A 57,067-nucleotide genomic window follows, 5' to 3' on the forward strand; every position below is an offset into this window, starting at 1 on the left:
CGCCGCAGGGCATGCGCCGCTACAAGGTCAACTTGCCGCCGTCGGCCAGCTTCGACATGGACGTGGCCCGGGTCGACGCCGACGGCACCAAATGGACAGGGGCCGCCGCCATGGCATGGCATACTGACGGCAGCAATTACACGGCGTCGTTGGAGGCGGGCATCAGCCTGCTGGTGACGCGGGTGAACCTGCTGGTGATGCGCAGCAGCGGCACCATCGACGATTTCGGCATCGCTCCGGTCAGCGGCACGCAGAAGCGCGCGCGCCGCGCCGAGACGGCGACGCATTTCAACCGCGACGCCGGCACCATCACGTTTTCGGCGTCCGAGCGCAGCTACCCGCTGATGGTGGGGGCGCAGGACATGACGACGGTGCCGTTCCAGCTGGGCGGCATCGGCCGCGCCGACGTCAACCAGTTCAGCAGCGACATCGAGATGCAGGTCGGCGAGGACAAGGAAGCGAACATCTTCCGCTTCCAGCTGGTCGGCGAGGAAGAGCTGGAGACCAAGATGGGCAAGGTCGTGACCTGGCACCTGAGCCGGCCGCCGCGTCCCGGCAGCTACTCGTCGCGATTGGACGTATGGCTGGCGCCGGGCCTGAACTGGTACCCGATCCAGCTGCGCAATACCGAAGCAAGCGGCGCGCTGACGACGCAGACCGTATCCAAGATAACGATGACAGAATCCGGAAAATAATATGCATACATTCCCCACCGCGCGCCTGCTGGCCCTGGGCGCCGCCATCCTGTTCGGTTGCGCGGCCCACGCCGCCGCGCCGGACGCCGAACACCCGAGCGTCAAGCGCCCCTACAGCCTGCCGCCGTCGGCCGACCTGACATACACCATCAAGGCCAGGCAGCACGGCTTGAGCATAGGCGGCACCGCCACCGTGCAATGGCGCGCGGCCGACGGCAAATACCTGGTCGCCACCGAGAGCCGCGCCGCGCTGTTCGGCAAGATCCTGGAAAACCGCAGCGAAGGCCTGGTCGACGACTACGGCCTGGCGCCGGCCACCTTCTACGAAAAGCGCTTCCGCAAGGACCCGAGCAACACGGTGTTCAAGCGCGATGTCAAAACCATCGCCTTCAGCGAGGGCGACGAGAGCTACCCGCTCAAGGGCGGCGAGCAGGATCGCACCAGCATCCAGTGGCAGCTGGCGGCGCAGGCGCGCGCCGCGCCGGACAAGTTCAAGCCGGGCAGCGAGTGGAATTACTTCGTGGCCGGACGCCGCGACGCCGAGGTGTGGAGCTTCAAGGTGGTGAAGAGCGAGGTGGTGCAGGTCGGCGCGGGGGAGGTCAACGCGGTCCATCTGGTCAAGGCGCCGCCGCCGGATGCGCAGGGCCAGCAGGTCGACCTGTGGCTGGCGCCGACGATGGACTGGTACCCGGTGCGTGTGCGCTTCAACGACAACGACGGCGACTTCGTCGACCAGACACTGGAAAAGGCCGTGAAAAAGTAAGCTTAAAATCGGGGTCAGGTCTGACATTCGGACACGGTCTCTACCGTAATGCGCGCATTACGGTAGAGACCGTGTCCGAATGTCAGACCTGACCCCGGCTGGCTGTTATACTGACGCCCCCGCAATCTAGTCGTTGCGATGCGTACAGAATGGCAAAGAATGATAGAAATTATAACAAGTGAGCTGGATCAGCAACAGCAGCAGGACAGCCTGCAAGCCCACTTCCAGCCGAATATCTCGGCCGACGAGATCGAGCAGGTCTACCACCTGAAACGCGCGCAGCCGCTGCTGCAGGTGTTCACGGCGCTGTTCCACGGCGGCTTCGACGGCGTCCTGGTGCGCCTGCTGGTGCTGCGCGAGCTGGCGTCCGACGCCGCCTCGTCCACCTTCTCGCGCGCCGACATCAACACCCGCCTGGCCTACCTGCTGCCCGAATCGCTGGAAACGGCGCTGATGCGCCTGCGCACCAACCAGCTGCTGGCCTGGGACGCGCAGCAAGCCGTCTACCGCGTCACGCCAATGGCGCGCAACGTGCTGTCGGCCATCGACGGCCTGCTGGCCCTGGGCAAGGAAGAAGACACGGCCGACATGGGCTTCCTGCTGTCGCAGGTGGCCGGCGCCCAGGTGATGGGCGGCGTCACCGTCGAACAATTGAACCACCTGCTGGGCCGCCTGGTCGACCTGACCGAGGAATTCTCGGACGCCATCGCCTCCGGCTCCGAGTTCCGCCTGCGCGCCTCGCAGGCCAAGTGGCACACCGCCTGCGACTGGGTCGAGAAGGGCTCCGAGATCCTGCGCGCCATCCTGTCCGATGAAAACGCCGACGGCGCCACCCACAAGGCGGCGCAGGCCATCGGCCGCGCGCAATCGGCGCTGCTCAACATGCAGGGCATGTTCTCGCGCGCGCTCAACCAGATCGAGCGCCAGCGCGTGCACCTGGGCCAGTCCGGCCTGTCCACCACCGACATCAAGCGCTGGCTGCTGCTGCACGAAGACCTGGCCTCGCTGGCCGAAGGCGCGATCGACCAGCCGGTGGTGCCGCTGTTTATCACGCCGGCCGAGATGATCGACGTCGCCGAGACGGAGCTGCTGCAGGACCGCGCCGTCAGCGCCGTCGCCGGCGGCCTGCCCACCGGCCAGGATGCGCCGACCACCATCAGCGACGGCCCGCAGATGCAGCGCGAGCTGGACGACTGGCTGGCGCGCCTGTCCGACTTCGCCGCGCTGGGCAACTTCCCCAGCATCGCCGACGAAGGCCCGAAATCGATACCGGTGCAGGATTCGCTGCTGCCGGCCACCTTCGCCGTGGCCTCGTACCGCGCCTCGCTGCTGCCGCTGCTGGGCGACGCCGACGAGGCCCGCCTGCAAGGCGCCACCGCCGAACTGGCGCGCCTGCCGGTCAAGTTCGCACCCACCGACGAAATGATACAGCTGCCCGATTTGCACGTGGCGGCGATGTCCCTGGCCTCCCTCTCACTGTCTTTGAATACGGAAGGCGACAAGTCAGATGAATGACGATTCCCAAATCCTGATCGCGCGCCTGCTGACGCATCAAACCCTGCGCCGCGACGACAAGCTGGTCAAGCGCGTGCTGTCCGACGAATTGTTCCGCGCCGAAGTCGACGCGCGCCTGCTGGCCACCGGCCTCAAACTGCTGGACAACGTCTACGCCGACCACGTGACGATCGCGCTGCACCGCGCCATCGAGCCGAAGATCTTCGGCGCCCGCGACGTCTGGCAAAACAATAACTTCGGCCTGTCGCGCGACGGCGTGGCCCTGCTGGTGGTGCTGTGGGCGCAGATCATCCTGCCCAAGCGCGAGCGCCAGGAGACCCACCAGCACGCGGACGACGACCAGAACGACATGTTCGGCGTCGAGAAGCCGCTGCCGCGCGCGGAAGACACCTCGATCGGCATCGCCTACAAGGCGCTGCTGGCCGACTTCGGCGACAAGCTGGGCAAGAAGACCCGCCTGGACATGAACCTCGGCATCCTGGCCAAGCTGGGCTTCATCGAGCGCCGCGGCGACATCATCGTCGAAGGCCCGCTGCTGGATTTGATGATGGATACCGACCAGCTGAAAGAGCGCATCATCAACGGCGCCTTGGCCGACGTGTTCAAGCGCTCGCCGGCGCAGATCATCCCGGTGCCGCGCAGCGCGCCGCCGGTAGCCGCCAACGACGACGAGGCGGCCGAGGAAGCCGCCCCGGACTCCGAACTTCCAGCCGAGGACTAAGCCATGTTTCACATTAAATCGTTAGAGCTGGTCCACTGGGATTACTGGCAGCGCATCAAGAACATCCCGCTGGACGCCAAGATCATCACCATCGCGGGCCAGAACGGCTCCGGCAAGACCACCTTGCTGGACGCGCTGCGCACGCTGTTCGGCCTCGATTGCTCGATGGGCCGCACCTACAAGCACTACGCCCGCCACAGCGGCCAGCAGACCGCCTGGCTGCGCGCCGTGGTGGACAACAAGAACATCGGCAAGCAACTGTCTAACCGTCCGTTCCGCAGCTCCGGCTTCTTCAGCGACGACGAAGTCACGCTGTTCTGCCAGATCCAGAAGAACGGCGGCGACTGGAAGCGCCAGTACCTTATGCGTCCCGGTAACGTGCAGATCGAAGACATCGGCGAAGCCGGCAACGACTGGCTCGGCGTCGAGAACTACCGCAAGCGCCTCGCCAACGCCGGCCTGTCGCCGGCGATGGCGAAAGTGCTGGCGCTTGAGCAGGGCGAAACCGACAAGCTGTGCGAATACGCGCCGCGCCAGTTGCTGGACCTGGTGTTCCAGGTCTTCGGCGACAAGGAAGTGCTGGACGCCTATGACGAAGCCAAGCGCCACCAGCGCGACACCGAAATCGAACTGAAACGCTTCGAGTCCGAACTGGAAGCCTCCAAGACCAATCTGGAGGGCTTGCGCCTGCGCGTGGCCAACTACCACCAGTGGGAAGACCTGAACAAGGAACGCCGCAACCTGCAGGAAGAAGTGCTGCCGACGCTGGAGTACCACGAAGCGCGCGAGAAGCACGCTAACCTGAGCCGCCAGCTGCGCGATGCACGCAAGCCGCTGATGCAGGCCGACGCCCAGCTGACCGACAAGCGCAACGCGCTGGCCGCGCAGGCCAAGGCGCTGGCCGACGCGCAGCAGCACGAGACGGTGCTGGAGCAGGAATCGACCGCGCTGCAAAGCCGCCTGAATCAGATCAACGGCAAACTCAAGCCGCTCGACAGCCTGCTGGAACAGAAGGTCCGCCTGCAAAAGCTGGCCGACGACGCCGGCGGCGACCTGGCCGCGGTGGCGCAGCAGCTGCAGGAAAAGGAAATCGAGCTGGCCCGCCAGCGCATGGCGCGCGACGCCATCGCCACCAAGATCGCCGGCGAGCTGTCGACCATCGCCGCCTTGCAGGGCAAGACCGCGATGCCGGAACCGGAAGCGCAACGCGCCATGCGCCGCGCGCTGAACGACGCCGGCATCGGCCACGCCATGCTGTCCGACATCGTCGAAGTGACGGATGCGCGCTGGCAGGGCGCGATCGAAGGCGTGCTGGGTGGCTATGCCTCCGTGGTGCTGCTGGATAAATCGTCCGATGCGTCGGCCGCGTACCGCCTGGCGGAGAAGGAGCGCTATCGCCACTTCATCGTGCCGGACCTGGTGCATGCGCCGACCGTCAAGGACGACTCTCTGATGTCGGTGGTGAAGTTCTCGGCCAAGGTTCCGTCCTGGCTGGTGGAGCAGCTGTCGCGCATCACCCGCGTGGACACCGTCGATGCCGGCGCCAAGCTGGGCAGCCATGACGAGTGGATCACGCCGGACGCCTACCACCGCGAACGCCGCGGCGGCCGCTCGCTGTTCGTGGAAGCTTCGCGCTACCGCTTCGGTTCCGCCGGCCGCACGCAGCGTATGGAAGCGATCCAGAAATCGCTGCCGGCGCTGGAGGCGCAGGAAGATGCCCTGACCTTGATCGTGTCCAAGCTGGCGACCGAAATCAGTTCGCTGAAATCGCGCCTGGCCGGTGTGGACGCCGCCAAGGAACTGGCTGCGCGCCAGGAGGAGTTCGACGAGGCGGTGCGCAACTCGGTGCCGCTGAAGGCGGAACGCACCGAAGTCGGCACCCGCCTGGGGGAGCTGCAAACGCTGATCAAGAACGCCGTGGTCACGCGCACCCGCGCCGACACCACGTGGCAGAACGCGCGCTTTGCGTTGTCGGAATCGGAAGCCGGTCTGCGCCTGAACAACAAGCGCCAGATCGAGCAGCGCGCCGACCACGCGCGCGCCTTGCTCGCGCTGCGCAAAGCCTGGCGCCATCTGCCGAAGAGCTGGCGTCGTCCGGCGCGTCGCGCGGGCCTGGTCAGCGAGCACCAGAACTCGCACCAGGTGGTGTTGCGCGTCCATTCGTTGGAGGCCAGCCTGGCCCGCAGCGACTGGGAACTGGACGCCACCGTGATCGACCAGTACCAGCGCCTGAACGACCAGCTGCACGGCCGCCAGTCGGAAACCGAAGAGCGCCGCTACCAGAACAACCGCGCCATCGAAGCCACCGGCAACGCGCGCGGTGCTTACATGGAGCGGCTGCGCTACACCATCAAGACCTACTCCAAGAACATCAAGGAGCTGGGCGAGCTGGCGGGCATCGAGGTGCATTCCGATCCGGTGCGCCTGGAGAACGACGATACGCAGCTGGCGCAGGCCGGCCTGCACGTGCGCTTCAAGTTCGACGGCAAGGGCATCATCGGCATGAACGACGGCGAAGCGTCCGGCGGCCAGCAGGTGATGAAATCGCTGGTGCTGCTGATTGGCTTGCTGAAGTCGGAAGATGGTTCCGGCGGCTTCGTGTTCATCGATGAACCGTTTGCCCACCTGGATATCCGTAACATCCAGCTGGTCGGCGAATTCCTGAAGAACACCGATGCGCAGTACCTGATGACGACGCCGCTGACGCACAACACCGACGTCTACGATCCTTCGGAACTGACGCTCATCACGAGCAAGAAGAAGAAGGATACGGAGTGGGCGCAGCCTATCTTCGTGCTGCAGCGCCGTCCCGCCGCCGAGGTGGCGAAGGTGGCCTGAGGCCTAAGCTTCAGTTGAAACCCAGCAGCCGATCAAGCTGCAGGGCGAGGGCAGCGGCGGTGTCGCTGCCCTTTGCTTTTTGTACCGCCTCCAGATAGGGCGCGCGCAGCTGGCGCAGCTCGTCGACCGAGCTGGCTTTTTCCACCTTCAGCTGCAAGGTGAAACCGCGCAGGCCTATCGTGCTTTTGATGGTCTGGTTGTAGAACTGGTAGACGGACTGGAATTGCTGGACCTGCGTGGCGGCTGGCAGTTCGGGCGCCGGCTCCGGTTCCGGCGCCGGCGGCTCGGCCGGCGCTTCCGCCATCGACGCGTAACTGGTCGACAGCACGATGTATTCCCCCGCCAGCAGCTCGTGCACTGCGGCGATGGCCAGTCCCAGCCCCGCCACATTGCGCAGCAGTTCTTCCTCCGTACGACGGCCATCGATCAGCACCAGCAAGCTACGCAGACGCGGCGCAAGGCCGTCCCTGCGCGTCGCGATCTCTTCCCGGCCCTTGGCGGTCTTGTCGTAAATGGACGTATTCATAACAGTGCAAATAATTGCCGTACGGATACATCCAGCATATCACCAAATGTCACCGGCACCGCATGAAATACGATAGCACTGTCGCTAAAACGACGGCGTTCTTATAGCAGCTCGCCGGCGTCGTCTTTCGTCTCGCCGTCGTCCGGCTCCCAGCTCAGGATGTCGCCGGGCTGGCAGGCCAGCCGTTCGCAGATTTTCTCCAGCGTCGCAAAGCGGATGCCCTTCACCTTGCCGGACTTGAGCAGCGACAGATTCTGCTCGGTGATGCCGACATAGGCCGCCAGTTCGCGCGACTTCAGCTTGCGCTTGGCCAGCATCAGATCAAGGTTGATCAGGATCGCCATCAGACAAAGCCCTCGTTCTCTTCGCGCAGGCGGCGGCCTTCCTGCATCAGCCGCGTGATCAGGTAGAACATGCCGCACACCAGTATCAGCATCAGCTGCTCGGAATTGACGCCGACCGCGAAGTGCTGGCCGCCGTTGCCGCTCAGGCGTAGCGCCAGCGTGCGCACCGGCGGTTCGACGATGGACAGCAGGGTCGCCAGCAGCGTGGCGCCGGCGAAGGCGCGCAGGTGGCCGATGGACTGCGCGGTGAACAGCTCGCGGCGGCGGAAATTGAGCAGCAGCCGGTCCAGCCGCCACAGTCCCACAAACAGCACCAGCACGGCCGGCAGCGCCAGCGCCGCGCCGATCGCGCGCTGCGCGGCCGTCATCGCCAGCTTGGCGCCGAAGGGCAGGCCGATGGCGGTCATGTCGATGGTCACGGAGCCGATGCTGGGCGCATAGGTGGTCCACGCCAGCACGAAGAAGGCCGCTTGCACGGCTACGCACAGCCACAGCAGCGCGCGAATCAGGGTGATTTTCATATTTATCGTAATACAGTAAAAAATTATCGTTTTACATTAAAACTTTGTTGTAATATATTGTACATTCACTGGAGATAATTATGAAACTCATATTGGCGATGATGGCGGTTTTGTTGTCTGGATGCGCGATGCAGATCGGCGAGGGCAGCATCGTGCGGCCGGACCGCGCCGGCGCGGTGCCGCCTCCGGGCCGGCTCGGCGACGGCGGTGCGACCACCTACAAACTGGCGCCGCTGACGCTGGCGGCGGACGACGCGCAACTGGCCGGCGTCAGCGCCAGCGGCGACGGCAACGCGCTGACGGTGCTGTACTTCGGCGGCAACGGCTTCCACCTGGACCAGCATGGCGACCATGTGCTGGCCGCCGTCGCGCCGTGCCGCGCGGACGTGGTGATGATCGATTATCGCGGCTACGGCCGCAGCACCGGCGTGCCGACCATCGCCGCGCTGAAGGCCGACGCGCTGCGCGAGTTCGACCTGGTCAACGGGCAGGCGCCGGGCCGGGTGATCGTGCACGGGCAATCGCTGGGCAGCTTCATCGCCGCCTATGTGGCGCAGCAGCGCCCCGCCGTGCGCGGGCTGGTGCTGGAATCGACCACCACCAATGCGCGCGACTGGGCCAACAATATGATGCCGTGGTATGTGTGGCCGTTCGTGCGGGTGGAGCTGAGCGAGTCGCTGAAGGGGATAGACAACGTGGCGGCGGCGTCGGGCTATGCCGGGCCGGCGCTGGTGCTGGAGGGCAGCGACGACGATGTGACGCCGCCGCGCCTGGCGCAGAAGGTGTACGACGCCTTGCCGACGCCGTCCAAGCGCATGGTGATGGTGCCGGGCGCCGGACACAATGGCGTGCTGTCCAGCGCCGCGGTGCGGCCGGCCTACTGCGAGTTCGTGCGGCAGCTGGCGGCTAAATAGTTTATTTAATATCGAAGATATCGATAGGGCGCGGCACCGGTTTCTGGGTGCGGCGCCAGCGCAGCAGCAGCACGCTGTAGCAGGCGTAGAAGCCGCCCAGCAAACCAAACAGCACGGCCGTCAGCGGATTGCCGACAAAGTCGGGATCCAGCGGCAGGTGGTCGTGCATGTGCAGGTAGGCCTCGAACAGGCGGTAGATCAGGCGGCTGATGAACAGCATCGCCACCAGCAGGCCGAGACGGCGGTTGGGCGTGTAGAAGAAGCCCTCGGTCGTATTTTCAAGCCGGGTCAGTTGCATGTTGCGGTAGCCCAGCGCGGCGCCGAACGCGGCGCCCGCCACCAGCGCGCCGAAAGCCTCCCATTTGCCCAGCAGCGTCGCCGCCAGCACGCCCAGCATGCCGGACATCGCCACCGCCGCCAGGTAGTGGCGCCACAGTTCCGAGCGGGTCCGGCCCATCAGGCGCTTCAGGCGCGAGTAGATGCGCCAGATGGCCAGGGGCACCAGCAGCAACAGGACGATAGTAGGCATATCCATAAGCGATTCCAACGGCGAAATTCAAAGAACAGCGATTGTACGCCACTCCGCCTTCTCCCCACAGCGTTACAGATTGTCACCCAATATCCTGCATTGATTGACAATCACGGATAGCATAAGCAAACTGATCCGCAGCAGCCTCGCTTCTGGACCGAAAGGACTTCCATGAACAAACCGTTACCCCTGCTGCCCCTGAATCTGGGTTTGATGGCCGCCTCGCCGCAATCCGGCGCCCAGGAGGGCGGCTACCGCCTGCCGCCCGCCGCCCTGATGGAGATCGTCGACGCCCCGCGCGCGCCGGCCCTCAGCCTGAGCCCCCAACGCAACCTTGCCGCCGTGGTGCAGACGCCGCCGCTGCCCGGCATCGCCGAAGTGGCGCAGCCGGAGCTCAAGCTGGCCGGCCTGCGCATCAACCCGCGCACCTGTTCCTCTTCCCGCTTCGCCTTCGGCACCGATCTCGGCCTGCTCGATATCGCCACGCAGAAGGAAAGCCGCATCCGCGGGCTGCCGCGCGCGCTGCGCCTGGCGGACCTGGCCTGGTCGCCGGACCAGCGCTACCTGGCCTTCTCGCATGTGGCCTACAAGGGCGAGCGCGGCGCGGTGGAGCTGTGGCTGGTCGATATCGCCGCGCGCAAGGCGTCGCGCCTGTCGGCCCAGCCGCTGTCGGCGGTGCTGACGCGCGGCTTCAACTGGCTGCCCGACAGCAGCGGCCTGCTGGTGCATTGGCGTCCGTCCGGCATCGGCAAGGCCCCGGTTTCGGACGGCATCCCCACCGGTCCGATCCAGCAGGACAGCGACCCCGGTGGCGCGCTGCGCCAGCTGCGCACCTATCAGGACCTGCTGAAGAACGAGGCCGATGCGCGCCTGTTCGAATACTACGTGACGGTGCAGATGGCGCTGCTCGACCTGCACGGCAAGGGGCGGCCCATCGGCGAGCCGGGGCAGTTCTCGCGCACGTCGATCGCGCCGGGCGGCCAGTATCTGCTGACGCAAAGCGTGACCCGGCCTTACTCGTACATCGTGCCTGCTTCCAGTTTCGGCGAGCGGGTCGAGGTGCGCGATCTGCACGGCGCGGTGCTGCATACGGTGGCCTTGCTGCCGCTGGAGGAGGGCCTGCCGCCGGGGAATGACGCCGTGTCCGAAGGCGTGCGCCATGTGTCGTGGCGGGCCGACGCGCCGGCCACGCTGGTGTGGACCGAGGCGCAGGACGGCGGCGATCCGGCCCGTCCGGTGATCGACAACATCCGCGACCTGGTCTACCAGCACGCGGCGCCGTTCCGCGAACCGCCGCTGGTGCTGGCGCGGCTGACGATGCGCTACGCCGGCATCGCCTGGGGGCGCGGCGACGTCGCGCTGATCAACGAGCGCTGGCACAAGACGCGCGACTACAAGCAGTGGATGATACAGCCCGACCACCTGTCCGCGCCGCCGGAGCTGATCTACGCCGGTTCGTACGAAGACCGCTACAACAGCCCCGGTTCGCCGGTGATGCGGGCCGACGGCAGCGGCTTCCCGCGCCTGCTGATCGGGCCCGGCACCACCTTGCTGCTGGACGGCGCGGGCGCCACGCCGGAAGGCGACCGTCCCTTCATCGACCGCCTGAGCCTGACCACCAAGACCAAGGAGCGCCTGTTCCAGAGCGCCGCGCCGTATTTTGAGAACGTGGCGGCGGTGCTGAACGACGAAGGCACGCTGCTGCTGACGACGCGCGAATCGCCGACGGAACGGCCGAACTACTATCTGCGCGACCTGACGAAGCCGGAACACCGTCAGCTGACGGCGCTGACCAGCTACCCGCATCCGACGCCGCAGCTGAAGGACGTGCACAAGGAGCAGATCCGCTATCCGCGCAACGACGGCGTCGAGCTGACGGCCACGCTGATGCTGCCGCCCGGTTACGACGCCGTGCGCGACGGCCCGTTGCCGCTGCTGATGTGGGCCTATCCGCAGGAGTTCAAATCGGCCGGCGCGGCCAGCCAGACCACCGGTTCACCGTACCGTTTCAACGCGGTCAGCTACTGGGGGCCGGCGGCCTTCCTGGCGATGGGCTATGCGGTGCTGGACAATCCATCCTTCCCCATCGTCGGCGCGGGCGAGGAGGAGCCGAACGACAGCTATCTGCCGCAGCTGGTGGCGGACGCGCAGGCGGCGGTGGACGAGGTGGTGCGGCGCGGCGTGGCCGACCGCCATCGCATCGCCATCGGCGGCCATTCGTATGGCGCTTTCATGACGGGCAACCTGCTGGCGCATACGCGTTTGTTCAGGGCCGGCATCGCGCGCAGCGGCGCCTACAACCGCACGCTGACGCCGTTCGGCTTCCAGTCGGAGGAGCGGCCGTTCTGGCAGGCGCAGGCGGTGTACCAGGCCATGTCGCCGTTTAATAACGCCGACAAGATCAAGGATGCGATGCTGCTGATCCACGGCGCGGAGGACAGCAATACCGGCACCTTCCCCTTGCAGAGCGAGCGCATGTTCCAGGCCATCAAAGGCCTGGGCGGCACGGCGCGGCTGGTGATGCTGCCGAACGAATCGCACGCCTACCGCGCGCGCGAATCGATCCTGCACATGCTGTACGAGACCAATGCGTGGCTGGACAAGTACGTGAAACACGCCAAGCCGGCGTAGAATGGGGGCCTGACGATGACTGGAGTGCCGACCATGGATACAGTGACTTCCCACCGCGCCCCCGACCCCGTGCCGGTGGATGATCCGGCGCCGCCGGCCATCCCCCATCCGGCGCCGCAGGACGATCCGGTGCCGGACCATAACCCCAGCTAGGGCTTAATCGAAGGCCCAGGTGTAGAGCACGTCCAGCGCGTTGTTGGTGCCGGTCTGGAACTGCAGCGTGATGCGCGGGTTCAGCTTGTATTTGAGCTTGACCAGGCTGGTCGCCGTGCCCGCGCCCTGTTCAAAGTTCAGGTAGGCGCGCGACGACAGGCGCTTGCCCACCGTGACCACCGTGGTCTGCAAGCCGGTGGCCGCGCCGGCCGAGGTGCCTGCCGCCTGGCTCACGCCCAGTTCATCCACCCCCAATGCATTGGCCAGCTTGCCCTGGCCGCCGCCGAACAGCGCGCCCGCCGCTGCGCTGAGCAGCGCCATGTCGTTGCCGCCGGTGTTGTCGATGCCGTGGCCCAGCACCAGCCAGGCCAGCTTGTCGCTGTCCGACACGGACGGCGTCGACACCAGCTTGGCCACCGGCGCCAGCGCCGTCCCGCGCACTTCCACGCCCGCTTCCACATTGGTCTCGCTGAGCGCTTCGCCTTCCGGGCGGCGCCGCACGGCGAGGATGTTCAGGCCGGGGTTGTCGTAGGCGCCGGTGAAGTTGATCACGCCACGGTCGATCGCCAGCTTTTGTCCGTACGCCGCATAGGTGCCGTTGTCCACGCGGATGCTGCCGGTGACGCGCGGCGGCCGGCGGTCGGCCACGCGGATGCGCACCGCGCCCGCCAGCTGGGCGTCCAGGCCTTTGCCCTTCAGGTGGAAGGCGTCGCCGAGATCCGCTTCCAGGTCGATGTTGAGCGCCTGGCCTTGCGGCGTCTTGACCGGCGCCGCTCCCTTGCCGACGATGACCACGTCGTCGCTCAGCGTGGGCGTGTTCTCGCCGGCCAGTTCGATGCTGGCGCGGTCGGCGCGGAATTTGCCATCGAGCTGGAAGCGTTTGGCGTCGCGCACCAGCGTGCTTTGGCCGCTGATGACCAGGATGCGGTCCGGCCGCGCCAGCACTTCCAGTTTGTCGGCGCTGAGCTTGAGGTTCATGGTGGCTTCGTTGCCGGCGTAGCGTATCCAGCCGTCGGCCTGGGCGTGGCCCTCGGCGCCGTCGAAGGCCAGCTTTTGCAGTTGCAGCTGGTCGCCGGCGAGGCGCGCCTGCAACTGGCCGTTGCGCAGCTTGATGCCCTGGTCCAGCCAGTTCAGCACCAGCTTGTCGCCGCTGATGTCGCCGTTCAGTTGCGGCGCGCCGATGGTGCCGGCGCCGGTGACGGCCAGTTTCAGCGAGCCGTCGACCTCCAGTCCGGGCTGGCCGGCCAGCGGCGCCAGCCAGGCCAGCGAGCCCATATTGGCGCTGCCGTTCAGCGTGATGGCGCTGCTTTCGGCCAGGCGGCCGTCGTGCAGCTGGGCGGTGGCGTCGATGCGGGCCTGGCCGGCGCGGGCGCCGTCCAGGTTCAGTTGCAGGCGCAGCGTGCCATCGTTGACGTCGACGCGGCCGTCCAGCGTGCGCAGGCCGAGCGGTTGCGGCAGGTCGGCGCCGATGATGGTCAGGTCGCCCTGTTCGCGGTACACGTGCAGCATGCCGCCGAGGACGGGCGGGTTGCCTTTGCTGGCGGCCTGCAGGTTCAGGCCCCATTCGGCGCCGATCGTCATGCTGCTGCGGACGTTGTCGCGCCAGGCGTCGGAGAGCTGGGCCAGGTAGTTGACCGGCACGCCGGCCGCCATGCCCTTGCTGCTCCAGGCGGGGCCGGTTTTCGCCAGGCTGTCGATGCGGATGCTGCCGTCGGGGAGCTTGATGGTGGCGCTGCCCAGCGCGATCTGCTCGGGGTGCAGCAGACCGGCGACGCCGCTGCCTGCGGGGGCTGTCAGTTTCAGCTGCGCCGGGGCGGCCAGCGTGAGGGCGAAGCGGCCGCGGTTTTGCAGTGTGTCGATGGTGCCGGTCCAGGCGTCGTTGGCCCAGGAGCCCTTGACCCGCAAGGCGGCGTCGAAGTCGGCGTTGCTGGCGCTGACTTGCAGCACGTGGCCGCTGCGCGTGCCGCTGGTTTGCAGGCGGGCCTTGTCCAGCGTCAGGGCAGGGGAGACGTAGCGGGTGATTTCGATATCGCTGACCAGCGGCACGTCGGCGTAGAGGTCGGCGTCGGCGCCATTGCCGCTGCGTGCCGGCGTGGCGCGCGCGTTGGCGGCCGCTGCCGCCCGGCGGTTCTGCGTCGGTGCGGCGGCGATGGCGGGAGTCGCCGGCGTCGCGGAGGCGGCCATCGCGATGGTGCTGCCCAGCGTGGCGCTGCCGCGTATGGTGCCGATCTGCTGCTGGCCTGGTGCGCGCAGGTTGCTGCCGTCCAGCGTGAGCGCCAGCGCCGGCTTGGCGCTGGTGCCGGACAAGGTGCCGCTGGCGCGCAGTGCGCCCGCGAATTGCGGTCCCAGCGCGCCCAGTTGCGGCGCGTTGAGTTTCCATTCCAGCTTGTCGAGCGCGCTGCCGAAGCTGCCCTTGGCTTGCAGGCTGTTGGCCGCCAGCCGCAGGTCGATGTCGGCGTTGTTGATGCTGTTCTTGTCGGCGTTCAGTTTTGCGTAGCCGCTCAAGGGAGCGTTGGCGAAGGTTGACGGCTGCAAGGTCAGGTTCAGGCCTGCACGCCAGTCGGCGGCCAGGCGTGCGTCGGCGCTGAAGCCGGCGTTGATGGAGCCCGCCTGCGCCGCGCCGAATGCGGCGGGATTGAGGCGCTGTATGCTGCCGTTCATTTTCAGCTCGGGCGTTTTCTTCGCGCCGGCCAATGCGATGTCGCCGCTGGCGTGGATCAGGCTATCCGGCGCGGGACGCTTGGCGGAGGCCAGGCCGAGGCCCTTGGCGTCGGCTTCGAAGCTGGTGCGCGGCGCCTCCATGGTGCCGCTGACGATGCCGCTGGCGTTGACGGCGCCGATCAAGTCGGCGGCCAGCGCGGACAGCTGGCGTGCATCGATCTTCCAGCGCAGCTGCTCGCCCGCCGCGCCGAAGCTGCCGCTGATGTCGGCGGTGTTCTGCGCCATCGCCAGGTGGGCGTCGACGCCGCTGATGTGCTTTGCGTCGGCATTCAGCTTGCCGCTGCCGGATAAGGTCTGGCCTGCGAGCTTGCTGGCCTTGAGGTCGAAGCCTGCGGCGACCTGCCATGCGGGGGCGATGTGGCCGCTGGCGTTGATGTCGGCGTTCAGGTCGGCGATCGGCAGGGCCGGACCCAGTGCGGATGGGTCGAAATGTTCGGCGCGCAGTTTGGCGCTGAATTCCTGCTTGTCTTTCAGGCTGGCCTGGCCGGTGGCGGTGATGCTGCCTTTTTTCGCCAGCAGGCGGGCCTGGTGCAGTTGCAGCATGGCGTTGGCCAGCGTGGCTTGCAGGTCCAGGCGCAGGCCGTCTTGTGCGAGCTTGGCATCCAGCGTTTGTTTGGTGGGCGTGCTGGCCAGTGTGATGTCGCCGGCGACGGCGGTCTTGTTGATGCCGCTGTGGATGTTCTTCAGGTCGAAGCGGTCGGTGTGCAGCGTGAATTGCGCGGCGTCGATGCCGGCTTCGGGGCCGCTGCGCTTGACGTGGCCGCCGCCGGTGAAGCGTCCCGCCTGGCCCAGGTCGAGCACGACGTTTTCCAGCGTGGACGCGGTCAGCGTGCCGGCCAGCTTGCCGCTGAAGGTTTGCAGCGGCAGGCCTTGCTGGTCCAGTGGCGCGGCTTTGTCCTGGTTCTGCAGGGCGAATTGGCCGGAGAGTTTTTGGTCGGGCGCGATGACGGCGCTGAGTTTGAGGCTGAACTTCGCTTGCGGCCAGCCCGGATCGAAGCCGGCCGGATCGAGGTCGCGGCCGCTCAGGTCGAGCGCGCGCAGGATGACGGGATCGAACGGCGCCAGCGCGACGTTGGCGTTGCCGCTGGCGCCGTTGGCGCTGCCCTGGGCCTTCAACGTGATCAGCGCGAGATTGCCGCCGGCTTCCAGCGACAGCTGCGCGTTGCCGCCGGCCGCGGCGGCCGTGGCTTGCGCCAGCGAGGCCTTGCCTTGCAGCGCGAACGGCTTGTCGGCGCCTATGGTCAGGTCGGCCTTCACGTTGCCGAACGCCGTCTGCGCACTGGCGTCTTCCAGGTGCCAGTTGCGCTTGTCGCCGTACAGTTTGAAGCGCAGGCGTTCGATGACGTCGCTGCCGGTGGCGCTGCTCAAGGTCAGCTTGTCGAGCCGCGCGTCGGACAGGCTGAGACGGAAGGGCGCCGCCAGCGATGCCGGCATCTTGGCCGGCTCCGACGGGCCGAGGCTTTGCACCGTCAGCGCCGCCACATGCAGCTCGCTGATGGACAAGCCTTCCGAAAAATACTGCAACGGCGACCAGTTGATATCGATGTTGTCGGCCGTGATGACGCTGTCCTTGCTGCGGTACACCAGCCGGTCGATGTGCATGCGGTGGTACAGCGATCCGCTCACGCCGGTCACGGACACCTGCCCGCCGCTGGCGTTGGAGATGCGCTGCACCAGCTGCTGCAAGGTCGATTCGCGGCCCAGCAGCCAGAAGGCGCCGGCCAGCAGGGCCACCAGCACCGCCAGCGAAATCAGCACGCGGCGCGGCCAGCGGCGGCGGGCAGGTGTGGCGGCGTTTGGCGCGTCCGGCGTCGGATTGTCTTTGTTGTCAGCCATCAGAAGGTGAATCCCAGCGAGAAGTGCAAACGGTACTTGCGTACCGCGTGGCCGTAGGCGACGTCCACGTTGATCGGTCCGACCGGGCTTTTCCAGCGGCCGCCGGCGCCGTAGCCGGATTTAGGATGCAGCGCATTGAAGGTGTCGCCCGCATTGCCGGCGTCGTAGAACACCGCCGCGCCGTACGTGGGCTTGAACCAGTACTGGAATTCGGCGCTGCCGGTGGCCAGGTAGCGGCCGCCCGTGATGGCGTCGCCTTCGCGCACGCCCAGCTCCTGGAAGGCGTAGCCGCGCACCGACTGGTCGCCGCCGGCGCGGAACAGGTACACCGCCGGCACGCCGACCTTGTCGCGCGAGGCCAGGCCGCCCAATTCGGCGCGCAGTACCAGGTTGGTGCTGGTGGTCAGCGGCCGGTACCACACGCCGCGCGCATAGCCGCGCACGAAGGCCTGGTCGGTCAGGATGGGCAGCAGCGCGCCGCCCAGCTGCGCGTTGAGCGCGTAGCCCCTGGTCGGGAACAGCAGGTTGTCCAGCTTGCGCCAGGTGACGCCGTAGGTCAGCGGCAAACTCTTGCTGGTGCTGGACGGGATGCCGTCCAGCGTCCTGGTCTCGGTCAGCAGCTCCAGCGACAGGCTGCGTTCCAGCAGCGGCGTGCCCCAGGCGCGCTTGCCGGCCACGCTGGCCACGCTGGTGACTTCGCCCGAGATGTCGCTGCGTTCGAAGGAGGCGCCGAAGCTGTCGTTGTAGCCGTCCGCCGTGGTGGGGAAGTAGAAGTCGCTGCGCGCGGTCTGCTTCTTGGTTTCCAGCGTCAGCGCGCTTTTCATGCGCAGGCCGAACACCGACAGGTCGTCGTAGGTCAGCGAGGCGCGGTTGCCGGTGTTGGTGCTGAAACCCAGGCCGGCGCTGACGTTGCGGCGCTTGTTCTCGGTCACGCGCACCAGCAGCGGCAGCGGCGCCATGGCCGCTTCGGCGTTCTGCGCCGGGGTGGCGGCGGCCGCGTCGAGCTGCTCGTTGAGGATGGCGCCCATGTCGGCGCTCACTTCGACGCTGCTGAAATAGCCGGTGTCCTGCAGGCGCGATTGATACGATTGCAGCGCCGCTTCGCTGTAGTAGTCGCCGGCGTGGATCGGGTTCAGGTTGCGGACGATGGCGGCCGGATAGCGCTTCAGGCCTTCGATGCGCAGTTCGCCGAAGCGCAGCTCCGGGCCGCTGTCGAGCACCACGCGCAGCGCGGCCAGGTGCTGCTCCGGGTCCACCGTGGCCTGGCTGTCGGTCAGTTGCGCGCGCGGGTAGCGCGTCTGCACCACCTGGCGCAGCAGGCCGCGCTTGGCCTGTTCCCAGTCGGTCTGGCGGAACACTTCGCCTTTTTTCAGCGTCCATCCGGCCTTCAGTTTGGCGGTGTCGAACTGCTGGTCGGCCGGCAGGCCGGGCGTCGGCGCGAAGCCTTCCAGCACCAGGTCGATGTCGCCGACCCGCACCGGCTCGCCCGGCTGCACGCTGATCTCGACCTTGGGCGTTTCGCCGTCCCGGTCGAGCTTGGCGCTGACGACCGGCGAGTAGTAGCCGTCGGTGGCCACCAGCGTGCGGATCTGCTCGGGCGCGGCGCGCACCAGGCGCAGCAGCTGCTCGCGGTCCATGCGCGGATTGTCACGAAAGCGCAGCAGGTCCAGGTTTTGTTGCAGCAGTTCCTCCAGCGGGCCGGGGGCTGCGATGTGGACGTCGTACTTCAGGGCCTGGGCGGCGGCGGGGGCGGCCAGGGCGGCCGTGACGCCGGCCGCCGCCAGGCAGGCGGATACTTTTGCCACAACTTGTGCCAAAATTCGTGATCCTGCCAATTTTTTTGCTGGCAATGCCGGTAACATGAGACTCCATCAGGGTGTACGCTGACAGTCATGTTACCGGATTGCCTCAAAAGATGGCGTACTAATAACGTTGCAACACCCTGCACGCCCTTGAAAGAACAAAGCAATGCTGCCTACCGATTCCGCCCTGGTCCTGTTTAGCGGTGGCCAAGATTCCACCACCTGCCTGGCCTGGGCGCTGAAGCACTACGCGCGCGTGGAGACCATCGGCTTCGACTACGGCCAGCGCCACGCCGTCGAGCTGACCGTGCGCCCGTCCGTGATTGCCAGCCTGCGCGCCCACTCGCCCGAGTGGAACGCCAGGCTGGGCGAAGACCACATGATCGACCTGTCGCTGATCTCCGAGATTTCGCAGACCGCGATGACGCACGATATCGCCATCGAGACCCAGGCCAACGGCTTGCCGAACACCTTCGTCCCCGGCCGCAACCTGCTGTTCATGACGGTGGCCGCCACCGTGGCTTATCGCCGCGGCCTGACGGTGCTGGTCGGCGGCATGTGCGAGACCGATTTCTCCGGCTACCCGGACTGCCGCGACGACACCATGAAGGCGCTGCAAGTGGCGCTCAACCTGGGCATGGACACCCGCCTCAAGCTGGAAACCCCGCTGATGTGGCGCGACAAGCGCCAGACCTGGGAGCTGGCGCAGGAGCTGGGCGGCCAGGCGCTGGTCGACCTGATCCGCGACGGCACCCACACCTGCTACCTGGGCGAGCGCGGCGCGCTGCACGACTGGGGCTATGGCTGCGGCACCTGCCCGGCGTGCGCGCTGCGCGCGCGCGGCTACCGCCAGTTCGCGGGTAGCGAGGTGTAAATGGCCGCCGGCGCCCGGGTCAGGCTGCGCCGGTTGTTGCCAGGGCTGCTCACGCCGGGCGTGCTGACGGTGGCGGTGCTGGCGGGCTGCCTGGGCGCCACCGCCGTGCTGTGGCAGGGCGCGCGCCAGGACGCCGAACACGATGCCCGGGTCGATTTCGACAGCCGTGTGCGCGAACTGGTCAACAATCTCGACCAGCGCATGCAGACCTATATGCAGGTGCTGTACGGTGTGCAGGGCCTGTTCGTCAGCTCCGCCGAGGTCGACCGCGACGAATTCCGCACCTATCTGGCCGGGCAGAACCTGAACCAGCATTTCCCCGGCATCCAGGGCGTCGGCTACATGGCGCTGGTGACGCCGGCGCAGCTCGCGGGCCACGAGCGCGCGCTGCGCCAGGGCGGCTATCCCGCCTACCGCATCCGGCCCGGCGGCGAGCGCGCCTGGTACGCGCCCATCGTCTATCTCGAACCCTTCAGCGACAACAATCAACGCGCCTTCGGCTTCGACGCCGCCTCGGAGGCGGTGCGGCGCGGCGCGCTGGAGCAGGCGCGCGATTCGGGCCTGCCCGCCGTCAGCGGCAAGATACGGCTGGTGCAGGAGCATGTCGAGCCGGCCCAGTCGGGTTTCCTGATGCTGCTGCCGCTGTACCGCCACGGGCAGCCGGCCGATACCGTGGCCGCGCGCCGCGCCGCCATCGCCGGCTGGGTGTATGCGCCGTTCCGCGTCGGCGACCTGATGGCGGGGCTGGGCGGCCCGCGCGCCGCCGCGCTGGACGTGGAGATCTACGACGGCGTGGCGCTGGCCGAGCCGGCGCGCATGTACGACAGCCATCCCGCGATCGGCGCGCAGGCGCGCGGCAGCGTCCAGCAGATCAGCGTCGGCGGCCATCTGTGGACGCTGCGCATCAGCGCCGTGCCCGGCTTTGCCGCGCTGCCGGACAAGGCGGCGCCGATCGCCGTGGCCGGTACGCTGCTGAGCGCGCTGCTGGCCGGCCTGACCTGGCTGCTGGCGCGCGGCCGCTTGCGGGCCCGCGCCGCGCTGGCGCGCGCCGAGGTGCTGGCCGGCGAGCTGCAGGAAGGCCAGTCCACGCTGCTGGTGCTGGCCGACGGCGCCCAGCGCAGCCAGGCCATGTTGCGCAGCATCCTGGACTCCACCGTCGACGGCATCCTGGTCGACAATCTGCAGGGCGGCGTGCTCAACGCCAACCGCCGCTTCCGCGAGTTGTGGAACCTGCCCGAGCAGCTGGACTGGCAGGCCGACGGCGCCGCGCTGATGGCGCACATGGCGCGGCAGATGCTGCATCCGGACCAGGCCATGCAGCTGTCGTCGCCGCCGTTGCCGCCGCCGGGCCTGCAAGGCAGCAGCCAGCTGGAACTGCTGCGCCTGAGGGATGGCCGCGTGCTGGAGCAGCACACGCGCCGCCTGCAGCTGGGCAGCGAGCCGGCGCGGCTGTGGTCGTTCCGCGATATCACCGAGCGCACCCAGGGCGAGCAGCGCGAGCAGACCCGGCGCCAGGTGCTGGAACTGCTGGCCACCGGCGCGCCGTTGCAAACCATCCTGGAAAGCGTGGTGCACGGCGTCGAGGCGGGCAACGCGGACATGTTGTGCAGCATCCTGCTGCTCGACGAAGCGGGCGAGCACCTGCTGGTCGGCGCCGCGCCCAGCCTGCCGGCCTTCTTCAACGCCGCCGTGCACGGCCATGCCATCGACCGCGGCCAGGGCGCCTGCGCCCAGGCGGTGCTGACGCGCAGCCGCGTGATCGTCGAGGACATCCGCAACGCCCCGGCCTGGGCCGAGTACCGCGACCTGGCCCTGCGGGCGCGGCTCGGTTCGTGCTGGTCCGATCCGATCTTCGGCGCCGCCGGCAATGTGCTGGGCGCTTTTGCCATCTACCACCGCGATGCGCGCCTGCCCAGCCCGGCCAACATGGCGCTGATCGAACAGGCCGCGCGGCTGGCCGGCATCGCCATCGAGCAGGCCCGGGCGACGGTGGCGCTGCGCGCCGGCGAGGCCCGCTTCCGCAGCCTGTACGACCATGCGCCGGTGGCGCTGTGGGAGCAGGACTGGTCGGGCGTGCGCGCGGCATTGGCCGAGCTGGAGCTGTCCGGCATCGACGACCTGGGCCGCTATCTGCAGGCCAACGCCAGCCAGTTGCGGCGTCTGGCCGGGCTGGTGCGCATCGTCGACGCCAACGCCGCCGCGCTGGCGCAGGTGGGCGCGGCGGCGGGGCGCAAGGATCTTTCACAGCTGAGCCTGGCGCAAAACTTCGACCAGGCCGCCATGCCCAGCTTTGCGCTGGCGCTGACCGCGCTGGCGCAGGGCCAGCACTTCTTCGCCTGCGAAGCGAGCTTCGAGCGGCTCGACGGCGTGGCCCGGCTCAACGAGCTGACGCTGCTGGTGATGCCGGGCCATACGCACAGCCTCGATTTCGTCATCGTCTCGACGCTGGACGTGACCGAGCGGCGCCGCATGGACGACGAGCTGCGCCTGCTGGCCACCACCGATTTCCTCACCGGCTTGCCGAACCGGCGCGAGTTCATGCGCCGCCTGGAGGACGAGCACGGCCGCGTGCGGCGCGACGTCGAAGCCTGCGCCACGGTGCTGCTGCTCGATGTCGACCACTTCAAGCGCATCAACGACGAGCACGGCCACGCGGCCGGCGACGCCGTGCTGCGCCAGCTGGGCGCGCTGATGCGCGACGGCCAGCGCAAGATCGACATGCTGGGCCGCATCGGCGGCGAGGAATTCGCGGTGCTGTTGCCGGGCACGCCGCTGGACGCGGGGGCGGTGTTTGCCGAGCGCCTGCGCCAGCGCGTGGCCGAGGCGGCGATGCGGCTCGACGGCGGCGTGCTGCTGACGGTGACGGTGACGGTGAGTATCGGGATCGCCGCGATGGGCAGGGCGGACAGCGGCGGCGATGTGGCGTTGCGGCGGGCCGATCAGGCGCTGTACTGTGCCAAGCGCGGCGGCCGCAACCGGGTGGAACTGCTCGATGTCGAGGCGGATCGGCCGGGAGTTCAGGTCCCGGCCGCTTCCGATTGAAACGGGTGGTGCGGGGTGCGGGCGGGTATCAGACCGCGTGTTCCAGCGCCGCGTGCTGGTGTTGCTTGCGGCTGCGCTTGCGGAAGATCCAGTAGAGGCCGACCGGGATCAGCAGCGGCAGCAGCAGGGGCGAGACGGCCGCCGCGACCACCACCGCCAGCAGCACCATGCCGCTGATCATCAGGATGCCGAGGCCGGCGAACAGCACGCCGACGAACACGGCCGCGCAGGCGATGGCCACGGTGGCGATCAGCAGGCCGCCGCCGGCAAACACGGTGCCGAGCAGGAAGCCCAGCGGGCCGTCGATCTCGTCGCCGTCGATGTTGACGTACATGCCGTCACCGAAGATAGCCTGCCATGCGGAGACTGCCAGCAGGGTGACGAAGGCTGCGAATACCAGTTTTTTAGCGGTGATTTTCATGGCTGACCTCGGTGGTTAGGGTGGTTCTGTTCTTCTTTTGCCGTTTGGCATGGTTGAACTTTACCGGGCGCGCCCCGCGCCAGCCAGCGGATTGCGACAGACCGGCAAATTGGCGGGATGGAATGCGATCCAGGCGCGACGAGCGGGGAATGTTCCTTGATTTAAAGTTATCCCTGCCTATACTGATAACCTGACCAGTGCAGGGAGGGCTTTAACATGGTTTGGCTAGAATTGAGCGAGGGTCAATCGATATCCTCGGTGTGCAAGCGGAGACAGCGCCAGCGTAGCGCCCAGCGTCTTTCCGGCGGAGGACCCAAGGGGCCGCCATCGGCGCCGCCGACAATACCGCCTATCATCATTACGCCGTTCAGCTATCAGATGCCGGAGCCGGCCATCGATCCGCGCATCACGCCGCTGCGGCCGCCCATCATGCCGCCGCCGCGGCCTTGCATCTCGTGCTGACCGTCGCCGCTTGATCGCCCCGGCGCCAGACGAAAAAAAGCCCGCATGATGCGGGCTTTTGCGCTGGCCGGGGGCGTTCAGGCGCGGGCGCGGCGGCGGGCGAGAACGCCCACCAGGCCCAGTCCTGCCAGCATCATGGCGTAGGTTTCCGGTTCCGGCACCGGCGGCGTGTACACGCTCAGCTTGTACAGGCCGGCGTTCGAACTGGCCTGCAGGTGGGTGAAGAACTTGTCGACGCCGCTGCCGGCGTTGAATTCGTAGAACGCCGTGCCGTTGCCCGGACCACCGGTGCCGTTGCCGAAGTGCATGGCGACGATGACGTCGCCGGTCAGCATGTGGGCGAAGTCGTAGGTCGTGACGTGGGTCGAGGGATTCATGGCGACGTTGATCGACTCGATCGGCGCCCCGCTCTGGCCGGGGAAGGCGAATTTCGTCGACAGGATGTTTCTCACCGCCAGCGTGTCCGCCGGCGAATCGTTGATCATGTTGCCGGCGACATAGCCGTAGCATTTCGATACCGTCACGCCGGGGATGTCAAAGTAGATATCGGTCAGGCTGCAGTCGGCCAGCGAGGCGCTGGCCGATGCGAAGCCGGATACGGCGAACATGGCGGCGGCTGCTATTTTTGGAAACAGTGTTTTCATGTCGAGGATCCCGGTCTAATAAAAGCGTGGCGTGGCCTGGTTGTTCTTGCGGCGGCTGGCGAAGCCCAGCAGGCCGAGGCCGGTCAACAACATGGCGTAGGTGCCTGGTTCAGGGACGGCGGCCGCGAGGTAGGAGTGGTTGTCCGACTCGAAGGCGTTCTGGTTGGCCGAGAACGTGACCTTGGTGATGTGCGTGCCGCTGTCGGTGAAGAAGTTCATGTAGAAGCCGACTTGTTGGTTGCCGTTGGCCATCAGGCTGGCGGCGCCCGCCATCGCGATGCCGTTAATCTGCAGCACCATGGTGTTGCCGCTGTACATGGTCACGATGTTGTAGTCGTCGGGCGAACCCATGTAGTAACCGAAATAGTCGACGCCGTTGCCGCCGAAGGTGACGCTGGACGACGAGGGCTGGCCGTTGCTGATGCCGACCGAGAAGAAGGCGGTCGGGTCGCCCGGCGGCTGGGCCGCGTAGCCGGGATTGCCCGGCGAAGGGATCAGTGCGCCCAACTGGTCGTAGGTGGCGAAACCGACCGGCAGCAGGCCGTCGTCGAAGGTATTGGTGGTGACGCCGCCGACCCCGGAGGTAGGGCCGACCGAGGCGTTGTAGGTGACACCGGCGCTGGCGCTGAAAGCTGCGCCCGCAAGGCCGATGGCCAGCAAGGTTCTGGAAATAGACATTTGGACGTTCCTTATATGCGGTCGGTGAACGATTGCACCGGACTTTCACTTTTGTTAATGACTGGAAACTGGTGATTCAAAATTGATAATAGTCATATTTCTTTGTCCATGCTCATTGAGATTTAGAGTGTTTCGTCGGTTTTTGTGTATTTTGACGTGCAACTGTGACTCCGGCGAGCGGTTTGCCTATGGCTGGGGCGGGTCATGTCGGAGATGTCAAAAGCACAAGTGCTGTTGTGTTTAATACACAGCCTTGAGCTGAGGGATGTCGCACCGTTGCTGACTTTCTATTGTTGTTACGGGGCGGGCCGCTTATTATTTCACCCCAGCCAACTTTTCAGCACGAGCCATCCGCATGAGCGCAGACTACCCCGATACAGACGAGCAGCACGACGACGACGCCCCGATCCAGGAGGCACGCGTATGGCAGGGGAATGGCTGGACCGCGCGCGTCATCAAGAACGATGACGACGAGGGTTGGGCGGTGGCAATGATCAAGGATGGCGAGCCGGAGCCGGCGCTGGTCGGCCCGTGGACCATGGGCCGCGACAAGAAGAATCCCAAGCCGCTGGACGTCAACGCCTTCAACACCCTGGTCAAGACCGCCAACGAGGTGATCCGCCGCCACGAGCAGCAGTTGCATGCGCAGTTGCACAAGAATGTGTTCGTCAGTACCGATGACGGCCAGATCAAGGTCAACCTGGACATCGTGCCGGACGAGGACGACGCCTACGCCACCCTGACCGCCTTCGACCAGTACGGCGAGGAGCTGGCCCAAGTGCGGGTGGCCCCGACCTTCAAGCTGAGCGTGACCAGCGCCTCGGCCTGGATAGACAGTGGCTATCGAAAACCATAGTTTCTTGCGACATGTGTTCTTTACTGGAATTAAGATTTCATTAAGTAAAGGTGTAAGCGAATGTAACTTTCAATTGTGCGAGGCCTGCCAGAACTGATGAGGCTGATACATTTTGATCTCTTTTTTTTAGGAGATTCTTATGACTAAACTCAAAGCCTTGGCTGGCGCTTTCGTGCTAGGCAGTGCCGCCCTGCTGTCGCAAAGCGCGATGGCCGCAGACATCAGCAATCCGGACGCTCCGCTCGATCTGAGCACCGGTTCCGATTTCTTCGGTCATTTCATCACCGGCAACAACGCCGGCAACACCTTCTCCGACCGTTACACCTTCACCCTGACCGGCGACAGCATCCTGACCTCGGATCTGTCCTCGTTCTCGGGTAACGCCAAAAACGGTCTGGACATCACCAGCCTGGGCCTGTTCAACGCGAACGGCCTGGTGCTCAAGGGTACCCAGGTATCGACCGGCGAGATCGACGTCTGGACGCTGTCCTCGGCCACCCTGTCCGCTGGCCAGTACTTCCTGCAGATCAGCGGCACCGTGATGTCGAAAGCTGCCGGCGTGTACTCGGCCGGCGCCACCGTTTCGGCCGTGCCGGAACCGGCGACCTACGGCATGATGCTGGGCGGCCTGGCGCTGGTCGGCGCCGTCGCTGCACGCCGCAAGTCCAAGCAAGACGACGCCGCGTAAGCGACGTCGCGCTACACCAGGACAGCCAGGCCGTTCCGACGGCCTGGCTGTTTTTGTTTCTGTGGCCGGGCGGGGCCGGACCTGCTAGTATTTCCTATGCGCATTACCTCACAATAGGAAAACCGATGGAAAGTCGCCTCACCCGCCTGGAAGCCGTTCAAACGATGTTGCTCGAAATCGGGCAGAAGTCGAGCAGCTGCACCGATATCAGCGAGTTCCTGCAGGCCGTGCACGCGGCGCTGGGGCGCATCATGTACGCGGCCAACTTCTTCGTGGCGTTGAGCGACCGCGACGGTCCGGTCAACCAGGTGCGTTTCGTGTATTTTGTCGACGAGGTCGACGACCCGCCCAGCCGCGACGAACTGTTCGAGCTGGTCGAGGGCGAGTCGCCGACCGCCACCGTGATCGCCAGTCGCGAGCGCATGGTGATGACGGCGGCCGAGCACCAGTCGCGGCGCGAAGCCAACGCCGGCTTCGGCATCGGCACCATCGCCGAACACTGGATGGGCTGCCCGCTGCTGGACCAGAACCACCAGGCGCTGGGCGCCATCGTCATCCAGAGCTACGATAAACAGCACACCTTCAACGAGGAAGACCAGGCGCTGTTCGCGCTGATCGCCAACCACGTGTCGAGCGCGCTGCAGCACCTGCAGAGCATGGACCGGCTGGAGCGCGCGGTGCAGGAGCGCACCGCCCAGCTGTCGCACGAGGTGGCCGAGCGCCGCCGCGCCGAGAACATCCAGCGCGCGCTGTACGAGCTGGCCAACCTGTCGGCCACGGCCACCGGCGGCAGCCGCCTGAACCAGCGGCTGCACCAGATCATCAGCGAGCTGGTGCCGGCGCAGAACTTCCTGATGGCGCTGTACCATCCGGACACCAAGGAAATCAGCATCCCGTATTTTGTCGACGAGAAGGACGAGCAGGCGCCGGTCAAGCGCTTCGACTTCGGCGTCGGCATGTCCTCGTATGTGTTGCAGCGCAAGCAGGCCATGCTGCTGGACCGCGCCGGCTACGCCGCGCTGGTCGACAGCGGCGAGATGGAGCACCCGCTGGGCAATGTCGACATCGCCAGCTGGATGGGCGCGCCGATGCTGCTGGGCGACGTCGCGTATGGCGTCATCATCGTGCAGAGCTATGACGACTCGGTGGTCTACACCCAGGCCGACCTCGACATCCTGGCCTTCATGGCCAGCCACGTGGCGGTGGCGATCGCGCGCATGCAGGCCGACCGCGAGATCCGCCGCGCCAAGGAAACGCTGGAAGAACAGAACGCGGCGCTGGAAAATGCGCTGACCTCGCTCAAGGATGCGCAGGGCGAGCTGGTGCGGCAGGAGAAGCTGGCCTCGCTGGGCCGGCTGGTGGCGGGCGTGGCGCACGAGATCAACACGCCGCTGGGCATCTGCGTGACGGCCACCAGCCACCTGGTGGAAGAGCTCAAGCTGACGCGCGAAGACCTGGCCGCCGGCACGCTGGACGAGGACGGCTTGAACCAGTTCTTCGAGATCATCGACCAGTCGCTGCGCATCATGACCACCAACACGCAGCGCGCGGCGGCGCTGGTGCGCAGCTTCAAGCAGGTGGCGGTGGACCAGTCGTCCGACGATATCCGCAGCTTCAACCTGCGCAAATACCTGGACGAGGTGCTGCTGTCGCTACAGCCCAAGCTCAAGGGCAAGCCGATCGCGGTCGAGATCGCCTGCGACGAGCACATCAACATGGCCAGCTTCCCGGGGGCGGTGTCGCAGATCGTCACCAATATGGTGGTCAACTCGCTGGTGCACGGCTTCGAGGAGGGGCAGGCCGGCAAGATCAAGATCAGCGGCAAGGTCGACGGCGATTTCGTCGACTTCGAATACAGCGACGACGGCGCGGGCATGGACACCAGCACGCTGGCGCAGCTGTTCGATCCCTTCTTCACCACCAAGCGCGGCTCGGGCGGCAGCGGCCTGGGCGCGCACATCCTGTACAACCTGGTGACCGGCGCGCTGGGCGGCACCATCAAGGTGGCCAGCGCGCCGGGCATGGGCTTGCACTACAAGCTGCGCTTCCCCAAGGTGAAGCGCAAGTAGGGCCTACCCCGCACGGCGATAGGTCTGGGGTCTGACCCCGTACGGGGTCAGACCCCGCTGTACCGGGTTACTGCGGAGCCTTGCTGATCTCCACTTCCCAGTCCACGCCGGAATCGATGTGGTGCTGCTTGGCGTAGTTGCCCTGGCTGATGGCGACCGCCACGTCCAGCAGGCTGTTCAGGTAGACCAGCGGCTTGCCCTGCGCGACGCCGCCGAAGGTGTGCTCGAACGGCGCCACCACCTTGTCCACCTGCTTGCCCTTGTGCAGGATGCGTACCTGCACGCGGTCATGCACGCCGATGCCGAGTTCGTCGAACAGCGCTTTCGGGATATTGGTCCAGACGTTGCCGTACTTGATGTCCAGCACCGGGATGATGCCGCGCACCACCTTGCCCTGGCGGACAGCCTTCTGGTAGGCGATCTTCACCACCGACTCGCTCGGCAGCACCGGGCCGACCTGCTCGAAGCTGATCGCGCCGGACGCCAGCCGCGCGCCGACGTAGGCATAGACGTCGCGGCCGTGGAAGGTGTAGGACTCGCCGGAGCCGGCCAGGCGGTTGACCTTCTCGTCGATCTCGCGCAGCTCGGCCACGCCGTCGCGCTCGGCGATCAGCGTGAACAGGCCGTTGTCGGGGCCGACGAAGTAGCGGCCCTCTTTGGTCTTCAACACCACCGACTTGCGGGCCGTGCCCACGCCCGGATCGACCACGGCGACGAACACGCTGCCCTGCGGCCAGTAGTTGGCGGTCTGGTACAGGCGGTAGGCGCCGAGCCAGATGTCGTAGTCGGGAATGTTGTGGGTCAGGTCGGAGACGTTCAGTTTCGGATCGACGCCGAAGGCCACGCCGTGCATGGCCGAGACGGCGCCGTCGGAGGTGCCGAAGTCGGTCAGCAGCACCAAGGCGTTGCTGGAATGGGCTTGCGCGGCCATCAGCGCGCTCATGCAGACGGCGGCGAACAGGTGGGAGATGCGGGTGAGCTTCATGGAATCCTTCTTAGAATGTGTAGCGCAGGCGGCCGTAGAAGTATGCGCCGTTGACGCCGATAGGGTTGATGAAGTTGTACGGCAGCGCGCCGCCGTAGGTGGCGTTGTTGGTCTGGCGCACGCGCTCCGGGTAGCGGTCGAAGATGTTGTCGCCGCCGACGGCCAGCGTCAGCTGTTTGGTCAGCTTGTACTGCGCCTCCAGGTCCACCGACCACACGGCGCCGAACGATTGCGCATGGACGCCGTCGACCACCGGCGCCTCCTGGTCGTAAGAGAAATCCTTCAGCGCGCCGAAGCGGGTGGCGCGCGCCAGCACGCTCCAGCGGGCGGCCTGCCAGTCGGCGGTCAGCACCAGCTTGCTGTTCGGCGAGGCATTGCGTATGCGGAACAGGCTGGTATCGGTCAGCAGCGTCAGCGACGGATCGATCCTGGCCAGCGCGGCCGAACCCTGGCGCACCTGGTCGAGGCGGGTCTTGTTCAGGTTGAGCGCGGCGTTCAGGTCCAGCTTGCCGCCGGCAAAGGACAGGTCGTGATTCAGCACGGCGTCCAGGCCGGTGGTGCTGGTGTCGAGCAGGTTGGCCAGGTAGGCCACCGACTGGATGTCGCCGCGGCCGACCGAGGCCAGCCAGGCGGTGGCGGCGTCGCTTTGCAGGTCGCTGCTGCGGGTGATGCGGTCGCGGATCCTGATGCGGTAGGCGTCCAGCGTGACGCTGGTGGCGCGCTGCGGACGCCACGCCAGGCCCAGCGACAGGTTGGTCGATTTCTCGGGCTTCAATACTTCGGCGCCGAAGCTGCGCGCCAGCGCGTCGCTGGCCGGCAGCAGCGAGGCGGTCTGCAGGCCGCTGCCGTCGCTGTTGAAGTTGAGCGTGGAGAAGCGGAAGCCGGTCTGCACCAGCGCCGGCGCGCGGAAGCTGTTGGACAGCGAGCCGCGCAGCAGGAAGCCGTCGCCGAGCTTGTAGCGCGCGGACAGCTTGCCGGTGCTGGCGCCGCCGAAATCGCTGTAGTCCGAATAGCGCGCGGCCGCGCCCAGCAGCAGGCGGCTGGTGAGCTCGCTTTCGAGGTCGGCGTACACCGAGCGTATCGATCGGCCGCCGTCGAACGCATCCTGCGGGCGCAAGCCGGGGCCGGCCTGCGCGCCCGGCGGCGCGTCGACGACGGGGCCGGCCGCGTAGGAAGCCGCGTCGCCCGGCGAGCTGCGATAGGTCTCGTGCATGAACTCGGCGCCCAGCGCCAGGTTGACGGGACTGCCCAGGCCCAGGTCGAGCTCGCGCGTGAGGTCGGCGTTGAGCGCGTTCTGGCGGAAATCGAAAGTGGCCAGGTGGAAGCTGGTCGGGCTCTGCGCGCCCAGCGAGGCGTTGGCCGAGTTGCCCAGGTCGTAGCGGAACAGGTTGCCGCCGTGGCGCGCGCTCAGGTCGGCGTTCCAGCCGGCGGCGGCGAAACGGGCGCCGGCCACGATGCTGGTGTCGCTCATGTCGCCCCGGGTCACGGGACGGTAGCCGGACGGGTACAGCGCCGCCACGTTGGACGGATCGCCCGGATAGCGGAAGTAGGCGCTGCCGTCGGACTTGCGCCGGTTGACGGTGGCGAACGAGTAGGCGTCGACGCCGTTGGCCAGCGGCAGCAGCGCGTTGTAGAACAGGTAGTGGTTGTCCTGCTGCGAGTCGCCGGACTTGAACACCACCTTGCCGTCCAGCGCGAGGTCGGCCGGGGTGGCGTTCCACGACGTCCAGCCGGCGTCGCTGAAACCGGCGCGCTGGGTCGGCGAACGGCTGCGGGTCTCAAAGCCGAAGCGCAGGAAGCCGGCGTCGCCCAGCGGCACGCCGTAGTCGGCGCTGGCGGTCCTGGTCTGGCCGTCGGTCTTGGTCTCGTTGGTGGGCTTGAAGTCGGTGTGGTTGGCGCCGTAGCCGACCGCGGCCGAGCCGCCGCTGCGGGCGCTCTTCAGCACGATGTTGATGACGCCGGCCACGGCGTCGCTGCCGTACTGGGCGCCGGCGCCGTCGCGCAGGATCTCGATGTGGTCGATGGCGCCGGGCGGTATCGCGTTGACGTCGACCGGCACGGTGCCGGCGAAGCTGCTCTCGGTGTCGAGCACGGCGCTGGTGTGGCGGCGCTTGCCGTTGATGAGCACCAGCACCTGGTCCGGCGCCAGCCCGCGCAGCTGGATGCCGCGCACCGAGTCCGAGGCGCCGCTCGATTCGATGCGCGGGAAGTTGATCGACGGCGCCAGGTTTTGCAGGGCCGCGCCCAGTTCGCCGCCGGCGGCCGCGTTCTCGACTTCGCGCTGGCCGAAGCGGTCGATCGGCACGGCGCTGTCGAACACGGTGCGGTGGCGGGCGCGCGAGCCGACCACCGTGACCTGGTCGATGGCGGCTTCGCTGGCCGGCGTTTGCTGTGCGTGCACTTCAGGCAGCGCGGCCAGCAGCAGCGCGCAGGCGAGCACGCTGCGGCGCAAAGGCAAGTGGGGGAGGACGTGTGGGAGCTGGCTGCTGGGCATCGTGAATTCCTTGCGTGGACCGGACTACGATCTTACGGGCAAGGAATTCAGTTTCACAAAGATCTATTGCAAATATGCTTATGCGGGCTCAGTCGGGGAAGCGCTCGTTGATGGCGACGGCCTTGTCGATGTTCTGGCACAGCAGGTCGACGAAGACCGGATCGAGGTGATGTCCGGCCACTTCGCGCAGGTGCTCGACCACCTTGTCGATCGGCCAGGCTTCCTTGTAGCAGCGCTTGTGCATCAGCGCGTCGAACACGTCGGCCACGGCGACGATGCGCGCGTACAGGTGGATGTCGTGGCCCTTCAAGCCTTGCGGATAGCCGCTGCCGTCGAATTTCTCGTGGTGCTGGTGGGCGATCACGGCGGCCGCCTTCAGGATGGGGCGCTGCGAACCGTCGAGGATGGACAGGCCCACCGTCGGGTGCTGCTTCATGATCTCCCATTCGGCCGCGTCGAGCTTGCCCGGCTTGAGCAGCACCGCGTCCGGCGTGGCGATCTTGCCGATGTCGTGCATCGGCGCGGCGTGGCGCAGCACGGCCGTCTCGTCTTCCGGCATGCCGGAGGCCTGGGCCAGCAGGTGGCACACTTCGGACATGCGGCGCACGTGGTTGCCCGCCTCGTTGGAGCGCGACTCGACCACGTCGCCCAGGCGCAGGATCAGCTCTGCCTGGGTGTCGGTGATTTCCTGCGTCAGCAGGATGTTGTCGAAGGCGATGGCGACGCCGGAGCAGAACACTTCCAGCAGCTTGGTGTCGATTTCGGAGATTTCCTCCACGCCCTTGAGGATCAGCAGCGAGGCCTTGCCGCTGCTGTTGGGGAAGTAGCCGATATAGGTGTCGCCTTCGACGCGCGAGATCTTGTTGCTCTTGGCGGCGTCGAGCTGGGCCAGCACGTCGGCGCTGAGCAGCGTGCCGTCCTCGTCGCCGATCTGGGCCAGGATTTCGTAATCGTTCTCGCCGCTGATGGCGGTGGCGCCGCGCAGGCGCAGCAGCATGCTGTGTTCCAGGCGCAGCAGCGCCACCACTTGCTGCAGCAGGCCGTTGGCGAAGTCTTTCAGGTTGCGTTGCTGGAAGATGTGGGCCGAGGCGGCGATCACGCGCTCCAGGCCTTCGCGGTAGTTCAGTTGCTGGCGGCGGGCTTCCTCGACCTTCATGATGTCGCGGTAGGCGCGCAGCGCGGCGAAGGTGGTGGTGAACAGCTTGGTGCGGTCGAGCTCGGTCTTTTCCTTGTAGTCGTTGATGTCGTAGTTGACGATCACGCGCTCTTCGGGAGCCTGGCCGGGCTGGCCGGTGCGCAGCACGATGCGGGTGAACTGGTTGTCGAGGTCCTGGCGCATCCAGCGCGCCACTTCGAGGCCGCTGTCTTCCTTTTCCATCACCACGTCGAGGAACACCAGCGCGATGTCGCTCTCGCGCGCCAGCACTTCCTTGGCCTCGGCGCCGCTGTAGGCGTGCACGAAACTGAGGGCGCGGCCGTCGAGACGGAAACGGTTCAGCGTCAGTTTCGTGATGTCGTGGATGTCCGGTTCATCGTCGACCAACAGGACTTTCCAAGGCGCTAGCTTAGGCGAGGCAGCAGACAAAAAAGACATAAGGGCGAGTTCCGCAAAATGGCACTACTGAATGGTTTCTTTCGATTGTAGTCTTACCCACTGCTATTAACAACAGGCAACAAAAATTCCTGTTGCCTTGCACAACACTCCCGATGCGTTTCCAGGCGTTCTGATTGTACGACGCGTTTGATGGCGACGGCGCAGCGTTAGTCTTCTGTAACGCCTATGTGCAGCCGAAACAATACTTCGTTTTTGGCAATATTGCTATCTCTGTGAGAAATATTTTAGGTAGTATGCAACAAATCGATGGCGGCCGGATCTGCGCCGACTTTGAGCCGTCTCTAAAGGTGTGCGGGTATCCGGGTCTACGATTTACGTATTCTCATGGGCAGGAGCGCGAAAACATGCTAGTCGCCAATTATGCCGACATCCACACGCAGATCGTCGAGCTGCTGGAATCCTCGCGCCGGGCCGCCGCGCGCAGCGTGAATGCCGTGATGACGGCGGCGTATTGGGAGATAGGCCGCCGGATTGTTGAGTGCGAACAGGCCGGGACGGACCGAGCAGCCTATGGTGAAGAATTGATTGAGCAGCTTGGATATGATCTCACTGCACGGTTTGGCCGGGGGTTTAGCAAACAAAATTTGCTGCAGATGCGGAAATTCTATTTGTTCTGGCCGGAAATTCTCCAGACGGTGTCTGGAGAATTGAGGCTGCCTTGGTCGGCCTATGTACGCTTGATGTCCGTAAAGACTGCTGCCGCCAGATTGTTCTACGAAACAGAGGCGCTGCGCGGCGGCTGGTCGGTCCGTCAGTTGGACCGTCAGGTGAATAGCCAGTTCTACGAACGGACGATGCTCTCCAAGAATCAAGCCAAGATGCTGGCGCAGGGCGAGCAGCCGCGTGCCGACGACTTCATCACGCCGGAAGAGGCGATCAAAGATCCCTTCGTGCTGGAGTTCCTCGACTTGAAGGACGAGTACTCGGAATCCGACCTGGAAGAGGCATTGATTCAGCACATGACCGACTTTCTGCTGGAACTGGGCGACGATTTCGCCTTCGTCGGCCGGCAGCGCCGCCTGCGGCTTGACGACACCTGGTTCCGCATCGACCTGCTGTTCTTCCATCGGCGCTTGAAATGCCTGGTGGTGATCGAGCTGAAGACCGGCAAATTCGGCGCCGCCGATGCTGGCCAGATGCATCTCTACCTGAACTACGCCCGGGAACACTGGACCAGGTCGGACGAGAACCCTCCAGTCGGCCTGATCCTGTGTGCCGCCAAGGGGGCGGCCGAGGCGCGCTATGCGCTCGACAGCCTGCCGAACAAAATCATCGCCGCCGAGTACCAGATGCTGCTGCCCGACGAGCGCCTGCTGGTCGCCCGCCTCCAGCACTGGACGCAAAAAAGCCCGCAAGGAGCTTGACGCTCGTTGCGGGCCGGGACAGCTGGGGTAAGGGGTTGGTGCTGCTTAGCTCAGCGTCGGCAGGCCGGTCAGGTAGCCGACGGCGGCGCCGAAGCGGTCGCGGTAGTTGGCGCGGATCAGCGGGTCCAGCGTGGTCTGCACCTTGCCGTGCAGGGCCGAATCCCAGTCGCCCGGGTGCTGGAAGTTGCTCATGATGTAGGCGAAGCCGTTCATGTCGTCCACCGCGTGCAGGCCGGTCGACTCGGCGCCGGCCGGGGTCGACAGCACGCGCGTCAGCGCCTTGGTGTCGACGTTGTAGGCCCACAGGAAGTTGTTGACGTGCATGCCGCTATCTTCGCCGATGAACAGCGTGCGCAGCTTTTCCGAGAACTTGATGTTGTCCGGATTGGCGATCTTGTCCGGATTGGCCAGGTTGCCCAGCTCGTCCGGCTTGGCCAGGTCTTCGCCCACCAGCGCCGGCACGGCGGCCATGTCGACCGGCACCCATTCGCTGTTGATGGCGGCGCCGGTGTCGTCCACCTGGCCGGCCTTCAGGTTCAGCGCGTAGACGATGCCGGCGCTCGGGCCCTGGATCTTGATGCCGCCGGAGCCGTCCTTCATGGCGCCGTTGATGTAGCTCATCGCGCTGTAGGCGATCTTGTCCTTGGCGTTGACGGTCGTGCCTTCCATCTTGGTGAAGCCCAGGCTGCCGCCCTTGAACGCGGCGTAGCGGTGGGTTTCCAGGAAGGCCGCGGCTTTTTCCTTGCCCGGCACGATCTTGATCCAGTTGCTCTTGCCGCTGAACGGGATCTTGGTGTAGCTGGCGTCGGCCGGATCGCTGGTCTTGACGCTGAGGATGTCGGCCGCCTTCAGGGTGTCGGCCAGGGCCTTGATCTCGGCGCTGGTGGCGCTGCCCAGCTTGATCCACGACAGCGTGGCCGAGCCGCCGTTTTCGGCGGTCTTCTGGGTCCATTTGGCGACGTACAGGGTGCCGGAGGACAGGTCCTGCGCCTTGTCGGCGACGAACATGAACAGGCCGCCGTTGGTGGCGTCGTCGCCCATCAGCGCGGTGCGCTCGTCGGGCATGACCTGCACCAGCTCGTGCGAGATGCGGCCCATGCAGTAGTGCTTCTTGACGCTGCCGCTGCCGTCCGGGTTGACGGTGATTTCCGGCATGTGGCCGTAGTGGTAAGGGTTGGCCTTGGTGGCGTCGCCGTACAGATTGGTGCTGAAGTTGGCGAACTGGCTGTTGCTGGCGATGGTGGTCGCGTCCGGCTCGTACTCTTCGCTCGACAGGTGGGTGTTCCATGGCGAACGGCTGGCGCCGCAGGTGATCCACAGGCCGTTGACGCCGCTGGTGTTGACGTTGTGGTACTTCACCAGCGTCAGCGCGCCGGTGGTCTTGTCCTGGTCCAGCGTCAGCACGGCGATCGGCGACGGCAGCATGCCGTACATCGAGTCGCCCTTGACGTTGCGGGTGGCGTATTCGAACTGCACCACGGCGAACACGGTGTTGCCCTTGATGCCGGGCACGGTCGGCGCGGCCAGCTTGAGCAGCGAGGTGCCGTCCGGACAGTCCGAGAAGAACTGGCGCTGGCCGGCGTCGGTCTTGTCGACGATGGGCTTGTTGTTGATGTCGAAGTAGCCGCCGGCCAGGATGGTGCCGCCGGCCTGGTTGGGCACGGTGGCGCCGGTGATGAAGAAGGTCTGGTACGACAGCGCGTAAGGCTGGGTCTTGCCGTCGGAGTAGGTGAAGTTCAGCGTCGAGGCGACGGTGGTGGTGGCCATCTTGGCGGCGTCGGCCAGGGTGGGCGCGCTCATGCCGGAGAAGGTCACGGACAGCAGCTGCGGCGCGGCCGCGGCGGTGTCGCCGCCGCCGCAGGCCGACAGCAGGGTGGCGGCGGCGCCGCCGGCGGTCAGCGGCAGCAGCGGCGCGCTGGACAACATTTTAAGGATGCTGCGGCGGGACAGATCGAGGGACTCGGTCATGGTAAATCCTGTGGGTTGTTATGGCCATTCCATGTGCCTGCGCCGGGCGCGGCATCATGCGAGGCGGTGGCTTCACCTCGACGGGCGCAATATTAAGGATTTGTTATGACAGGGGCGTGACAAAGCGCTAAAGTAAGTTTCGTAACAAACTTATTCAAGGCGGGCCTGGCGCAGCGAAAAGGTCTATATTGGAAGTTCGAACCGTGAAGGAGCAGCAAATGCGAACCATGAGCAAACCTTACGCCCGGCCGCTGCTGGCCGCCATGCTGGCGCTGCTGGCCGGCGCCGCCTGGGCCGACGTCAGCGTCAGCTATGTCAAGCCGGACGATTTCGCCGACGTGCCGCGCAACGCGGTCGACCGCGAACGCGTGCTGAAGGATTTCAGCGATTATTTCGCCACGTTCAACAAGCGGCTGCCGGCCGGCCAGAACCTGAAGATCGAAGTGCTGGACATCGACATGGCGGGCCGCCTGTGGCCGCGCCGCTCGGGCGGCGAGGATATTCGCGTGCTGAACGGCGGCGCCGACTGGCCGCGCATGCATCTGCGCTACACGCTGGAGCAGGACGGCAAGGTGCTGCGCAGCGGCGACGAGCAGCTGTCGAATATGAACTACATGCAGGGCGTGAGCCGCTACAGCGACGGCGACACGCTGCGCTACGAGAAGCAGATGCTCGACGACTGGTTCAAGAAGACCATCGTGCCGCAGGTGGCGGCGCGCTGAGCGCCGGCGCCGGGCGTCAGTCGAGGCGGTTGACCTTGGGGAATTTGGCCAGGAATTCGGGCGCCATCGGCGTCACCTGGCTGCTCTTGTAGTTGAAGAAGACAAAGCCCGACTTGGCCATCGCCACCAGCGTGCCGTCCTTGGGGCGGGTGATGCGGAAGGTGATGTCGCCGCCGTACTGGTTGAAGTCCATCACGCCGATCTCGAACAGCAGCTGGTCGCGCGCGTGGGCTTCGGCGCGGTAGGTGGTGGCGAGGTCGGTGACGATGATGCCGACGCCGTCGCTGCCGGTCTCCTGCACGCCGAACTCGAACAGGAAGCGGGCGCGGGCCTCGGAGATCATCGAGATCATCGAGTCGTTGCCCAGATGGTTGGCGCCGTTGATGTCGGTCACGCGCACCGTCAGCTGGGTGGAAAAGTAGTATTGGTCTTCCGGGAAGTCCAGTTTCAAACGGGCCATGTGCTCACCTCTGTATCGATCCCCATATTCTAGCGCAGCCGGCGCCTGCCCCTTTCGGGATAGGACCGCGACGGCGATAGCGCGTACTATCAGAGTGGCAACTAAGTACCAACTCAGTGCCAACTAAGTGCCAACTTTGAAAGGACATCCCATGTATGGACTCACCCAGCTCGGCGTCATTCATACGCTGATCAGCCTGGTCGCCGTGGCGGCCGGCGTGATCGCCTTCATCCGCGACGGCGGCATCGACCCGGCCAACACGGTCGGCAAGGTGTATATCGCCACCACCGTGCTGACCTGTTTGACCGGCTTCGGCATCTTCGCCCACGGCGGCTTCGGCAAGCCGCACGCGCTGGGCATCATCACGCTGCTGACGCTGGGCCTGGCCTGGTGGGCCGGGCAAGGCCGCTTCGGCGCGCGCTCGGCGGCGGTGGCGGTGTGCGCCTACTCGATCACCTTCCTGTTCCACATGATTCCGGCCATCACCGAGACCAGCACCCGCCTGCCGCTGGGCCACCCGCTGCTGGCGGACGCCGAGGCGCCCGAGCTGAAGGCGGCCACCGGCGTGCTGCTGCTGTTGTACCTGGCCGGGGTGACGCTGCAGCTGCGCCGCCTGCGCCGGGTGCGTGGCGTGGCGACGGCGGCCGCAAGCGCCTAGCGCTGCCTGGAGCGGCCTGGAGCGGGCTACAGCTGCTCGCCGAGGAACAGCAGCGTGTTGCCGTGCGCCTGGGCGGCGGCGCGCTGCTGGTAGGAGGCGCGGTGGTTGCAGTTGAAGCCGTGCTCGGCGCCCGGGTAGACGTGGATCTCGACCTGCTCGTTGTCGCCGAAGGCCTCGGCGATGCTTTGCACGGCAGCCGGCGGGATGTGGCTGTCGGCGCCGCCGAAGTGCATCAGCATCGGCGCGGTGATCTGCCCGGCGCGATCGAGCGCGTTGTGGATGCCGCCGCCGTAGTAGCACACCGCCGCGTCCACCAGGCCGTTGGCGGCCGTGTGGTAGGACAGGCGGCCGCCGAAGCAGAAGCCGAGCGAGGCCACCTTGCCCTCGACGCCGTCCAGCGCGCGCAGCGCCTTGACGGTGGCGGCGATGTCCGATTGCGCCAGCGCGAAGTCGGTGGCGTTCATCAGTTCGACGGCGCGCTTCCAGCCGGCGTCGTCGTAACCGAGTTCGATGCGGGCGCCGTGGCGCCAGAACAGGTCCGGCGCGATCACCACGTAGCCGTCGGCCGCATACTGGTCGGCGACGTTGCGGATGTGCTGGTTGACGCCGAAGATCTCCTGCAGCAGCACGATGCCCGGTCCCTTGCCGCCGCGCGGCAGCGAGACGTAGGCGCCGAAGCCGCCGTCGGCGGCGGCGATATCGATCCAGTGGCTATTGGTTTCCATGGTGCTCCTTGTGCGTGGGTGAACGGAGCGGCCATCCTACCTTTTTTTGCGACTCAGCGTTTGACCTTGCCGAAGGCGTCGCCGTCCTTCCAGCGCTGCATGGCCGGCGCGTTGCCGACCGCGTAGCCGAGGTTGAGCGTGAACTGCGCCTGCTGCACCATGCCCGACAGATCCCAGTCGGCGTGGTACTCGTCGCTGACCTGGTGGTAGTCCTGCTTGAAAGCGACCAGGCGCGCGGCCGACCTGGCCGGCTCCTTGACGAACTCGAAGTGGCCGTCGCCGGAGAACACCGCCGAGCCGACGTTAAACGCCGGCACGCCGGCCTTGGCGAAGTTGAAGTGGTCGGCGCGGAAGTAGGCCCCCGACAGGTCGGGGATGGCCGGCGCCAGCTTCAGGCCCATCTTGCGGGCGACTTCGCCGGCCGCTTCGTACAGGCTGCTGCGCTCGGCCCCGGCCACGCCGATGTCGCGCGTGGCGCCGACGAAGTTCATGCTGTCCAGATTGAGGTCGGCCGTGGTCTGCGCCAGCGGCCAGGCCGGATTCTGCACGTAGGCGGCGCTGCCCAGCAGGCCCTGTTCCTCGGCGGCCGGCCACAGGAAGACCTGGGTGCGCCTGGCCGGATGCTTGACCGCTTCGGCCGCCATCGCCAGCAGGGCGGCGGCGCCGGAGGCGTTGTCGATGGCGCCGTTCCAGGTGTGGTCGCCGCGGTCGTCGCGGCGCACGCCTTCGTCCATGCCCAGATGGTCCCAGTGGGCCGAGTAGACCACCGCCTGTTCCTTCAGCCTGGCGTCGCTGCCGGGCACGATGCCGGCCACGTTGAACTGCTCGATGCGGCGGATGGCGCTGTGCACCTCGGCGTGCACGCGGGTCTTCAGGTCGACCGGGCGGAACTCGCGGGTTTCGGCCTGGGCGCGCAGGGTGTCGAGATCGAAGCCGGCGGCGGCGAACAGGGCGCGCGCGGTGTCTTCCTGCAGCCAGCCTTCTACCGGATTGCCGGCCACGGCGAGGTGGAAGCGCTCGTGACTGAAACCGTTGGCGGGCACGCTCCACGGGTAGGAGGCGGACGGCGTGGTGTGGATCAGCAGCACGCCGGCGGCGCCCTGGCGCACCGCCTCTTCATACTTGTACAGCCAGCGGCCGTAGTAGGTGTAGGCCTTGCCGGCGAAGCGGTTGGGCTCTGCGGCGGTGGGCTGCGGGTCGTTGACCATCATGACCAGCACCTTGCCCTTCATGTCGATGCCTTTGTAGTCGTCCCACTTTTCCTCCGGCGCGATGGCGCCGTAGCCGACGAACACCAGCGGCGCGTCGATGGCGACGGCGGCCTTGCCGCTGGCGGTGCCGAACACGATCTCGCTGCCGTTCTTCGGCGTGACGCTCTTGCCACCGGCGTCGAAGCGCACGAAGCTCTTGTCCAGCAGGCGCGTGCCTTCGATCTTGACCGGCATGCGGTAGCCGCCGCCGGCCAGCGGCTTGAGGCCGATGATGGCGGCCTGGGTCTCCAGGTAGCGCACCGCGAGATCGCCGCCGCGCTGGCCCGTGCCACGGCCTTCGAACAGGTCGTCGGCCAGGAAGGACAGGTGCGCGCGCAGCGGCGCCTCCGTCACGACCGGGGCCTGCTGGGCGGCGGCGTGCAGGGATGCCAGGCCTAGGCCGGCGGCGATTGCGAGTGCTGGAAGACGCATATTTACTCCGTGATGTGTGATTCGGTGCAGAAGCGGGCTATCTTACTGTACTTGCCAAAATAAGGAAGAGTCATGAAAGTGATCATCATCACCGGGAGTTCGGACGGCATCGGCGCCGAGATCGCGCGCCAGCTGGCGCATCGCCATGGCGGCGGCGTGGCGCTGGTGCTGGCGGCGCGCAATGCGGCGATGCTGGAGCAGGTGGCCGCGCAGTGCGCGGCGGCCGGGGCGCAGACGCTGGTCGTGCCCACCGATGTGTCGCAGCAGGCGCAGTGCGCGGCGCTGGTGGCGGCCTGCGTGGCGCGCTTCGGCCGCATCGATGCGCTGGTCAACAACGCCGGCCGTTCGGCGCATGCGCTGTTCGAGGAGGTCGCGGACCTGGCGTGGTACGAGGAGCTGATGAAGATTAACCTATGGGGCAGCGTGTGGTGCACGCATGCGGCGCTGCCTTATCTGAAGCAGTCGCGCGGCAGCATCGTCGCGGTGTCGTCGCTGGCGGGGCTGGTCGGCGTGCCGGGGCGCACGGCCTACGGCGCCACCAAGTTCGCCATGAGCGGCTTCTTCGAGGCCCTGCGCGCGGAGCTGAAGGCGGCCGGGGTGAGCGTGACGATCGCCTATCCGGGCGTGGTGGCGACGCAGATACGCTACCGCGGCTACAACGCGGCCGGCGGGGCGCTGGGCAGCAGCAGCCTGAAAGAGGACAAGGCGATGACGGTAGAGGAGTGCGCGCGGCTGATCGTCGACGGCATGCAGGCGCGTCGGCGCGAGGTGGTGATGTCGGCCAAGGGCAAGCTGGGACGCTGGATGAAGCTGATCGCGCCCGGGCTGGTGGAGCGCATGGCGTTGGCGGCGCTGAAGGATGATGTGAAACCGCATTGAGCGGGTTTTGGACGAGTTGTAAGCGAGTGTAAGAGTCGGTAAGAGGTTGTAATGGTCGTCAACTGACCGATGGGCTGCGCCGTTTTTTGCTCATGCGACACGGGATAGTCCCGATGCCGAAACCTAGAAAAAGGAAATACATCATGACCAAAATTATCGCTTCCCTGATCGCCGGCCTGTTCGCAACCGCAGCATTCGCACAAGCGCCAGTCGCCGCCTCCACCGCTCCAGCCGCCAAGACGGCCGTGGTGAAAACCGAAGCGAAGGCTGAAGTGAAAACCGCCGAAGTCAAAGCCGAAGCCAAGCCTGAAGTGAAAACCGAAGCCAAAGCTGAAACGAAGACCGCCGGCAAAACCAAAGTCCATCACAAGGCCAAAGAATCCAAAGTCGCAGCGCCAGTCGCCGATGCGAAAGCAGACACCAAAGCAGAAACCAAAGCAGAAACCAAAGCAGAAACCAAAGTAGTCGCAAGCAAGTAATTAAATAAACTATATAAACCAATTCAAGGAATGACATCATGAAAAAAGTAATCGCTACCCTGATCGCCACCCTGTTCGCAGGCGCCGCATTCGCACAAGCTCCAGCCGCTTCGGCTCCAGCAAGCGCCGCAGCTTCGACCCCGATGCCAGCCGCATCGGCACCTGCAGCCAGCGCACCGGCCAAGAAGGCGCATCACAAGAAGGCCAAGGCAGTTAAAGCCGCCAGCGCACCGGCCGCTTCGACCCCGGCAGCTTCGACCCCGGCGCCGGCGGCATCGGCTCCAGCGGCCAGCAAGTAATCCGCATCCGCTAGCGCAGGACGTGCCGCCCCGGACCTTCTGGCCTGGGCGGCGCAAGGGAAAAGACAGGCTTAGGCCTGTCTTTTTTGTTTTTAGAGGGGATGTCACGGGGGAGGGCTGGTATGGGAGGCCGCTGCACGACCCTTGTGGGAAGTTTGCTATTTCCGGTCTCTCTCTTGATCTTTTAACCTCTCTTTTTATCTGAATTTAGGCTGAGGTTAAGAAGAGAGGTTTTGCGCAGAAAAGAGAGGAAAACAGAGGTCGAAAACAGGCCTTTTGCCACAAGGGTGTTTATGACCCACCCCCTCTACGTATCCTGAAGGGAACGTCGCGCTGTTGGCTGTAAATCGCCGTTTTTGCCCAAAAACCGGCTTAAAGTGTCGATAGAGAGTAAACTACGCACAAATTTCTTTCGCAATTAGGCGATTCGAACATACTTGTGAGTGACGCCATGTCTGAAACCCCAACATCCCCCATTACCCTTTTCACCGATCTGAACCTCAGCGCACCCCTGATCAAAGTGCTGAAAGAAGTCGGTTACGAGTCGCCTTCGCCTATCCAGGCCGCGACCATCCCGTCGCTGCTGGATAACCAGGACGTCCTGGGCCAGGCGCAGACGGGTACGGGGAAGACCGCAGCCTTCGCGCTGCCTATCCTGTCGCGCCTCGATATCAAACAGACCACGCCGCAGGCGCTGGTGCTGGCGCCGACGCGCGAACTGGCGATCCAGGTCGCCGAAGCTTTCCAGACCTACGCCAAGCACATCCCGGGCTTCCACGTGCTGCCGATCTACGGCGGCCAAAGCTACGGCCCGCAGCTGTCGGCCCTGCGCCGCGGCGTGCACGTCGTGGTCGGCACTCCCGGCCGCGTCATCGACCACCTGGACAAGGGTTCGCTCGACCTGTCCAAGCTGAAAACGCTGGTGCTCGACGAAGCCGACGAAATGCTGCGCATGGGCTTTATCGACGACGTCGAACGCATCCTGCAGGAGACCCCGGATTCGCGCCAGACCGCGCTGTTCTCGGCCACCATGCCGTCGGCCATCCGCCGCATCGCCAACACCTACCTGCGCAATCCGAAGGAAATCACGGTCGCCGCCAAAACCGGCACCAATGAAAACATTCGCCAGCGTTACTGGCTGGTGTCCGGCATGCACAAGCTGGACGCGCTGACCCGCATTCTGGAAGCCGAGAACTTCGACGGCATGATCATCTTCTCGCGCACCAAGCTCGGTACCGAGGAACTGGCGCAGAAGCTGCAAGCGCGCGGCTTCTCGGCCGCCGCCATCAACGGCGACATCCAGCAGGCGCAGCGCGAGCGCACCATCCAGCAGCTCAAGGACGGCAAGATCGACATCCTGGTGGCGACCGACGTCGCCGCGCGCGGTCTGGACGTGGAGCGCATCAGCCACGTGGTCAACTACGACGTGCCGCACGATCCGGAAAGCTATACCCACCGCATCGGCCGCACCGGCCGTGCAGGCCGCAGCGGCGAGGCGATCCTGTTCATCACCCCGCGTGAAAAGAACCTGCTCAAATCGATCGAGCGCGCCACCCGCCAGCCTATCGGCATGCTGGAGCTGCCGACCATCCAGGCCGTCAACGACGTCCGCATCGCCAAGTTCAAGTCGCAGATCAGCGAAACCCTGGCACAGGGCGAGCTGGAACAGTTCCAGTCGCTGATCGAGGACTTCGAGCGCGAACAGAATATCCCGGCGATCGAGATCGCCGCCGCGCTGGCCAAGATGGCGCGCGGCGACGTGCCGCTGCTGCTCGATAAAAAGCAGCAGGTGGCCGCAGCCACCTGGGACGAGCGTCCGGGCCGACAAGTCGGCTTCGAACGCAACGACCGTGGCGACCGCGCCGAACGCTTCGACCGCGGCGGCGACCGTCCGGACCGCAGCGAGCGTTTCCCGAAAAAGGAACGCATCGTGCGCGCCGCCGATCCTGGCATGCAGACCTTCCGCATCGAAGTGGGCTACCAGCACGGCGTCAAGCCGGGCAATATCGTCGGCGCCATCGCCAACGAAGGCGGCATCGACTCCAAGAACATCGGCCGCATCGAAATCTACGACGACTACAGCGTGCTCGATATGCCGGACAACCTGACCGGCGACGTGCTCGATCACCTGGCCGGCATCAAGGTCGCCGGCCAGCAGCTGCGCATCAGCCGCGACAACGGCGACAGCGGCGACAGCGCGCCTGCGTCGTCGGCGCCGGCACCTGCCCCAGCCCGTCCGGTACCGGCGCGCGCGCCGGCCGCCGCACCGGCGCCGGCATCCTCGCCGCTGGCCAAGGCCGCGCGCGTGGAATCGACCGAGCTGGATGACACCGCGCCGAAGAAGAAAAAGGAAAAGCCGGGCAAGATCGCCCTGCCGATGAGCGCCTTCCGCATTGAAGTGGGCAGCAACCACGCGGCCACGCCGTCCAACATCGTCGGCGCCATCGCCAACGAGGCGGGCCTGGAAGCGAAGCATATCGGTCGCATCGAGATCTTCGACACCTACAGCATGCTGGAACTGCCGGACGGGATGCCGCCCGAGCTGTTCAAGCACCTGGGCAAAGTGTGGGTCGGCGGCGCGCAGCTGAAGATCAGCCATGCCGAGCGCATGCCGCCGGAATCCGGCAAATCGACGCCGCCTAAAAAACCTGCGCCGGGCGCCGCCAAGGACAAGTTCAAGAAGAAGTATTGAACTTGACAGTACAGAGGTAGTACAGGACAGGGCCGCAAGGCCCTGTTTTCATATGGGCCTCCAATGCGCACGCGCGCGGTGCGGCGGTTGCGTGCATTGCACCAGAACCAAGCTTGACCAACTCTTTACCTTGCCGTGAAATCAATTGGTTTCATAGGGCAGGGCGGCGCCTGCGCCTTCTGGCCCGGTTATTGCATTAAGGATGGGATAAACCGATCAGTCCTTGAGCAAGGAGCACGGAATGGCCCCATTGTTTCTGACTTCCACCGCACGAGGCGCCGATGCTGCTGCGGAATGACCTGCTGCATTACACGCATCCATCCGCGCGCACCGTCCGCATCCTGTGGATCGCCCCGGAGCAAAGCCACGCCTACGTGTTCGACGTGGCCGCGCGCTCGGCCGAGGTGGAGCTGGTGCGGCTGTCGGCGCTGCACGCGGACCTGCGCGCCGGCCACGCGCGCGTGCTGCCGGCCGATCCCTACCTGATGGTGGTCAGCCAGGAGCTGCTGCCGCCCAAGCACCTGCAACTGCGCGCCCGCGCATGGGAGATCGTCGAGCCGCTGGTGGCGCTGGAGCCGGGCATCTACGAGGCGCGCCTGCGCGGCCAGCTGATCGCGCAGGCCACCGCCACGCACGGCGTCTCGCATCCGACCATCTACCGCTACCTGCGCCGCTACTGGCAGCGCGGGCAGACGCCCAACGCGCTGCTGCCCGACTACAGCAACTCAGGCGGGCGCGGCAAGGTGCGCCAGGCCTCGGCCGGCGTCAAGCGCGGGCGGCCGCGCAAGAACGGCGCCGGCGACGGACCGGGCCTGAATGCGGACGAGGAAATCCGCCGCACCTTCCGCGTCGCCATCGCGCGCTATGCGGCGGGCCACGCCAGGTTCTCGCGGCTGGGGGCCTACCAGCAGATGCTGGCGGACTTCTTCATCGAACGCCGCATCGACGCCGACAGCGGCCGCGTACTGGCGATGCCCGGCACGCGGGCCGCCGAGCTGCCGAGCTTCGGCCAGTTCAACTACTGGCTCGACCACGACGACGACCGCCCGCCTGAAGTCGCCCGCCGCCGCGCCGCCGCTGACGCGCCGCATGCAACAGCCGCTTCCGCCGGATCGCACGTCATGCCGGCCGCCGAGGCGTTCGACGGCGCGGCCATCGCCGGCCGCCCGGGCGCCGCCTTCCACCTGGACGTGGTGCGCGCCGAAGTGCAGCTGGTCTCGCGCGCCGACCGCCACCAGGCCATAGGCCAACCGCTGGTCTACGTGGCGGTGGACGCGTTCAGCCGCATGGTGGCCGGAGTCTACATCGGCATCGGCATCGGCGCGGCCAGCTGGCAGCATGCCATGCTGGCATTGGCCCACTGCGGCGCAGACAAGCAGCGCTACAGCCAGCGCTTCGGCCGCGGCATCGAGGCCGGCCTATGGCCCAGCCGCCACCTGCCGGAAACCCTGCACGCCAGCGCCGCCCTGAGCAGCGGCAGCCAGCGCGACACGCTGCTGAACAACTTCAACCTGCGCTGCACCGCCGTCGCCGACGACGCCCCCGACGAATGGCGCACCGTGCTGGCAAAGCGCTTCCGCCTGCTGGCGCCGGACGACGCAGGCGCCGCTTGCCGGCTGGACGGCGTGCTCGATCTGGACCAGTTCACACGCATCGTCATCGACGCCATCCTGTACCACAACAACCGCCAGCCGCTGCACCACGCCGGCGGCGCCACGCCGCGCGCGTTGTGGGAGTGGGGCGTAGAACATCGCGGCGGCGGCCTGAAAACCTACCCTGAACAGCTGCTGCGTTGCAGCCTGATGCCGGCGGCGCAAGCCACCGTCACCGGCGACGGCATCCTGCTGTTCGACAGCACCTACACCTGCGCGCGCGCCATCGACGAACGCTGGTTCGAACGCGCACGCCAGCGCGGACAGTGGAGCGTACGCGTCGCCTACGACCCGGCCGACATGGACGTGATCTATTTGCCGGACCCGAACGCGCCCATGCAATTCCACGCCTGCCACATGACCGACAGCAGCAGCGCGCACCGTCATCTGGCAGCGGTGGAAATCGCCCGCCTGCCGCATCCCGCCTCCACAGCACCCGCAGCCCTCAGCGCTTCCCTACGTAGCACCACGCACGCCTACGCCAGCTACGCCAACTGATACCGTGCCGCCGCCGTCGGCGGCACCAGTCACCAAGATCAACCAGGCGCCGACGCAGCCGCTGCTGCCATCGTTCTCGCCGTTCGGCATCAACGGCGGCTACTATTCCGCCCGCGCCAACTGCAAGTTCTAAACCCGCCCCCCGGGGTTTTGCGTGTAGCATGACGGTATCGTCAAACGGAGTGCACGCATGTTGAATACTGTGGGAACGACCTTGTTGGCGGCGGCCATTGCCGCCGCGCCCATGACTTTGCAGGATTATCTGGCCCTGAGCGGCCCGGCGCCGACGCAGCATGTGGCTTACGGCCCGGCGCCTTCGCAGTTCGCGGAATTGTTCCAGCCGCCCGGCGATGGCCCGTTCCCGGTGGCGGTGATCGTTCACGGAGGCTGCTGGACCAAGGAGTTCGGCGGCATCACGCAGATGCACAATATGGCAGGGGCCTTGCAGCAGCAGGGCATCGCGGTCTGGAACGTCGAGTATCGCCGCTTCGACGAGCAGGGCGGCGGTTATCCTGGCATGTACCACGATGTCGCCACGGCGCTGGACCGCTTGCGCGTGCTGGCGCCGGAGCGTCGGCTGGACCTGTCGCGCATCGTGCTGGTCGGGCATTCGGCCGGCGGCCATCTGGCGCAGTGGGCGGCTGCGCGCGCGCGTCTGCCGCGCAGCAGTCCCTTGTATGCGGCCGATCCGCTGCCGGTGCCGACCGTGATCAGCCTGGGCGGGCTGGCCGATCTGCGCAACGAGCAGTCGCTGATCAAGACCAGCTGCGACCGCGACATGGCGCAGTTGGCCGGCACCGCCAGCGCCGCACGGCCGGACATCTTTTCCGATACGTCGCCCGCCGAGCTGCTGCCGGCCGGCGTGCGCACGGTGCTGATCCACGGAGAATTCGACACCATCTCGCCGCTGCGCGCGGGGCAGGATTATGCGCGCCGCGCCCAAGCGGCAGGCGATCATGCCGAGGTGATCGTGCTGCCGGGCGGCAGCCATTACGACGAGGTGGCGGCCAGCTCGCCGTCGTGGACCATCGTGTCGGCGCAGATCCGCAAGGCGCTGGGCCTGTAGCGCCTGTGCGCGCGCCGCCGTCATGGATTCCCTGATCGCCGCCTCCGCGCGCGCCCTCGCCGCCGGGGATGCGCTCGGCGCCCTCAAACGCGTCGCCCTGCGCGACGACCCGCCCGCGCTGGCCTTGCGCGGCATCGCCATGGCCCAGCTGGGCGAGCATCGCCGTGCGCGCGAACTGCTGCGGCGGGCCGCGCGCGGCTTCGGCTCCCATGAGGAACTGTCGCGCGCCCGCTGCGTGATCGCCGAGGCCGAGGTGGCGCTGGCCGTGCGCGATTTTACCGCGTCGCCGCGCGCGCTGGCGGCGGCGCTGGCCACGCTGGAGGCGCACGCCGACCACGCCAACCTGCTGCATGCCCGGCTGATCGCGGTACGCCGCCTGCTGCTGCTTGGCCGCCTGGAAGAAGCCGGCGCGGCGCTGGCGCAGTCCGACGCGCGTGTCGCGCCGCGGACGCCGATCGCACCGCAGCCGTCCGCTGCGCGCACCGCACCGCGCGTGCCGGCCGCTCCCGCGGCACGCGCCCCCTTGCCCGCGCTGGCGGCGGTGGCAAGCCTGGCGGCGGCGGAGCTGGCGCTGCGCTCGCTGCGCATCGGCCCCGCGCAGGCGGCGCTGGAGCGGGCCCACGCGGCGGCCGAACGGGCCGGCATTCCGGCGCTGCTGGCCGAAGTGGCGGAGGCGCGCTCAGCGCTCGACCGGCCCGCCGCATTGCGCCTGGCGGCCGGCGGCGAGCAACTGCTGCGCCTCGGCGAAGTGGCTGCGCTGCTGGCCTCCGACACGCTGGTGGTCGACGCCTGCCGCCGTGGACTGGGCAGCGGCGGACTATGGCGGCCACTGGCCCGCCGCCCGCTGCTGTTCGCCCTGGCGCGCGCGCTGGCCGAGGCCTGGCCCGGCGACATCAGCCGCGAAGCGCTGATCGCGACCGCCTTCCGCACCCGCGACCCCGACGCCACCCACCGCGCCCGTCTGCGGGTCGAGATCGGCCGCCTGCGCGCGCTGGTCGCCGACCAGGCGCAGATCGCCGCCACCGCGCGCGGCTTCGTGCTGCAGCCGCTGGCGGGACGCGATGTCGCCGTGCTGGCCCCGCCCATCGCCGGCGAGCAGGCCGCGCTGGTGGCGCTGCTGTCCGACGGCGCGGCCTGGTCGACCTCGGCCCTGGCGCTGGCGCTGGGCGCCAGCCAGCGCACCGTGCAGCGCGCGCTGGCCGAGCTGGAGGAGGCCGGCCGCGTGCGTCCCATCGGCCGCGCGCGCACGCGCCGCTGGCTGGCGCCGCCGCTGGCCGGATACACGACAATCTTGTTACTCCCTGCGGCGCTGCCACTGGAATAAAGTTCACTTGCGGCGCCGCGACGCGGCCCAAGCAACCGACTCAGGAGGCAGCAATGAACACCAGCAAATCCAAAACCAAGACCCGGCCGGCCGAGATCGTGCGCGAGTACGGCCCCTTCGACGGCGTCGAACGCATCCACGGCGTCACCCACGACGGCCAGCGCGTCTGGGCCGCCACCGGCGCCAAACTGATCGCCTTCGATCCCGCCAGCGGCGACACCACCCGCGCGCTGGACGTCGCCAGCGACGCCGGCACCGCCTTCGACGGCACCTATCTGTACCAGATCGCCGAACGGCGCATCGACAAGATCGACCCCGCCAGCGGCCAGGTGCTGGCGTCGATCCCGGCGCCGGGCGACGGCTACGACTCCGGACTGGCCTGGGCCGAGGGCAGCTTGTGGGTGGGCCAGTACCGCGACCGCAAGATCCACCAGGTCGACCCGGCCACCGGCGTGGTCATCCGCAGCATCGCTTCGAACCGCTTCGTCACCGGCGTCAGCTGGGTGGACGGCGAGTTGTGGCACGGTACCTGGGAAGGGGACGAGAGCGATATCCGCCGCATCGACCCGCACAGCGGCGCCGTGCTGGAGCGGCTGGAGATGCCGGACGGCGTCGGCGTCAGCGGCCTGGAATCGGACGGCGCAGGCTTGTTCTACGCCGGTGGCGGCGGCAGCGGCAAGGTGCGCGCGGTGCGCCGCCCGCAGTAGGGAGGGTTCAGTATTCGTTGTACTTGCGGGCGTCGCCGCGCACCTGCGCGGCCGGATATTTGACCGCGTTGAGGGCCATCTTTTCCAGCGCCGCCGCGTACAGGTCCACGCCGCGCTTGTCGGCCAGCTGCACCAGGTAGAGCAGCACGTCGGCCAGCTCGTGGCGGATGGCGGTGCGTCTGGCGTCATCGAGTTCGTCGTCGGCGCCGGTCTTGAGCCACTGGAAATGCTCGGCCAGTTCCGCCACCTCCACCGACAGCGCCATGGCCAGGTTCTTCGGCGTGTGGAACTGCTGCCAATCGCGTTCGCCGGCGAACTGGCGGGTCAGGTCGCGCAGCGCGGTCAGGCTGTCGGCGGCGGAAGGGGAGGCGTGGGTCGTCATGATGGGCGGCGGCGGAGGAAAGTCGGTGCCGCCATGATACCATCGCCGCTTTGCGCGGCCGCTCGCCGCGCGCCTTACTTCCCTTCACCTTATGCAGAATTTTTTCGGCGCCATCGGGCGCTGGTACGACCGCCGCACCGCGCGCTTCAACCGCCCCGGCGCCGTGCGCCACGCCGCCTGGCTGGCGCCGCTGCTGTTCGGCGCATTGTCGCTGCTGCTGGGCCAGGACAACAACTGGGACCTGCGCAACTACCACCTGTACAACGCCTACGCGCTGCTCAACGGCCGCATCGGCTTCGACCTGTCGCCGGGGCAGTGGCAAAGCTATTTCAATCCCACGCTGGACCTGCTGTACTACGGCTTGAACCGCGCGCTGCCGGCGCCGCTGGCCGGCTTTGCCATGGGCGCGCTGCACGGCCTGAACTTCGTGCTGGTGCTGGCCATCGCGCGCCTGCTGCTGCCGGCGCCGGACGCCGCCGACCGCTATCGCCTGCCGTTGCTGCTGGCGCTGGCCGGCACGCTGGGCGCGGGCTTCCTGTCCGAACTGGGCAACTCGATGGGCGACAATATGATCGCGCTGTTCGTGCTGGCGTCGCTGTACCTGGTGCTGCGCCACTGGCCGCGCTGGCGCGCCCTCGACCGTGGCGCCATCGGCTGGCTGGCCTTGTCCGGCCTGGCCATGGGCCTGGGCACGGGCCTGAAGCTGACCAACGCCACCTTCGCGCTGGCGCTGTGCGTGGCGCTGCTGACCATCGGCGGCGGCTGGTGGCAGCGCCTGCGCCTGTCGCTGGTGTACGGCGTGGCGGTGCTGGCCGGGCTGGCCGCCACCGCCGGCCACTGGTTCCTGCGCATGTGGCAGACCTTCGGCAATCCGCTGTTCCCGCAAATGAACGATTTGTTCCGCAGCCCGCTGGCGCTGCCGGTCGGCGTGGCGGACACCGCCCACCTGCCGCACGGCCTGGCCGAAGCGCTGCTGTGGCCTTTCATCTTCACGCTGGACGGCCATCGCGTGTCCGAGCTGGTGATGCGCCAGCTGATCTGGCCCGTGGTCTACCTGCTGTTCATCGCGCTGGCGTTGCGGCTGCTGGCCGGCCGCCTGCGCAGCGCCCCGGCGCCCGCGGCGGCGCCGGCGCCGGCGGCGGATGCCGACGGCCGCACGCGCTTCGTGCTGGTGTTCTTTGCGCTGGGCTATGTGGGCTGGCTCAAGCTGTTCGGCATCTACCGCTACCTGGTGCCGCTGGAGCTGCTCGCGCCGCTGGCGGTGTGGCTGCTGCTGCAGCGGCTGTGCAAGCCGGCGCTGGCCCGCCGCGCCGGCGCCTGGGCGCTGACCGTGTGCGCCATCGTGGTCTTCCCCTTCAGCACCTGGGGCCACAGCGGCTGGACCGCCAACGGCTTCAGCGCCGACGACCCCGGCCTGCCCGATCCGGCCCACAACCTGGTCTACACCGCGCACGGCGATCCGCCGATGGGCTGGATGGCCAGCCTGCTGCCGCCGCAGGTGCCGGTGGTGGCGCTGGCGGGCGGCTTCCCGGAGTCGCCGGCCTACCTGGAGCGCATCCGCGCGATCGCGGCCAGCCGCACCGGCACCCACTATGTGATGCTGATCGGCGCCGCCAACCACGAGGAGATCACGCTGGAGAAGAAAAACCTGCTGGTATCCTGGCTGGGCCAGACCGGCAGCGACGCCGGCTGCGCGCGGCTGGAGCGGATGATGAAGAAGGTGCGCTTCCACGTCGGCGTCGAGATGCTGGCGCAGCCGGACGGGCCGCGCTGCCGCCTCGAGCTGCTGCCGCCATACCGCATGGACCTGGCGGCCCGCAACCTGGAAGTGCGGCAAAAGGCGGCCCTGGACCTGCAGCGCTACGGCCTGCGCGTGCGGCTCGACACCTGCCGCGTGCACCGGGCGGCGATAGGCAGCGAGCCCTATCCCTACCAGTTGTGCGAAGTCGGCCGATAGCCGCGGCAAAGGGTGGCCATAGCGCCCATGGCGCCCTTTGGTCGTTTTGGCCCCCGTTTTCTGCCGTTCGTCGCACGGCGCGGGCGGCGCGCGGGTGGCGGCGCTACAGTGTCGATACTATAACTTCAGGGACGACCCCATCATGCGCACCGCCATCTCCATCGCCGTCATCACCGCCTTCGCCACCCTCGCCGGCTGCGCCGTCATCGTCGTCCCGGACGACGGCAACGGCAATGTCCATTTCAATTCGGCTTTCGGCAGCTCGGCGGTGCAGGGCAACGGCCAGCAGGCGGTGGAACGCCGCGACGCGGTTGGCGCCGACGGCATCGATATCAACGGCCCGGTCGTGGTCGAAGTGCGCGTCGGCGATGCGCCGTCGCTGCAGGTCGAAGGCGACAGCAACCTGCTGCCTATGCTGCGCACCGACGCCAGCGGCGGCTCGCTGCGGGTCTGGGTCGATGGCCGCATCCAGAGCGCCAGCCCGCTGCGCGTGATCTACACCACGCCGCAGCTGCGCCAGATCCAGTCGAACGGCTCCGGGCGCCTGACCGTCAGCGGCTTGAACGGCGGCGCGCTGAGCCTGAGCCAGAACGGTTCGCGCCAGGTGCAGTTGTCGGGCACCGTCAGCCGCCTCGACGCGCGCGTCAACGGTTCCGGCGGCGTCAACGCCAGCGGCCTGCAAAGCGGTTCCACCGTCGCCAGCATCAACGGTTCCGGGCGCCTGGACCTGGGCCGCCTGAACGGCGACACGCTCAGCCTGGACATCCACGGTTCCGGCGGCGCCAACGCCAGCGGCAGCGTGCGCAATATGACGGTGCGCCTGTTCGGTTCGGGCAGCGCCGACCTGGCCGGCCTGACCAGCCAGAGCGCGGAACTGTCGTCGAACGGCTCCGGCAGCATCTCGGCCGGCGTCAGCCAGTCGGTGGTGGCCGACGCTTCCGGCTCCGGCCGCGTCACCGTGTACGGCAACCCTGCCCAGCGCACCCTGACCGGCAAGCGCGTCAGCGTGGTTCAGTAAGCAGCACTGCGGCCGCCGGCGCAACGCTCGCCGCCTGCGCCAGCCGGCGGCGGAAGTCGACGTAGTCATGGGCGCTGCGGCGCGGCGCCTCCAGCATCGGCAGGTGGCCGATGCCGGGCATCAGGATCACGCGGTGCTGGCCGAACAGCGCGGCCAATGCGGCGGCGCCGGACGGATGCAGGATGCGGTCCTCTTCTCCCCACACGATCAGCGCCGGCGTGCGCAAGCCATCGAACTGCCGCTCCAGCAGCGGCGACGCCGTCACCTGGCGCAGGATGGCCGTGTGCAGCGCGAAGTCGGCCACGGCCCGCCGCGCCAGCGCCGTGCGCACCGAATACGGCAGGAAGAAGGCGCGCTGCGAGGAACTGGCGATCAGCTGCGCGAAGTCGCCTTCCTTCGGCACCAGCAGCGGCATGGCGCCGGTGGCGCGGTAGCCGGTCAGCGCGGGCGAGCTTTGCGCGGCCTCGGTGCCCGCCGCGTCCAGCAGCCACAAGCTGGCCACCCGCTCGGGATGGCCGGCGGCGAACTGCGCGGCGATGTAGCCGCCCATCGAATTGCCTCCCAGATGGACCCGTCCCGGCGCATGGCGGTCGAGGAAGGCGCGCAGCCGTTCGACCTGGTCGGCGATGGCGTAGCCGGCCTGCGGATCGCGGCTGGCGTCGCCGAAGCCGGGCAGGTCGGGGATCAGCACGCGGTAGCGCGGCGTCAGGAAGCGGGCGATGCGGGTGAAGTTGTCCTTGTCGCCGGCGAAGCCGTGCACCAGCACCAGGACTTCGCCGCTGCCGCCCTCCAGGTAGGGCATGGAGCAGCCGGGCAGGGCGGCCTGGCGCAGCCGCAGGCCGGCGCGGCGCCGTTCCAGCGCCATGCCCAGCCGCGCCGCCGCCACCGGCGCCACGCGTTCGAACAGCAAGACGGCGGCCAACAGCGCCGCCGCCATGGATAAAACGGTATAAATAATGATCATCGTTGGTCAGCGCACCTTAAAGAAGGACATCGAACTTTGGAGCTGCTCCGCCTGGCCGCTCATTTCCTCGGCGGTGGCGGCCAGCTGCTCGGAACTGGAGGCGTTCATCTGCGTGGTCTGGCTCAACTGGCTCATGGCGGAATTGATCTGGCCCGCGCCCGCGCTCTGCTCCTCCGACGCCGCCGTGATCTCCTGCACCAGGTCCGAGGTGCGCTTGATGTTGGGCAGCATGGTGTCGAGCAGCGCGCCGGCCTTCTCGGCCAGGTCGACGCTGCCGCTGGCGACCTGCTCGATCTCCTGCGCCGCCACCTGGCTGCGTTCGGCCAGCTTGCGCACCTCGGCCGCCACCACCGCGAAGCCCTTGCCATGCTCGCCGGCGCGCGCCGCCTCGATGGCCGCGTTCAGCGCCAGCAGGTTGGTCTGGTAGGCGATGTCGTCGATGATGCCGATCTTCTTGGCGATCTCGCGCATCGCCGTCACCGTCGAGCGCACCGCCTCGCCGCCTTCGCCGGCTTCCTGCGCGGCCTTGCCGGCCATGCCGTCGGTGACTTTGGCGTTCTCGGTGTTCTGCGCGATCGAGGCCGACATCTGCTCGATGGCGGCGCTCGATTCCTCGGCCGCCGCCGCCTGCTCGCTGGCGCCCTGCGACAGCGATTGCGCGGTGGCGCTGACTTCCTCCGAAGCGCTGGCCAGCGCCTCGGCGCCGTCATTGACCTCGCTGACCACCCGCGACAGGTTGACCACCATGGTGTTCATCGCCGCCAGCAGGCTGGTGGTGTCGCCCGGCTTGATGCGCACCTGTTCGGTCAGGTCGCCGGAGGCCACGCGGTTGACGATGTGGGCGGCGTAATCCGGTTCGCCGCCCAGCTGGCGCAGCAGCACGCGCGTGATCAGGGTGGCGATCGCCGCCACCGCCAGCAGCGTGGCAGCCGCGATGACGATGGAGTTGCGCATCGCCGCCTTCTTCATGGCCTCGGCCTCGTCGGCGCCTTTTTTACCCAGCTCCATGTTGTAGTCGAAGTGGTTGTCGATGGCGGCCTGCATCACCTGGATCTCGGGCCTGGCCTGCTCCAGCGCGACGCGCGCCTTGTCGTTGCGGTTGGCGCGCGACTCCGCCAGCACCGCCTCGATCTGCGGCTGCACCTTGGCCCACGAGGTCTTCTCGCGCTCCAGTATGGCCTTGTCCTTGTCGTCCGACAGCAGGGCCTCGTATTTTTTCAGGTTGTCGTCGACCGCCTTGCGCATCTCGGCCACCTGGTTGTCGATCTCCGCCATTTTCTTGTCGTCGGTATTGAGCACGTGCTGGTTGACGCGGATGCGCATGCGCAGGAAGGCGTCGCGCAGCCGGTCCAGCACCACCAGGCTGGGCACCGTGTTGACGGTGGAGTAGCTGGCCGATTCGTAGACCTTGTCCATCTGGTACTGGCTCACCCCGGCCAGCAGCAGGATGCCGGCCAATGCGGCGCCGGCCAGGACGATCATCTTGTGTGCGACTGTCAGTTTCATTGCGTCGTTCTCCCCAGTTGTCTGTGGCTTACGCGGCCGCCACTGCCGTATTGCTTTGCAATCGTTCGATCAACGCCGCCAGCGGCATCGGCCGCGCATACAGATAGCCCTGCATGCAGGCGCAGGCGTTGGCGATCAGGAAGTCGGCCTGGGCCTGGGTCTCCACGCCCTCGGCCACCACCCGCAGGCCCAGGTGGCCGGCCATCGCCAGGATGGACTGCACCAGCGCGCGGCTGTTGGCGTCGTCCGGCGTGTCCATGATGAAGCTGCGGTCTATCTTCAACTCGTACAGCGGCATCTTCTTCAGGTAGGCCAGGCTGGAATAGCCGGTGCCGAAATCGTCGATCGAGAAGCGCAGCCCCAGCGCCGCCAGCTGGTGCATGCGGGCGATGGTCTCGTCCATCTTGTCGATCAACAGGCCCTCGGTCACTTCCAGCACCAGCATGGCGGCCGGGGCGCCGGTGTCGGCCAGCGTGCGCTGCACCACCTCGACGAAATCGGCCTGGCGGAACTGGGTCGGGCTGACGTTGACCGACAGCGGCATCGCCAGCCCGGCCTGCGCCAGCCGCAGCACCGCCTCGCAGGCCTGGCGCAGCGCCCACGCGCCCAGTTCGACGATCAGCCCCGATTCCTCGGCCACCGGGATGAACACGTTCGGCGGCACCATGTCGCCGCCGGCCAGCGGCCAGCGCATCAGCAGCTCGCCGCCGACGGTGCGGCCGGTGCGG

At 66.9% G+C, this 57,067-nt stretch carries 47 protein-coding genes (1 of these 47 cut by a window edge); 26 read left to right on the plus strand and 21 right to left on the minus strand.

Annotation, left to right across the window (positions count from 1 at the left end; translation table 11 throughout):
* The 5 genes from DUGA2_RS23185 to DUGA2_RS23205 form a co-directional block, all read left to right on the plus strand.
* Nucleotides 1-695: DUF3108 domain-containing protein (locus tag DUGA2_RS23185; protein ID WP_141753357.1), on the plus strand; the 695-nt coding region annotated here is incomplete at its 5' end.
* A gap of 1 nt (nt 696) precedes the next feature.
* Nucleotides 697-1,458, plus strand: coding sequence for a DUF3108 domain-containing protein (locus DUGA2_RS23190; protein ID WP_070271781.1), 762 nt, complete (start codon nt 697-699; stop codon nt 1,456-1,458).
* 159 nt (nt 1,459-1,617) lie between these two features.
* Nucleotides 1,618-2,973, plus strand: coding sequence for a hypothetical protein (locus tag DUGA2_RS23195; RefSeq protein WP_008444650.1), 1,356 nt, complete (start codon nt 1,618-1,620; stop codon nt 2,971-2,973).
* Nucleotides 2,966-3,694 (plus strand): hypothetical protein, encoded by a 729-nt coding sequence (locus tag DUGA2_RS23200; protein ID WP_070271782.1) that lies wholly within the window; start codon nt 2,966-2,968, stop codon nt 3,692-3,694. Before DUGA2_RS23195 ends, DUGA2_RS23200 begins: the two co-directional genes overlap by 8 nt.
* A 3-nt stretch (nt 3,695-3,697) precedes the next feature.
* Complete coding sequence (locus tag DUGA2_RS23205; protein ID WP_070271783.1) at nt 3,698-6,532, plus strand: AAA family ATPase; 2,835 nt, start codon at nt 3,698-3,700, stop codon at nt 6,530-6,532.
* A 10-nt stretch (nt 6,533-6,542) separates the two neighbouring features.
* Here the strand turns inward: DUGA2_RS23205 and DUGA2_RS23210 are convergent, their stop codons facing one another.
* From DUGA2_RS23210 to DUGA2_RS23220, 3 genes are all read right to left on the minus strand, one after another.
* Nucleotides 6,543-7,058, minus strand: a complete 516-nt coding sequence (locus DUGA2_RS23210; RefSeq protein ID WP_070271784.1) for a hypothetical protein — start codon at nt 7,056-7,058, stop codon at nt 6,543-6,545.
* A 101-nt stretch (nt 7,059-7,159) separates the two neighbouring features.
* Nucleotides 7,160-7,402 carry a helix-turn-helix transcriptional regulator gene (locus tag DUGA2_RS23215; RefSeq protein WP_008444654.1) on the minus strand — a complete coding sequence of 81 codons (243 nt, stop codon included), beginning with the start codon at nt 7,400-7,402 and terminating at the stop codon, nt 7,160-7,162.
* Nucleotides 7,402-7,923: a DUF2975 domain-containing protein gene (locus tag DUGA2_RS23220; RefSeq protein WP_070271785.1), complete on the minus strand. Its 522-nt coding sequence runs from the start codon at nt 7,921-7,923 to the stop codon at nt 7,402-7,404. The genes DUGA2_RS23215 and DUGA2_RS23220 overlap by 1 nt, the downstream gene beginning before the upstream one ends.
* A gap of 80 nt (nt 7,924-8,003) precedes the next feature.
* Between DUGA2_RS23220 and DUGA2_RS23225 the strand changes: the two genes are divergently transcribed.
* Entirely contained in the window at nt 8,004-8,837 is an 834-nt protein-coding gene (locus tag DUGA2_RS23225) for an alpha/beta hydrolase (protein WP_070271786.1), read from the plus strand.
* A gap of 1 nt (nt 8,838) precedes the next feature.
* On the opposite strand, the gene DUGA2_RS23230 is transcribed toward DUGA2_RS23225, so the two are convergent.
* Nucleotides 8,839-9,372, minus strand: coding sequence for a hypothetical protein (locus DUGA2_RS23230; protein WP_070271787.1), 534 nt, complete (start codon nt 9,370-9,372; stop codon nt 8,839-8,841).
* 165 nt (nt 9,373-9,537) lie between these two features.
* On the opposite strand from DUGA2_RS23230, the gene DUGA2_RS23235 reads away from it, so the two are divergent.
* Complete coding sequence (locus tag DUGA2_RS23235; RefSeq protein ID WP_070271788.1) at nt 9,538-11,997, plus strand: S9 family peptidase; 2,460 nt, start codon at nt 9,538-9,540, stop codon at nt 11,995-11,997.
* 156 nt (nt 11,998-12,153) lie between these two features.
* Here the strand turns inward: DUGA2_RS23235 and DUGA2_RS23240 are convergent, their stop codons facing one another.
* Together DUGA2_RS23240 and DUGA2_RS23245 are read right to left on the minus strand one after the other, a co-directional pair.
* Entirely contained in the window at nt 12,154-16,707 is a 4,554-nt protein-coding gene (locus DUGA2_RS23240) for a translocation/assembly module TamB domain-containing protein (RefSeq protein ID WP_070271789.1), read from the minus strand.
* Entirely contained in the window at nt 16,707-18,569 is a 1,863-nt protein-coding gene (locus DUGA2_RS23245) for an autotransporter assembly complex family protein (protein ID WP_229214758.1), read from the minus strand. The genes DUGA2_RS23240 and DUGA2_RS23245 overlap by 1 nt, the downstream gene beginning before the upstream one ends.
* A gap of 106 nt (nt 18,570-18,675) precedes the next feature.
* Between DUGA2_RS23245 and queC the strand changes: the two genes are divergently transcribed.
* Together queC and DUGA2_RS23255 are read left to right on the plus strand one after the other, a co-directional pair.
* Nucleotides 18,676-19,383 carry a 7-cyano-7-deazaguanine synthase QueC gene (queC, locus tag DUGA2_RS23250; RefSeq protein WP_070271791.1) on the plus strand — a complete coding sequence of 236 codons (708 nt, stop codon included), beginning with the start codon at nt 18,676-18,678 and terminating at the stop codon, nt 19,381-19,383.
* Nucleotides 19,384-22,425 carry a CHASE domain-containing protein gene (locus tag DUGA2_RS23255; RefSeq protein WP_070271792.1) on the plus strand — a complete coding sequence of 1,014 codons (3,042 nt, stop codon included), beginning with the start codon at nt 19,384-19,386 and terminating at the stop codon, nt 22,423-22,425.
* Between the two features lie 28 nt (nt 22,426-22,453).
* Here the strand turns inward: DUGA2_RS23255 and DUGA2_RS23260 are convergent, their stop codons facing one another.
* From DUGA2_RS23260 to DUGA2_RS23270, 4 genes are all read right to left on the minus strand, one after another.
* Nucleotides 22,454-22,846: a hypothetical protein gene (locus tag DUGA2_RS23260; protein WP_070271793.1), complete on the minus strand. Its 393-nt coding sequence runs from the start codon at nt 22,844-22,846 to the stop codon at nt 22,454-22,456.
* Nucleotides 22,847-23,220: 374 nt separating this feature from the next.
* Nucleotides 23,221-23,355, minus strand: a complete 135-nt coding sequence (locus DUGA2_RS34845) for a hypothetical protein (protein ID WP_286162320.1) — start codon at nt 23,353-23,355, stop codon at nt 23,221-23,223.
* 30 nt (nt 23,356-23,385) lie between these two features.
* On the minus strand, nt 23,386-23,952 hold the full coding sequence (locus DUGA2_RS34575) for a PEPxxWA-CTERM sorting domain-containing protein (protein WP_083296430.1): 567 nt from the start codon (nt 23,950-23,952) through the stop codon (nt 23,386-23,388).
* Nucleotides 23,953-23,967: 15 nt separating this feature from the next.
* Nucleotides 23,968-24,630, minus strand: coding sequence for a PEP-CTERM sorting domain-containing protein (locus tag DUGA2_RS23270; RefSeq protein ID WP_070271795.1), 663 nt, complete (start codon nt 24,628-24,630; stop codon nt 23,968-23,970).
* 355 nt (nt 24,631-24,985) lie between these two features.
* Here DUGA2_RS23270 and DUGA2_RS23275 point away from each other — a divergent pair, with 355 nt between their 5' ends.
* The 3 genes from DUGA2_RS23275 (at nt 24,986) to DUGA2_RS23285 (ending at nt 28,243) form a co-directional block, all read left to right on the plus strand.
* Nucleotides 24,986-25,486 carry a hypothetical protein gene (locus DUGA2_RS23275; RefSeq protein WP_070271796.1) on the plus strand — a complete coding sequence of 167 codons (501 nt, stop codon included), beginning with the start codon at nt 24,986-24,988 and terminating at the stop codon, nt 25,484-25,486.
* A gap of 139 nt (nt 25,487-25,625) precedes the next feature.
* Nucleotides 25,626-26,174: an FxDxF family PEP-CTERM protein gene (locus tag DUGA2_RS23280; RefSeq protein ID WP_008444683.1), complete on the plus strand. Its 549-nt coding sequence runs from the start codon at nt 25,626-25,628 to the stop codon at nt 26,172-26,174.
* A 125-nt stretch (nt 26,175-26,299) separates the two neighbouring features.
* Nucleotides 26,300-28,243, plus strand: coding sequence for a GAF domain-containing sensor histidine kinase (locus DUGA2_RS23285; RefSeq protein WP_070271797.1), 1,944 nt, complete (start codon nt 26,300-26,302; stop codon nt 28,241-28,243).
* Between the two features lie 67 nt (nt 28,244-28,310).
* Here the strand turns inward: DUGA2_RS23285 and DUGA2_RS23290 are convergent, their stop codons facing one another.
* The 3 genes from DUGA2_RS23290 to DUGA2_RS23300 all read right to left on the minus strand — a co-directional run bounded on the left by DUGA2_RS23290 (nt 28,311) and on the right by DUGA2_RS23300 (nt 33,316).
* A complete protein-coding gene (locus tag DUGA2_RS23290; RefSeq protein WP_070271798.1) occupies nt 28,311-29,228 on the minus strand; it encodes an S-adenosyl-l-methionine hydroxide adenosyltransferase family protein in 918 nt (305 codons plus the stop codon).
* Between the two features lie 10 nt (nt 29,229-29,238).
* On the minus strand, nt 29,239-31,722 hold the full coding sequence (locus tag DUGA2_RS23295; protein ID WP_070271799.1) for a TonB-dependent siderophore receptor: 2,484 nt from the start codon (nt 31,720-31,722) through the stop codon (nt 29,239-29,241).
* A gap of 88 nt (nt 31,723-31,810) precedes the next feature.
* Nucleotides 31,811-33,316, minus strand: coding sequence for a DUF3369 domain-containing protein (locus tag DUGA2_RS23300; protein WP_070271800.1), 1,506 nt, complete (start codon nt 33,314-33,316; stop codon nt 31,811-31,813).
* A 365-nt stretch (nt 33,317-33,681) separates the two neighbouring features.
* On the opposite strand from DUGA2_RS23300, the gene DUGA2_RS23305 reads away from it, so the two are divergent.
* Nucleotides 33,682-34,701, plus strand: coding sequence for a YhcG family protein (locus tag DUGA2_RS23305; RefSeq protein ID WP_070271914.1), 1,020 nt, complete (start codon nt 33,682-33,684; stop codon nt 34,699-34,701).
* Between the two features lie 45 nt (nt 34,702-34,746).
* Here the strand turns inward: DUGA2_RS23305 and DUGA2_RS23310 are convergent, their stop codons facing one another.
* Nucleotides 34,747-36,669, minus strand: a complete 1,923-nt coding sequence (locus DUGA2_RS23310) for a PhoX family phosphatase (protein WP_070271801.1) — start codon at nt 36,667-36,669, stop codon at nt 34,747-34,749.
* Between the two features lie 218 nt (nt 36,670-36,887).
* Between DUGA2_RS23310 and DUGA2_RS23315 the strand changes: the two genes are divergently transcribed.
* Entirely contained in the window at nt 36,888-37,391 is a 504-nt protein-coding gene (locus tag DUGA2_RS23315) for a DUF3016 domain-containing protein (protein ID WP_083296431.1), read from the plus strand.
* Between the two features lie 16 nt (nt 37,392-37,407).
* On the opposite strand, the gene DUGA2_RS23320 is transcribed toward DUGA2_RS23315, so the two are convergent.
* A complete protein-coding gene (locus DUGA2_RS23320; protein WP_008444690.1) occupies nt 37,408-37,851 on the minus strand; it encodes a thioesterase family protein in 444 nt (147 codons plus the stop codon).
* Nucleotides 37,852-38,002: 151 nt separating this feature from the next.
* Between DUGA2_RS23320 and DUGA2_RS23325 the strand changes: the two genes are divergently transcribed.
* Complete coding sequence (locus DUGA2_RS23325; RefSeq protein ID WP_070271803.1) at nt 38,003-38,509, plus strand: hypothetical protein; 507 nt, start codon at nt 38,003-38,005, stop codon at nt 38,507-38,509.
* 26 nt (nt 38,510-38,535) lie between these two features.
* Here the strand turns inward: DUGA2_RS23325 and DUGA2_RS23330 are convergent, their stop codons facing one another.
* Both DUGA2_RS23330 and DUGA2_RS23335 read right to left on the minus strand, forming a co-directional pair.
* Nucleotides 38,536-39,234: a dienelactone hydrolase family protein gene (locus tag DUGA2_RS23330; RefSeq protein WP_070271804.1), complete on the minus strand. Its 699-nt coding sequence runs from the start codon at nt 39,232-39,234 to the stop codon at nt 38,536-38,538.
* A 53-nt stretch (nt 39,235-39,287) separates the two neighbouring features.
* Complete coding sequence (locus tag DUGA2_RS23335; protein ID WP_070271805.1) at nt 39,288-40,916, minus strand: M28 family peptidase; 1,629 nt, start codon at nt 40,914-40,916, stop codon at nt 39,288-39,290.
* Nucleotides 40,917-40,988: 72 nt separating this feature from the next.
* On the opposite strand from DUGA2_RS23335, the gene DUGA2_RS23340 reads away from it, so the two are divergent.
* The 9 genes from DUGA2_RS23340 (at nt 40,989) to DUGA2_RS23370 (ending at nt 50,512) form a co-directional block, all read left to right on the plus strand.
* Nucleotides 40,989-41,795, plus strand: a complete 807-nt coding sequence (locus DUGA2_RS23340; RefSeq protein WP_070271806.1) for an SDR family oxidoreductase — start codon at nt 40,989-40,991, stop codon at nt 41,793-41,795.
* Between the two features lie 143 nt (nt 41,796-41,938).
* Nucleotides 41,939-42,274 carry a hypothetical protein gene (locus DUGA2_RS23345; RefSeq protein ID WP_070271807.1) on the plus strand — a complete coding sequence of 112 codons (336 nt, stop codon included), beginning with the start codon at nt 41,939-41,941 and terminating at the stop codon, nt 42,272-42,274.
* Between the two features lie 38 nt (nt 42,275-42,312).
* A complete protein-coding gene (locus tag DUGA2_RS32885; protein ID WP_071658967.1) occupies nt 42,313-42,573 on the plus strand; it encodes a hypothetical protein in 261 nt (86 codons plus the stop codon).
* Nucleotides 42,574-43,024: 451 nt separating this feature from the next.
* Nucleotides 43,025-45,265, plus strand: coding sequence for a DEAD/DEAH box helicase (locus tag DUGA2_RS23350; RefSeq protein ID WP_070271808.1), 2,241 nt, complete (start codon nt 43,025-43,027; stop codon nt 45,263-45,265).
* Between the two features lie 281 nt (nt 45,266-45,546).
* On the plus strand, nt 45,547-47,415 hold the full coding sequence (locus DUGA2_RS23355) for a Mu transposase C-terminal domain-containing protein (protein ID WP_070271809.1): 1,869 nt from the start codon (nt 45,547-45,549) through the stop codon (nt 47,413-47,415).
* Between the two features lie 4 nt (nt 47,416-47,419).
* On the plus strand, nt 47,420-47,548 hold the full coding sequence (locus tag DUGA2_RS34850; RefSeq protein WP_286162321.1) for a hypothetical protein: 129 nt from the start codon (nt 47,420-47,422) through the stop codon (nt 47,546-47,548).
* Between the two features lie 57 nt (nt 47,549-47,605).
* Nucleotides 47,606-48,481: an alpha/beta hydrolase gene (locus DUGA2_RS23360; protein WP_070271810.1), complete on the plus strand. Its 876-nt coding sequence runs from the start codon at nt 47,606-47,608 to the stop codon at nt 48,479-48,481.
* A gap of 22 nt (nt 48,482-48,503) precedes the next feature.
* Nucleotides 48,504-49,805, plus strand: coding sequence for a DNA-binding protein (locus DUGA2_RS23365; RefSeq protein WP_070271811.1), 1,302 nt, complete (start codon nt 48,504-48,506; stop codon nt 49,803-49,805).
* 53 nt (nt 49,806-49,858) lie between these two features.
* Nucleotides 49,859-50,512, plus strand: a complete 654-nt coding sequence (locus DUGA2_RS23370) for a glutamine cyclotransferase (protein ID WP_070271812.1) — start codon at nt 49,859-49,861, stop codon at nt 50,510-50,512.
* Between the two features lie 7 nt (nt 50,513-50,519).
* On the opposite strand, the gene DUGA2_RS23375 is transcribed toward DUGA2_RS23370, so the two are convergent.
* A complete protein-coding gene (locus tag DUGA2_RS23375) occupies nt 50,520-50,894 on the minus strand; it encodes a nucleotide pyrophosphohydrolase (protein ID WP_070271813.1) in 375 nt (124 codons plus the stop codon).
* 91 nt (nt 50,895-50,985) lie between these two features.
* On the opposite strand from DUGA2_RS23375, the gene DUGA2_RS23380 reads away from it, so the two are divergent.
* Nucleotides 50,986-52,851, plus strand: coding sequence for a glycosyltransferase 87 family protein (locus tag DUGA2_RS23380; protein WP_070271814.1), 1,866 nt, complete (start codon nt 50,986-50,988; stop codon nt 52,849-52,851).
* 142 nt (nt 52,852-52,993) lie between these two features.
* Entirely contained in the window at nt 52,994-53,869 is an 876-nt protein-coding gene (locus DUGA2_RS23385) for a head GIN domain-containing protein (RefSeq protein ID WP_070271815.1), read from the plus strand.
* Here DUGA2_RS23385 and DUGA2_RS23390 read toward each other — a convergent pair.
* The 3 genes in view from DUGA2_RS23390 to DUGA2_RS23400 are tightly spaced (at most 28 nt apart) and all read right to left on the minus strand, a layout consistent with a single transcriptional unit that may run on beyond the window.
* Nucleotides 53,853-54,833, minus strand: coding sequence for an alpha/beta fold hydrolase (locus DUGA2_RS23390; protein WP_141753358.1), 981 nt, complete (start codon nt 54,831-54,833; stop codon nt 53,853-53,855). The two genes, DUGA2_RS23385 and DUGA2_RS23390, sit on opposite strands and share 17 nt — an antisense overlap.
* Nucleotides 54,834-54,839: 6 nt before the next feature.
* A complete protein-coding gene (locus DUGA2_RS23395) occupies nt 54,840-56,339 on the minus strand; it encodes a methyl-accepting chemotaxis protein (RefSeq protein WP_070271817.1) in 1,500 nt (499 codons plus the stop codon).
* 28 nt (nt 56,340-56,367) lie between these two features.
* Nucleotides 56,368-57,067, minus strand: the 3' end of a protein-coding gene (locus tag DUGA2_RS23400) for a bifunctional diguanylate cyclase/phosphodiesterase (protein ID WP_307171094.1). It continues 1,598 nt past the right edge of the window; only the last 700 of its 2,298 coding nucleotides appear in the window; the start codon falls outside the window, past its right edge; the stop codon is at nt 56,368-56,370.

The organism is Duganella sp. HH101, from assembly GCF_001758795.1.
Taxonomy (GTDB): Bacteria; Pseudomonadota; Gammaproteobacteria; order Burkholderiales; family Burkholderiaceae_D; genus Rugamonas; species Rugamonas rivuli.

Bases quoted from the DNA above. Each gene is read 5' to 3' on its own strand.
- DUGA2_RS23235 (WP_070271788.1), top strand. From the start codon at position 9,538: ATGAACAAACCGTTACCCCTGCTGCCCCTGAATCTGGGTTTGATGGCC.
- DUGA2_RS23195 (WP_008444650.1), top strand. From the start codon at position 1,618: ATGATAGAAATTATAACAAGTGAGCTGGATCAGCAACAGCAGCAGGAC.
- DUGA2_RS23340 (WP_070271806.1), top strand. From the start codon at position 40,989: ATGAAAGTGATCATCATCACCGGGAGTTCGGACGGCATCGGCGCCGAG.
- DUGA2_RS23245 (WP_229214758.1), bottom strand. From the start codon at position 18,569: ATGTTACCGGCATTGCCAGCAAAAAAATTGGCAGGATCACGAATTTTG.
- DUGA2_RS23200 (WP_070271782.1), top strand. From the start codon at position 2,966: ATGAATGACGATTCCCAAATCCTGATCGCGCGCCTGCTGACGCATCAA.
- DUGA2_RS23205 (WP_070271783.1), top strand. From the start codon at position 3,698: ATGTTTCACATTAAATCGTTAGAGCTGGTCCACTGGGATTACTGGCAG.
- DUGA2_RS23215 (WP_008444654.1), bottom strand. From the start codon at position 7,402: ATGGCGATCCTGATCAACCTTGATCTGATGCTGGCCAAGCGCAAGCTG.
- DUGA2_RS23300 (WP_070271800.1), bottom strand. From the start codon at position 33,316: ATGTCTTTTTTGTCTGCTGCCTCGCCTAAGCTAGCGCCTTGGAAAGTC.
- DUGA2_RS23295 (WP_070271799.1), bottom strand. From the start codon at position 31,722: ATGCCCAGCAGCCAGCTCCCACACGTCCTCCCCCACTTGCCTTTGCGC.
- DUGA2_RS23275 (WP_070271796.1), top strand. From the start codon at position 24,986: ATGAGCGCAGACTACCCCGATACAGACGAGCAGCACGACGACGACGCC.
- DUGA2_RS23310 (WP_070271801.1), bottom strand. From the start codon at position 36,669: ATGACCGAGTCCCTCGATCTGTCCCGCCGCAGCATCCTTAAAATGTTG.
- DUGA2_RS23320 (WP_008444690.1), bottom strand. From the start codon at position 37,851: ATGGCCCGTTTGAAACTGGACTTCCCGGAAGACCAATACTACTTTTCC.
- DUGA2_RS23230 (WP_070271787.1), bottom strand. From the start codon at position 9,372: ATGGATATGCCTACTATCGTCCTGTTGCTGCTGGTGCCCCTGGCCATC.
- DUGA2_RS23390 (WP_141753358.1), bottom strand. From the start codon at position 54,833: ATGATCATTATTTATACCGTTTTATCCATGGCGGCGGCGCTGTTGGCC.
- DUGA2_RS23365 (WP_070271811.1), top strand. From the start codon at position 48,504: ATGGATTCCCTGATCGCCGCCTCCGCGCGCGCCCTCGCCGCCGGGGAT.
- DUGA2_RS23190 (WP_070271781.1), top strand. From the start codon at position 697: ATGCATACATTCCCCACCGCGCGCCTGCTGGCCCTGGGCGCCGCCATC.
- DUGA2_RS23355 (WP_070271809.1), top strand. From the start codon at position 45,547: ATGCTGCTGCGGAATGACCTGCTGCATTACACGCATCCATCCGCGCGC.
- DUGA2_RS23385 (WP_070271815.1), top strand. From the start codon at position 52,994: ATGCGCACCGCCATCTCCATCGCCGTCATCACCGCCTTCGCCACCCTC.
- DUGA2_RS34575 (WP_083296430.1), bottom strand. From the start codon at position 23,952: ATGAAAACACTGTTTCCAAAAATAGCAGCCGCCGCCATGTTCGCCGTA.
- DUGA2_RS23370 (WP_070271812.1), top strand. From the start codon at position 49,859: ATGAACACCAGCAAATCCAAAACCAAGACCCGGCCGGCCGAGATCGTG.
- queC (WP_070271791.1), top strand. From the start codon at position 18,676: ATGCTGCCTACCGATTCCGCCCTGGTCCTGTTTAGCGGTGGCCAAGAT.
- DUGA2_RS23350 (WP_070271808.1), top strand. From the start codon at position 43,025: ATGTCTGAAACCCCAACATCCCCCATTACCCTTTTCACCGATCTGAAC.
- DUGA2_RS23345 (WP_070271807.1), top strand. From the start codon at position 41,939: ATGACCAAAATTATCGCTTCCCTGATCGCCGGCCTGTTCGCAACCGCA.
- DUGA2_RS23360 (WP_070271810.1), top strand. From the start codon at position 47,606: ATGTTGAATACTGTGGGAACGACCTTGTTGGCGGCGGCCATTGCCGCC.
- DUGA2_RS23255 (WP_070271792.1), top strand. From the start codon at position 19,384: ATGGCCGCCGGCGCCCGGGTCAGGCTGCGCCGGTTGTTGCCAGGGCTG.
- DUGA2_RS23395 (WP_070271817.1), bottom strand. From the start codon at position 56,339: ATGAAACTGACAGTCGCACACAAGATGATCGTCCTGGCCGGCGCCGCA.
- DUGA2_RS23280 (WP_008444683.1), top strand. From the start codon at position 25,626: ATGACTAAACTCAAAGCCTTGGCTGGCGCTTTCGTGCTAGGCAGTGCC.
- DUGA2_RS23240 (WP_070271789.1), bottom strand. From the start codon at position 16,707: ATGGCTGACAACAAAGACAATCCGACGCCGGACGCGCCAAACGCCGCC.
- DUGA2_RS23330 (WP_070271804.1), bottom strand. From the start codon at position 39,234: ATGGAAACCAATAGCCACTGGATCGATATCGCCGCCGCCGACGGCGGC.
- DUGA2_RS23335 (WP_070271805.1), bottom strand. From the start codon at position 40,916: ATGCGTCTTCCAGCACTCGCAATCGCCGCCGGCCTAGGCCTGGCATCC.
- DUGA2_RS23315 (WP_083296431.1), top strand. From the start codon at position 36,888: ATGCGAACCATGAGCAAACCTTACGCCCGGCCGCTGCTGGCCGCCATG.
- DUGA2_RS32885 (WP_071658967.1), top strand. From the start codon at position 42,313: ATGAAAAAAGTAATCGCTACCCTGATCGCCACCCTGTTCGCAGGCGCC.
- DUGA2_RS23290 (WP_070271798.1), bottom strand. From the start codon at position 29,228: ATGAAGCTCACCCGCATCTCCCACCTGTTCGCCGCCGTCTGCATGAGC.
- DUGA2_RS23325 (WP_070271803.1), top strand. From the start codon at position 38,003: ATGTATGGACTCACCCAGCTCGGCGTCATTCATACGCTGATCAGCCTG.
- DUGA2_RS23225 (WP_070271786.1), top strand. From the start codon at position 8,004: ATGAAACTCATATTGGCGATGATGGCGGTTTTGTTGTCTGGATGCGCG.
- DUGA2_RS34845 (WP_286162320.1), bottom strand. From the start codon at position 23,355: ATGCGGGCTTTTTTTCGTCTGGCGCCGGGGCGATCAAGCGGCGACGGT.
- DUGA2_RS23260 (WP_070271793.1), bottom strand. From the start codon at position 22,846: ATGAAAATCACCGCTAAAAAACTGGTATTCGCAGCCTTCGTCACCCTG.
- DUGA2_RS23220 (WP_070271785.1), bottom strand. From the start codon at position 7,923: ATGAAAATCACCCTGATTCGCGCGCTGCTGTGGCTGTGCGTAGCCGTG.
- DUGA2_RS23375 (WP_070271813.1), bottom strand. From the start codon at position 50,894: ATGACGACCCACGCCTCCCCTTCCGCCGCCGACAGCCTGACCGCGCTG.
- DUGA2_RS23285 (WP_070271797.1), top strand. From the start codon at position 26,300: ATGGAAAGTCGCCTCACCCGCCTGGAAGCCGTTCAAACGATGTTGCTC.
- DUGA2_RS23210 (WP_070271784.1), bottom strand. From the start codon at position 7,058: ATGAATACGTCCATTTACGACAAGACCGCCAAGGGCCGGGAAGAGATC.
- DUGA2_RS23380 (WP_070271814.1), top strand. From the start codon at position 50,986: ATGCAGAATTTTTTCGGCGCCATCGGGCGCTGGTACGACCGCCGCACC.
- DUGA2_RS23270 (WP_070271795.1), bottom strand. From the start codon at position 24,630: ATGTCTATTTCCAGAACCTTGCTGGCCATCGGCCTTGCGGGCGCAGCT.
- DUGA2_RS23305 (WP_070271914.1), top strand. From the start codon at position 33,682: ATGCTAGTCGCCAATTATGCCGACATCCACACGCAGATCGTCGAGCTG.